The organism is Oceanimonas baumannii, from assembly GCF_002245495.1.
Classification (GTDB): Bacteria; Pseudomonadota; Gammaproteobacteria; order Enterobacterales; family Aeromonadaceae; genus Oceanimonas; species Oceanimonas baumannii.
In genome coordinates this window covers 114,499-172,169 of record NZ_NQJF01000006.1, presented here as the reverse complement: position 1 = coordinate 172,169, position 57,671 = coordinate 114,499, and the positions used below count along the sequence as shown (strand labels likewise).

At 56.2% G+C, this 57,671-nt stretch carries 56 protein-coding genes and 3 tRNA genes (2 of these 59 only partly in view); 27 read left to right on the top strand and 32 right to left on the bottom strand.

Annotation, left to right across the window (positions count from 1 at the left end; genetic code table 11):
- From B6S09_RS08680 to B6S09_RS08630, 11 genes are all read left to right on the top strand, one after another.
- A protein-coding gene (locus tag B6S09_RS08680; protein ID WP_094278104.1) for a phage tail tape measure protein crosses the window boundary here: on the top strand, positions 1–2,432 show its 3' portion. Its footprint begins 364 nt before the window's first position; only the last 2,432 of its 2,796 coding nucleotides appear in the window; its start codon lies beyond the left edge, outside the window; its stop codon occupies positions 2,430–2,432.
- Positions 2,422–2,748 carry a DUF2590 family protein gene (locus B6S09_RS08675; RefSeq protein WP_019934041.1) on the top strand — a complete coding sequence of 109 codons (327 nt, stop codon included), beginning with the start codon at positions 2,422–2,424 and terminating at the stop codon, positions 2,746–2,748. The genes B6S09_RS08680 and B6S09_RS08675 overlap by 11 nt, the downstream gene beginning before the upstream one ends.
- On the top strand, positions 2,745–3,929 hold the full coding sequence (locus B6S09_RS08670) for a baseplate J/gp47 family protein (protein WP_094278103.1): 1,185 nt from the start codon (positions 2,745–2,747) through the stop codon (positions 3,927–3,929). The genes B6S09_RS08675 and B6S09_RS08670 overlap by 4 nt, the downstream gene beginning before the upstream one ends.
- Positions 3,922–4,488: a phage tail protein gene (locus B6S09_RS08665; RefSeq protein ID WP_094278102.1), complete on the top strand. Its 567-nt coding sequence runs from the start codon at positions 3,922–3,924 to the stop codon at positions 4,486–4,488. The genes B6S09_RS08670 and B6S09_RS08665 overlap by 8 nt, the downstream gene beginning before the upstream one ends.
- Positions 4,485–6,968: a phage tail-collar fiber domain-containing protein gene (locus tag B6S09_RS08660; RefSeq protein WP_166670298.1), complete on the top strand. Its 2,484-nt coding sequence runs from the start codon at positions 4,485–4,487 to the stop codon at positions 6,966–6,968. Before B6S09_RS08665 ends, B6S09_RS08660 begins: the two co-directional genes overlap by 4 nt.
- Before the next feature lie 2 nt (positions 6,969–6,970).
- Positions 6,971–7,528, top strand: coding sequence for a DUF4376 domain-containing protein (locus tag B6S09_RS08655; RefSeq protein WP_166670297.1), 558 nt, complete (start codon positions 6,971–6,973; stop codon positions 7,526–7,528).
- The gene (locus B6S09_RS08650) at positions 7,525–8,403 is read left to right on the top strand and encodes a hypothetical protein (protein WP_094278099.1); all 879 of its coding nucleotides are present in this window, start codon (positions 7,525–7,527) and stop codon (positions 8,401–8,403) included. The genes B6S09_RS08655 and B6S09_RS08650 overlap by 4 nt, the downstream gene beginning before the upstream one ends.
- On the top strand, positions 8,400–8,939 hold the full coding sequence (locus B6S09_RS08645) for a baseplate complex protein (RefSeq protein WP_094278098.1): 540 nt from the start codon (positions 8,400–8,402) through the stop codon (positions 8,937–8,939). Before B6S09_RS08650 ends, B6S09_RS08645 begins: the two co-directional genes overlap by 4 nt.
- 5 nt (positions 8,940–8,944) lie before the next feature.
- Positions 8,945–10,834 carry a bacteriophage T4 gp5 trimerization domain-containing protein gene (locus tag B6S09_RS08640; RefSeq protein ID WP_094278097.1) on the top strand — a complete coding sequence of 630 codons (1,890 nt, stop codon included), beginning with the start codon at positions 8,945–8,947 and terminating at the stop codon, positions 10,832–10,834.
- A gap of 94 nt (positions 10,835–10,928) precedes the next feature.
- Positions 10,929–11,150, top strand: a complete 222-nt coding sequence (locus B6S09_RS08635; RefSeq protein ID WP_094278096.1) for a YodC family protein — start codon at positions 10,929–10,931, stop codon at positions 11,148–11,150.
- On the top strand, positions 11,147–11,413 hold the full coding sequence (locus B6S09_RS08630; protein ID WP_166670296.1) for a DUF6953 family protein: 267 nt from the start codon (positions 11,147–11,149) through the stop codon (positions 11,411–11,413). Before B6S09_RS08635 ends, B6S09_RS08630 begins: the two co-directional genes overlap by 4 nt.
- A gap of 664 nt (positions 11,414–12,077) precedes the next feature.
- Here B6S09_RS08630 and nhaA read toward each other — a convergent pair.
- The 5 genes from nhaA to rppH form a co-directional block, all read right to left on the bottom strand.
- Entirely contained in the window at positions 12,078–13,277 is a 1,200-nt protein-coding gene (nhaA, locus tag B6S09_RS08625; protein ID WP_094278095.1) for a Na+/H+ antiporter NhaA, read from the bottom strand.
- Positions 13,278–13,453: 176 nt separating this feature from the next.
- Positions 13,454–14,248, bottom strand: coding sequence for a thymidylate synthase (gene thyA, locus B6S09_RS08620; protein WP_094278094.1), 795 nt, complete (start codon positions 14,246–14,248; stop codon positions 13,454–13,456).
- Positions 14,245–15,063 carry a prolipoprotein diacylglyceryl transferase gene (lgt, locus tag B6S09_RS08615; RefSeq protein ID WP_094278093.1) on the bottom strand — a complete coding sequence of 273 codons (819 nt, stop codon included), beginning with the start codon at positions 15,061–15,063 and terminating at the stop codon, positions 14,245–14,247. The genes thyA and lgt overlap by 4 nt, the downstream gene beginning before the upstream one ends.
- A gap of 316 nt (positions 15,064–15,379) precedes the next feature.
- A complete protein-coding gene (gene ptsP / locus B6S09_RS08610; RefSeq protein ID WP_094278092.1) occupies positions 15,380–17,638 on the bottom strand; it encodes a phosphoenolpyruvate--protein phosphotransferase in 2,259 nt (752 codons plus the stop codon).
- Positions 17,639–17,653: 15 nt separating this feature from the next.
- Positions 17,654–18,211 (bottom strand): RNA pyrophosphohydrolase, encoded by a 558-nt coding sequence (rppH, locus tag B6S09_RS08605; protein WP_094278091.1) that lies wholly within the window; start codon positions 18,209–18,211, stop codon positions 17,654–17,656.
- Positions 18,212–18,825: 614 nt separating this feature from the next.
- On the opposite strand from rppH, the gene mutH reads away from it, so the two are divergent.
- On the top strand, positions 18,826–19,503 hold the full coding sequence (gene mutH, locus B6S09_RS08600; protein ID WP_094278090.1) for a DNA mismatch repair endonuclease MutH: 678 nt from the start codon (positions 18,826–18,828) through the stop codon (positions 19,501–19,503).
- A 381-nt stretch (positions 19,504–19,884) separates the two neighbouring features.
- Here mutH and B6S09_RS08595 read toward each other — a convergent pair whose 3' ends face one another.
- The 6 genes from B6S09_RS08595 to ffh form a co-directional block, all read right to left on the bottom strand.
- A complete protein-coding gene (locus B6S09_RS08595; protein ID WP_094278089.1) occupies positions 19,885–21,051 on the bottom strand; it encodes an MFS transporter in 1,167 nt (388 codons plus the stop codon).
- Positions 21,052–21,297: 246 nt separating this feature from the next.
- Positions 21,298–21,651: a 50S ribosomal protein L19 gene (gene rplS / locus B6S09_RS08590; protein WP_094278088.1), complete on the bottom strand. Its 354-nt coding sequence runs from the start codon at positions 21,649–21,651 to the stop codon at positions 21,298–21,300.
- Between the two features lie 32 nt (positions 21,652–21,683).
- On the bottom strand, positions 21,684–22,430 hold the full coding sequence (gene trmD, locus B6S09_RS08585; RefSeq protein WP_094278087.1) for a tRNA (guanosine(37)-N1)-methyltransferase TrmD: 747 nt from the start codon (positions 22,428–22,430) through the stop codon (positions 21,684–21,686).
- A 27-nt stretch (positions 22,431–22,457) separates the two neighbouring features.
- Positions 22,458–22,979 carry a ribosome maturation factor RimM gene (rimM, locus tag B6S09_RS08580; protein ID WP_094278086.1) on the bottom strand — a complete coding sequence of 174 codons (522 nt, stop codon included), beginning with the start codon at positions 22,977–22,979 and terminating at the stop codon, positions 22,458–22,460.
- Between the two features lie 23 nt (positions 22,980–23,002).
- A complete protein-coding gene (rpsP, locus tag B6S09_RS08575) occupies positions 23,003–23,254 on the bottom strand; it encodes a 30S ribosomal protein S16 (RefSeq protein ID WP_094278085.1) in 252 nt (83 codons plus the stop codon).
- A gap of 168 nt (positions 23,255–23,422) precedes the next feature.
- Positions 23,423–24,808 carry a signal recognition particle protein gene (ffh, locus tag B6S09_RS08570; protein WP_094278084.1) on the bottom strand — a complete coding sequence of 462 codons (1,386 nt, stop codon included), beginning with the start codon at positions 24,806–24,808 and terminating at the stop codon, positions 23,423–23,425.
- A gap of 145 nt (positions 24,809–24,953) precedes the next feature.
- On the opposite strand from ffh, the gene B6S09_RS08565 reads away from it, so the two are divergent.
- Positions 24,954–25,745: a cytochrome C assembly family protein gene (locus B6S09_RS08565; protein WP_208321715.1), complete on the top strand. Its 792-nt coding sequence runs from the start codon at positions 24,954–24,956 to the stop codon at positions 25,743–25,745.
- A 56-nt stretch (positions 25,746–25,801) separates the two neighbouring features.
- Entirely contained in the window at positions 25,802–27,076 is a 1,275-nt protein-coding gene (locus tag B6S09_RS08560) for an HlyC/CorC family transporter (RefSeq protein WP_094278082.1), read from the top strand.
- A gap of 41 nt (positions 27,077–27,117) precedes the next feature.
- On the opposite strand, the gene B6S09_RS08555 is transcribed toward B6S09_RS08560, so the two are convergent.
- The 5 genes from B6S09_RS08555 to rlmD all read right to left on the bottom strand — a co-directional run bounded on the left by B6S09_RS08555 (position 27,118) and on the right by rlmD (position 32,740).
- Positions 27,118–27,576 (bottom strand): Rrf2 family transcriptional regulator, encoded by a 459-nt coding sequence (locus B6S09_RS08555; protein ID WP_094278081.1) that lies wholly within the window; start codon positions 27,574–27,576, stop codon positions 27,118–27,120.
- An 81-nt stretch (positions 27,577–27,657) separates the two neighbouring features.
- On the bottom strand, positions 27,658–28,323 hold the full coding sequence (locus tag B6S09_RS08550) for a tetratricopeptide repeat protein (protein WP_094278080.1): 666 nt from the start codon (positions 28,321–28,323) through the stop codon (positions 27,658–27,660).
- Between the two features lie 55 nt (positions 28,324–28,378).
- Entirely contained in the window at positions 28,379–29,182 is an 804-nt protein-coding gene (gene mazG, locus B6S09_RS08545; RefSeq protein WP_094278079.1) for a nucleoside triphosphate pyrophosphohydrolase, read from the bottom strand.
- 22 nt (positions 29,183–29,204) lie between these two features.
- Positions 29,205–31,418: a GTP diphosphokinase gene (relA, locus tag B6S09_RS08540; protein WP_094278078.1), complete on the bottom strand. Its 2,214-nt coding sequence runs from the start codon at positions 31,416–31,418 to the stop codon at positions 29,205–29,207.
- Between the two features lie 8 nt (positions 31,419–31,426).
- Entirely contained in the window at positions 31,427–32,740 is a 1,314-nt protein-coding gene (gene rlmD / locus B6S09_RS08535; RefSeq protein ID WP_094278077.1) for a 23S rRNA (uracil(1939)-C(5))-methyltransferase RlmD, read from the bottom strand.
- An 80-nt stretch (positions 32,741–32,820) separates the two neighbouring features.
- On the opposite strand from rlmD, the gene barA reads away from it, so the two are divergent.
- On the top strand, positions 32,821–35,517 hold the full coding sequence (gene barA / locus B6S09_RS08530; RefSeq protein ID WP_094278076.1) for a two-component sensor histidine kinase BarA: 2,697 nt from the start codon (positions 32,821–32,823) through the stop codon (positions 35,515–35,517).
- Between the two features lie 174 nt (positions 35,518–35,691).
- Here the strand turns inward: barA and pdxJ are convergent, their stop codons facing one another.
- The 10 genes from pdxJ to rpoE all read right to left on the bottom strand — a co-directional run bounded on the left by pdxJ (position 35,692) and on the right by rpoE (position 44,107).
- Positions 35,692–36,429, bottom strand: coding sequence for a pyridoxine 5'-phosphate synthase (gene pdxJ, locus B6S09_RS08525; protein ID WP_094278075.1), 738 nt, complete (start codon positions 36,427–36,429; stop codon positions 35,692–35,694).
- Complete coding sequence (gene recO, locus B6S09_RS08520) at positions 36,422–37,129, bottom strand: DNA repair protein RecO (RefSeq protein ID WP_094278074.1); 708 nt, start codon at positions 37,127–37,129, stop codon at positions 36,422–36,424. Before recO ends, pdxJ begins: the two co-directional genes overlap by 8 nt.
- Before the next feature lie 2 nt (positions 37,130–37,131).
- Positions 37,132–38,034 (bottom strand): GTPase Era, encoded by a 903-nt coding sequence (gene era / locus B6S09_RS08515; RefSeq protein ID WP_094278073.1) that lies wholly within the window; start codon positions 38,032–38,034, stop codon positions 37,132–37,134.
- Entirely contained in the window at positions 38,031–38,699 is a 669-nt protein-coding gene (gene rnc / locus B6S09_RS08510; protein WP_094278072.1) for a ribonuclease III, read from the bottom strand. The genes era and rnc overlap by 4 nt, the downstream gene beginning before the upstream one ends.
- The gene (lepB, locus tag B6S09_RS08505) at positions 38,699–39,613 is read right to left on the bottom strand and encodes a signal peptidase I (RefSeq protein WP_094278071.1); all 915 of its coding nucleotides are present in this window, start codon (positions 39,611–39,613) and stop codon (positions 38,699–38,701) included. Before lepB ends, rnc begins: the two co-directional genes overlap by 1 nt.
- A 2-nt stretch (positions 39,614–39,615) precedes the next feature.
- On the bottom strand, positions 39,616–41,412 hold the full coding sequence (gene lepA / locus B6S09_RS08500; RefSeq protein WP_094278070.1) for a translation elongation factor 4: 1,797 nt from the start codon (positions 41,410–41,412) through the stop codon (positions 39,616–39,618).
- Positions 41,413–41,511: 99 nt separating this feature from the next.
- Positions 41,512–41,958, bottom strand: coding sequence for a SoxR reducing system RseC family protein (locus B6S09_RS08495; RefSeq protein ID WP_094278069.1), 447 nt, complete (start codon positions 41,956–41,958; stop codon positions 41,512–41,514).
- Positions 41,955–42,899: a MucB/RseB C-terminal domain-containing protein gene (locus tag B6S09_RS08490; protein ID WP_228213815.1), complete on the bottom strand. Its 945-nt coding sequence runs from the start codon at positions 42,897–42,899 to the stop codon at positions 41,955–41,957. Before B6S09_RS08490 ends, B6S09_RS08495 begins: the two co-directional genes overlap by 4 nt.
- Positions 42,900–42,949: 50 nt before the next feature.
- Positions 42,950–43,516, bottom strand: a complete 567-nt coding sequence (locus B6S09_RS08485) for a sigma-E factor negative regulatory protein (RefSeq protein WP_094278067.1) — start codon at positions 43,514–43,516, stop codon at positions 42,950–42,952.
- 12 nt (positions 43,517–43,528) lie between these two features.
- Complete coding sequence (gene rpoE, locus B6S09_RS08480) at positions 43,529–44,107, bottom strand: RNA polymerase sigma factor RpoE (protein WP_094278066.1); 579 nt, start codon at positions 44,105–44,107, stop codon at positions 43,529–43,531.
- 183 nt (positions 44,108–44,290) lie between these two features.
- On the opposite strand from rpoE, the gene nadB reads away from it, so the two are divergent.
- Positions 44,291–45,916 (top strand): L-aspartate oxidase, encoded by a 1,626-nt coding sequence (nadB, locus tag B6S09_RS08475; protein WP_094278065.1) that lies wholly within the window; start codon positions 44,291–44,293, stop codon positions 45,914–45,916.
- Here nadB and B6S09_RS08470 read toward each other — a convergent pair.
- Both B6S09_RS08470 and B6S09_RS08465 read right to left on the bottom strand, forming a co-directional pair.
- A complete protein-coding gene (locus B6S09_RS08470; protein ID WP_094278064.1) occupies positions 45,904–46,287 on the bottom strand; it encodes a protein YgfX in 384 nt (127 codons plus the stop codon). The two genes, nadB and B6S09_RS08470, sit on opposite strands and share 13 nt — an antisense overlap.
- Entirely contained in the window at positions 46,256–46,519 is a 264-nt protein-coding gene (locus B6S09_RS08465; protein ID WP_094278178.1) for an FAD assembly factor SdhE, read from the bottom strand. Before B6S09_RS08465 ends, B6S09_RS08470 begins: the two co-directional genes overlap by 32 nt.
- A 112-nt stretch (positions 46,520–46,631) precedes the next feature.
- Here B6S09_RS08465 and ygfZ point away from each other — a divergent pair, with 112 nt between their 5' ends.
- Positions 46,632–47,540 (top strand): CAF17-like 4Fe-4S cluster assembly/insertion protein YgfZ, encoded by a 909-nt coding sequence (gene ygfZ / locus B6S09_RS08460; RefSeq protein WP_166670303.1) that lies wholly within the window; start codon positions 46,632–46,634, stop codon positions 47,538–47,540.
- On the opposite strand, the gene B6S09_RS08455 is transcribed toward ygfZ, so the two are convergent.
- Positions 47,522–48,412, bottom strand: coding sequence for a LysR family transcriptional regulator (locus B6S09_RS08455; RefSeq protein ID WP_094278062.1), 891 nt, complete (start codon positions 48,410–48,412; stop codon positions 47,522–47,524). The two genes, ygfZ and B6S09_RS08455, sit on opposite strands and share 19 nt — an antisense overlap.
- A gap of 91 nt (positions 48,413–48,503) precedes the next feature.
- On the opposite strand from B6S09_RS08455, the gene B6S09_RS08450 reads away from it, so the two are divergent.
- The gene (locus tag B6S09_RS08450) at positions 48,504–48,935 is read left to right on the top strand and encodes a PACE efflux transporter (RefSeq protein ID WP_094278061.1); all 432 of its coding nucleotides are present in this window, start codon (positions 48,504–48,506) and stop codon (positions 48,933–48,935) included.
- Between the two features lie 37 nt (positions 48,936–48,972).
- Here the strand turns inward: B6S09_RS08450 and B6S09_RS08445 are convergent, their stop codons facing one another.
- Positions 48,973–50,244 (bottom strand): dicarboxylate/amino acid:cation symporter, encoded by a 1,272-nt coding sequence (locus tag B6S09_RS08445; RefSeq protein WP_094278060.1) that lies wholly within the window; start codon positions 50,242–50,244, stop codon positions 48,973–48,975.
- Positions 50,245–50,561: 317 nt separating this feature from the next.
- On the opposite strand from B6S09_RS08445, the gene B6S09_RS08440 reads away from it, so the two are divergent.
- Positions 50,562–51,749, top strand: coding sequence for a M24 family metallopeptidase (locus B6S09_RS08440; protein ID WP_094278059.1), 1,188 nt, complete (start codon positions 50,562–50,564; stop codon positions 51,747–51,749).
- Between the two features lie 76 nt (positions 51,750–51,825).
- On the opposite strand, the gene B6S09_RS08435 is transcribed toward B6S09_RS08440, so the two are convergent.
- The gene (locus B6S09_RS08435) at positions 51,826–53,004 is read right to left on the bottom strand and encodes an aminotransferase-like domain-containing protein (protein ID WP_094278058.1); all 1,179 of its coding nucleotides are present in this window, start codon (positions 53,002–53,004) and stop codon (positions 51,826–51,828) included.
- A gap of 145 nt (positions 53,005–53,149) precedes the next feature.
- Here B6S09_RS08435 and mutY point away from each other — a divergent pair, with 145 nt between their 5' ends.
- From mutY to B6S09_RS08395, 8 genes are all read left to right on the top strand, one after another.
- Complete coding sequence (gene mutY, locus B6S09_RS08430) at positions 53,150–54,220, top strand: A/G-specific adenine glycosylase (RefSeq protein WP_166670295.1); 1,071 nt, start codon at positions 53,150–53,152, stop codon at positions 54,218–54,220.
- Complete coding sequence (locus B6S09_RS08425) at positions 54,217–54,492, top strand: oxidative damage protection protein (RefSeq protein ID WP_094278057.1); 276 nt, start codon at positions 54,217–54,219, stop codon at positions 54,490–54,492. The genes mutY and B6S09_RS08425 overlap by 4 nt, the downstream gene beginning before the upstream one ends.
- A gap of 94 nt (positions 54,493–54,586) precedes the next feature.
- A tRNA-Phe gene (locus tag B6S09_RS08420) sits at positions 54,587–54,662 on the top strand.
- A gap of 34 nt (positions 54,663–54,696) precedes the next feature.
- Positions 54,697–54,772: transfer RNA gene (locus B6S09_RS08415), tRNA-Phe, on the top strand.
- A 34-nt stretch (positions 54,773–54,806) separates the two neighbouring features.
- Positions 54,807–54,882, top strand: a tRNA-Phe gene (locus B6S09_RS08410).
- An 88-nt stretch (positions 54,883–54,970) separates the two neighbouring features.
- On the top strand, positions 54,971–55,720 hold the full coding sequence (locus B6S09_RS08405) for a TIGR04219 family outer membrane beta-barrel protein (RefSeq protein WP_094278056.1): 750 nt from the start codon (positions 54,971–54,973) through the stop codon (positions 55,718–55,720).
- 145 nt (positions 55,721–55,865) lie between these two features.
- The gene (locus B6S09_RS08400; protein WP_094278055.1) at positions 55,866–56,849 is read left to right on the top strand and encodes a hypothetical protein; all 984 of its coding nucleotides are present in this window, start codon (positions 55,866–55,868) and stop codon (positions 56,847–56,849) included.
- Positions 56,850–57,105: 256 nt separating this feature from the next.
- Positions 57,106–57,315: a cold-shock protein gene (locus B6S09_RS08395; protein ID WP_014291396.1), complete on the top strand. Its 210-nt coding sequence runs from the start codon at positions 57,106–57,108 to the stop codon at positions 57,313–57,315.
- A 64-nt stretch (positions 57,316–57,379) separates the two neighbouring features.
- On the opposite strand, the gene B6S09_RS08390 is transcribed toward B6S09_RS08395, so the two are convergent.
- Positions 57,380–57,671, bottom strand: partial view of a Bcr/CflA family efflux MFS transporter gene (locus tag B6S09_RS08390; protein ID WP_094278054.1) — the end only. It continues 881 nt past the right edge of the window; the window shows 292 of its 1,173 coding nt (coding positions 882–1,173); the start codon falls outside the window, past its right edge; its stop codon occupies positions 57,380–57,382.

Genomic DNA, 57,671 nt, shown 5'->3' with positions numbered 1-57,671 from the left:
AGCTGGCCGGCATTACCGAGTCGTCGGCCGTGCTGGCCGCCGCCACCAAGGCCGACACCGCGACGATCACTGCCTACATGGGTACCATGTATGGCGTGTTCAAGCAGCAGGCCGATGCCATGGGCCGGGATAACTTCGCCGCCATGGTGGCCGGCCAGACCGCCCAGGCGGTGGAGTCCTTCAAGACCACCGGCCAAGGGATGGCCGATGCGTTCAAAGGGATCCAGGCTAACGCGACTTCTGCCGGCATTGCCATGCACGAACAGATGGCCGTACTCGGTACCCTGCAGGCCACTATGTCCGGTGGGGAGGCAGGCACCAAATACAAAGCATTTATCAACGGGGTAGGAGCTGCCCAGGACAAACTCAATATGAGTTTTGTGGACGGCAACGGCAACATGCTGGGCATGGTGCAGATCCTGCAGAAGCTGAAAGACAAATTCGGCGACACCATCACTGTGGCCGAGTCCGACGCGATTAAAAAAGCCTTTGGCTCTGACGAAGCGGTAGACCTGGTGAAAGCCCTGATGCCGCAAATCGATGGCCTTGCACACAGCATCGATAACGTGGGCAAACAGACCGGCATGGACAAGGCCACCCAAATGGCCGGGGCCATGACCGACCAGTGGCAACGACTGGAACACGTCTGGTTTGCCCTGCGTGCCGGTGCCGGAGCCAGCGTGCTGCCCACCATCAATGCGGTGGTAGAGTCCATCGCTGACGGCATGGCCGTGCTGGTGGAATGGACCGACATGTTCCCCCACCTCACTGAAGCAGTAACCTGGACCGCCATTGGCCTGGCCAGCCTCACGGCCGTGGCCGCCAGCTGGACCCTGCTCAGTGCCATCGGCGGCAGCATGTCGCTGTTCTTTGGCCGCAGTATCAGCCTGTTGCTCAGCCCGCTTAAGCTGGTGCGTATGGCCATGGTGGCCATGCGTCCGGCACTGATTGGCCTGAACTTTTTGATGATGGCCAACCCTGCAGGCCTGATGATTGCCGGCATTGTGGGTGTGATTGCGGTGCTGGGAGCAGCAGCCATTGCGGTTTATAAGTTCTGGGAACCCATCAAAGCCTTTATCAGCGGCTTTATTTCCGGCTTTACTCAGGTGGCCGGGCTCAGCGAGCTGTTCGCGCCCTTTGTGGGGCTGTTCCGGTTGTTTTCTGCCGTACTCGGCTGGATTGGTGGCCTGCTGGCCGATCTGTTTGGCTGGTTCACCGCCTTGATTGCGCCGGTGGAAATGACCACTGAACAGCTGGACGGCTTTGCAGAAGCGGGGCAGACCATTGGCAACGTCTTTGGCACCATCTTTAATGCCATCCTGTTTCCGATCCGCATGGCCGGCAAGTTGGTGCAATGGCTGATTGAGAAAATCAACCTGATCCCGGGGATTGAGATCGACCTGAGCGGGGTGGACATGGTCCTGCCGGAAACCCCGGACATGCCCGAGGTTACCCAGCACATTGAGCGAACGGCCGGCGCATTACCCCAGGACGCTGCCACAGCTCCCGCCATGATGCCAACCACGACCCAGCAGGTAAGCCGCCACCTGCAGCCGGTACCGGCAGAGCTGTCTCCGGCCACCCAGCTGGTGAACCGCCAGTGGCCCGACGCCGCCAATACCGCTGTGCCGCCCGTCACCCAGCAGGTGGCCCGTACCCTGCAGCCGGTGCCGGCAGATATTGCCCCGGCCAGCCAGGTGGTCAACCGCCACTGGCCCGAGGCCGCCAATACCGCTGTGCCAGCCGCCACTCAGCAGGTCGCCCGCCACCTGCAGCCGTTGCCGGCAGATGTGGCCCCGGCCAGCCAACTGGTCAACCGCCAGTGGCCCGAGGCCGCCAATACCGCTGTGCCAGCCGCCACTCAGCAGGTCGCCCGCCACCTGCAACCGCTGCCGGCAGAAGTAGCGCCGGCCACCCAACTGGTCAACCGCCAGTGGCCCGACGCCGCCAATACCGCAGTACCCCCCGCAACCCAGCAGGTAGCCCGCCATCTGCAGCCGGTGCCCAGCGATATTGCCCCGCTGAAACAGGAGGTATTACGGACCTGGTACGACGATCTGCAGGTTGAACTGCCGCCGATAACCCAGGAAATACACCAGGTGTATTCCGGTGGGGCCCCGCAGGATATGCCGGCCAATGACGTGCCAGTAGAGTTCCCGCTGTTCAACGCCCCTCACTTGCTGCCAGGCAACAGCACTGAGCCGGTCCCCGACAGCGAGCCGCTGATGGAAAACATTAATGAGCGACTGCGCACCACCCGCGCCCCGGAGTCGATGCAATCGCCGCCGTCCCCCTTGCTGCCGCAGCTGATCAAGGTGGCCGGCCAGAACAACGGCAAAACCGTGCATTTTGGTGATGTGCATATCAAGAACGAACAGGGCATGAGCCCGCAAACCCTGGCGGAATGGGAGGAACTGCAATATGGCTTCTGAACGGCTGTATATCGATCTGCTGGTCGAAAATGGCGGTCTGGTGCTGGATGCCGGCGCACAGCCGGTCACCACCGACAACCGCCACAGCATTGGCCAGGACATCAAGCACGCCATTATGGAATCCGGGCTGGCCCGTGCGCTGATTGGTGAGCGCAGCCCGACCCTGCGCGCCGACGTGCGCACCCAAATACGCATTCTGGTCGAGCAGGATACCCGTATCGAGCCCGGCACCGCCGATGTGCGGGAAGAGACGGCCGACCGCTATCTGCTGACCGCCCGCACCTATGAATTCGGTGATCTGGAGGTGTTCCTGTGAATGCCCGTCCCAAGGTCGACTTTACCCGGCTGGTGGCCGCCGCCGGCATTCCCACCACCACGGAAGCACTGGAGCAGGAGCTGGCCAGGGAAGTGGAGGCCGCCGGCTCCATCATCACCAACGACAGCCGCATGTCCCCGTTCTGGCGGCTGCAGCGCGCCATTGTGGTGAAGCCGGCCATGTGGCTGCTCAACACCCTGCTGGTGGACCATGTGCTGCCCAACTCATTTGCCGCCACGGCGCGGGGCTACTATCAGGATCTGAAAGCCTGGGACGTGGGGCTGGAGCGTAAAGCCGCCAAGGCCACCCGGGGCCTGGTGGAGTTTTTCAAAACCGAGCCGGCCAGCACGGTGACCATTAAGGCCGGTACCACCATCACCACCGAACGTATTAACGGCCGCAGCTATACCCTGGCGGTGGTGGACACCGTCACCATTTCCGCCGGCCTGATCAGCGGCCTGGTGGTGTGTGAAGCCACCGAGCCCGGCAACGCCTGGAACCTGCCCGCCGGCTACTACTGCATTTTGCCTACTGCCGTGAACGGGATTGAACGGGTGGCCAACCCGGTCGACTGGATCACCGAGCCCGGCGACGACGAAGAAGACGACGATGCCCTGGGCCTGCGCATTCAGAACCAGTATTCCGTGGTGGGCCGCTATCACATTGATGCGGTGTACCGCTCCATGCTCGCTGCCGTGGCCGGCATCCGCTCCGATAACATCTTTTTTGAACACGATGCCCCGCGCGGTCCGGGCACTGCCAACGCCTTTATTTTGATGGAAGTGGGCACCACGCCACCGGCCCTGATTGAACGGCTTAACCGCCATGTCAGTCACGATGGCAACCATGGCCACGGCGACGATCTGCAGTGCTTCGCCCTGCCCGACACCCTGCACACCATTACCCTGGACATCTGGCCCCGGGCCTTTCTGGGTGACCAGGAAAAAAGCCAGCTCAAGGCCCGCGCTGAAGCCATGGTGCGCGCCGCATTCCGGGAGACCGCGGATTACCCGAACATTACCCGCACCAAGCCGCTGAGCCGTTTTTCATTCAGCCGGCTGGGTGCGGAGCTGCATGCCGCCCTGCCCGACATTGACACCTTGTCGTTCGGCCAGTCCGACATTAACAGCGCCCAGAGCATTCCGCGCCTGGCCGAACTGACGGTGACCCTGCATGGATAAACATCAGCAACAGGCTCCGGAGCTACCCGAACACAAAGCCCCTTGGTGGATGGACGGCCGGGAACAACAGGAGCCGCATTTTCTGGGCAATGGCCTGAACACCTTCTGGCGCAAAGCCTGGCATTGGCTGCTGTTCCCGCTGCGTCAACTCGACCCGCTGGAATGCAGCGAAAACATTTTAAACGTGCTGGCCTGGGACCGAGGTATTCAACGCTTCAGTAACGAGCCCTTGCTCCTTTACCGCAAGCGGGTCAAGTTCGCCTTTGCCAATGCCCGGGACGCCGGCGACATTGCTGGCTTCAAGCGTATTTTTGAGCGCCTAGGCATTGGCTGGGTAGAGCTGCACGAACGCCAGCCCGGCGTGCCCTGGGACGTGATCATTATCGAGCTGGCCGACCTGGCCCTGGCACAAAACCAGCAACTGCTGCAGGTGCTGATCCAGCATTATGGCCGCACATGTCGCCGCTATCGCTACAAAGTGGTTTACCCGCAACCCCTGCGCCTGCACGCCGCCCGATTCAGCGGCAGTTATCAAGTATTTGGAGCAAAACTAGGATGACCCAAACCGCCATCACCCTCGCCTTTGAAGCATATCTGGCAGAGCAACAGCTGGGCGGTCAGCCCGTGGTGCTGGACGAAATCGTGCTGGCCCATATTCCGGGCCTTGACCTGAGCCAGCCCATCAACCGCGCTGTAGGGTTGCCTGATGCCAGCCAGATTGTGCACCGCCAGAAGGTGGATCAGCGCGGCAAAATCAACGCCAACGGGGTGGCCTATTCCATCGTCATGGATACCAATCTGGGTGACTTTACCTTTAACGCCATGTACCTGATCCACAAAGCTAGCGGCTTGGTGGCCATGGTGGTGCACAAGGCAGAAGAAGATAAATTAAAGAACCTACTGAACCGCCCCGGTAACAGCCTGGTGAAGTCGATGCTGATGGAATACCAGGGCGCCGCTGAGGCCACCCTGACCCATGTGGATGCCGGCACCTGGCAAATCGACTTTACCGCCCGCTTGATGGGACTGGATAAAGACATTCAGCAGCAAGCGCTCGATCATTACGGTGACGCCGCTTTTATTGCAGACGGATTTGCCGTGCGCCCCGGTACCGGCGTAAATGAGTTTCTGGTGACCCCGGGCATGGGATACATCGCAGGCTTGCGTACCGAACTGACCAGCTCGCAGTCCGTAACCGTGGCCCAGCGCCCCGCTGTGCTGTATGCCGATGTATACCACGCCGGCACCCTGCTCTCGGACTGGCACACCCTGGTCACCATTCGGGCCAGCACCACCCCGCTCAGCGACTACGTGGATGAAGCTGGTTACCCGCACTATGTCACCCCGCTGGCGTCTCTCGCCTCCAATGGGACTGTGACCGACCTGCGCGGCCGTGGCGGCCTGTGGTGGCATGAGCACCGCCCCGATGCGCACACAAAAGACCAGGTCGGGCTGGATAAACTGGAAAACTGGAGCTGGAGCCACAGCTACACCGATGCCGCCGGTGGTGCTACCAAGTATGCCACCAGCAAAGCCGTGGCCGATGCATATAACAAGCTCAACAGCATCAAGCTCAACGCCTCCCAATACACCGCTGCCGATGTGCTGGCCAAGATGCTGACCGTGGATGGTATTGGCTCTAAGCTGGATACAGAATTTCTGGGGGGGAAACCCAGAGACTGGGTCCGGCACTGGGATAACCTGCTGGGTAAGCCGGCCACGTTTCCACCCTCAGCCCATCATCATGACGACCGCTATTACACGAAGGCACAGGGAAATGCCCGGTACGCAAGCATCGTGCATGACATTAAAAACGCCACGCATTTGGGCACCAGTCACCTGGATACCATTACTGATCACGGTGTTTTCTATCAACCGATGAACGCGAATGCGACAGCAGCCCGGAAATATCCGGCACAGTATGCGGGCACCCTGATCGTCACCGAGGCCGCCGGCGTGGTGCAGACCTATATTCCCTATCATGGATATAGCGCCATTATTTATACCCGGGGATTTTATAGTGGTAGCTGGTCTGAGTGGTCGGCCACCTACTCCACAAATCACAAACCCAGCAAGGCCGATGTGGGCCTGGGGAGCGTGCCCAACTATCCCGCTACCAGCAGTGTCAGTGATGCGAGTAATAGCAAGTTTGCAACGGCAGGAGCCGTCAAGTCCGCCAATGACAACGCCAATGGCCGGCTGCCTAAAAACGGGAAAGCGGTAGATTCAGCCAATTTGAATGGAGCAACTGACTCAACAGGAGAAGAGCCGAACACCATAGCAAAGCGTAACACCTCCGGCGATATTCAAGCCCGTCTGTTTCGCTCTTCTTATGGTGCATCCAATACGAACGTGAAATACATCATGACCCAAGTAGATCAAGGGTCTAACAACTTCATTCGCCCAACAACGCCGGCGCATTTCCGTGCTGCAGTCACAGACCCGCACTATGCCCCCAAAAGCCACAAACACCACTGGGACCAGGTCACTAACAAGCCGGCCACCGCCCTGCGCTGGCCAAAGTGGGGGGAAATAACGGAAAAACCCAGCCTGGGCAGCCAACTGATTGCCGAAGTGCGCAGCGGTTCATCTGAAGCATATAGTGGCAATGGTATGTATACGGAAAAGCGCTCAAATTACCTTAAGCACGACTTTACACCCGAGGAAGGCGCAACATATCAAATTACAGCAAAAATATGTGTCGGGTATGCCACTAGTTCGAATGGCCTGCGTGATATTGATTTTTACACCTGGCTTGATGTGAGTGGATCCCAGCTCGACAGGACAACTGAGGACTTACTGTCTGAGCAAGGGGAAGGAAGGACACTCAACCTCACCTACACCGGCCCAATCACCCCTGATGTTGATGGAGTAGCCAGGGTCCGCATTGGCTTTAAATGTGGCGGGGGCGATAACCCCGGAAATTTTGTCGATCTGGTTCTGTGGGGAATAAATGTGACAGACCCCCATACATGGAGCCCTTATCAATCAGGAAACCGCACAACTACCAAGTCCGTCCTTACGATTGTGAAGCTATGACCATGACCAAATTTGCACGAGTTGACCCAACCAATACCGAGCCGCACCCCATTCTGTGCCTTCTTTCTGGCCAGATTGAGGAATCAGCAGACATCCTGCCCTGCGAACCCGAAGTGGATACAGACTGGTGGTATCACCCAAGCACCGACGAATTCAGCCCACCGCCTGAGCTGGTTCCGGAACTGTCAGAGGTCATCGAAAACAAGATCTACTACATCAACGTCTGGCGCGACATGCAGGAAAAAACCAACCTGCTGTTTGAGCATGCTGGACACACCTGGGATGCTGGCGAACGCTCAAAATCACGCATGGAAGAAACACTCGCCCTCGCCGATGCCACCGGTACGTTGCCGGAGGGTTTTTTCTGGACGACCGCCGACAATATCGATGTACCCATGACCACTACTCAGCTGCAGGCACTGGCCAGTGCCATGGCTGCAGCTCGTGGCCAGCGCGGTTTTGACATTCATGCCCGGCAGCGACAGATGAAAGCAGAGGTTGCGGCCCTCACTGCCGTGGCTGACGTTCAGGCCTACCTAGTGGGCTGGGCTAAGGAATGAGCTGGTCCCGTACTTCCCTGACCTGGCCGGCCAGCGCCGACGATATTGCATCAAAAGCGGATGTCGTATTGTCCCGCGTGGCCACTACTCAACAGCAGGCCATGGCAACGCTGAGCCAGGCCGCCGAGGCCGTCAGTTTTCGCCCTCACCCATTAAGTGATGACGCCGCCCAGCTGGCCCATCTGCGCGCACTTATCGAGCAGATGCTGGTTACCGGACACCGCATTACGGTGACGCCCTATGATTACGGCGTGGGCCAGGTGGAAAGCAGCGGCAGTTATCTGGCCCCCGGAAACGCCGCCAGCCGCCTGGCAGAAAAGCTGCAGGGTGACAACGCGCCGCCCGGCTCACATGTGCAAGGGCTGCTGGTTACCGCAAACTCTCTGGCTGAATTTGCTGATGCGCTGACCGCACTGACGGCCGTGCTGCCCATTCCGGAGCTGTGCGCCTGTGCCCGGCGCAGCCATGCAGAAAACACCAATGCCCAGGAACGTATGCAAACCCCCACCGGCAGTGCCACACCCAAGTGGGTACCGGGCCGGCATCTGTTTGAGCCGTTGCGCTCAACCGTGGCCATACTGGGATCCAGCGTAGCGCAACTGGAATCACTGGCGGCAGATACCCAGTCCCCCATCAACAAGCTGCAGGCGCTGGCCAGCAAACGGGAAGCCTGGCTGGAGCAACAGAAACAGGCATTGAATGCCCTGAAAACCGGACTGAACGGCAGCCTGTATGCCATAAATGGCTCCGGCGCTGCATCCGGCATTGCGGCCTCGTTATCATCCGGCCTGCCAAGCTACGAGCGGGCACATACCGCCGCTGTGCTGCTGGTATCCGAGCAGCCCATGACGTTTTTCAAGGAGTTGCTGCCATGATCGCGCTCGACGGCGAATTGCTGCGCCTTAAGTCCCCCCGCATCACCCTGAGCATGGAATTCAAGGAAAAGGACACTTCCGGGCAAACATCCAATACCAGCACGGCGGAGCAGGGAGAAAAGGGCAAAGAGCTGCAGGTGACCGGCCTGGTGCCGTTCAAGGATCAGGCCGCCCTGACTCGCCTGTTTGAACTGGCTCAGAGCAAAGAAGACGGTAGCAACCGCAAAATCTACCGTATCGGCTGCGAACTTGCAGAAGCGGTCAAAATTTACCAGGTAAAGTTTGCCGGCCGCATTATGGCTCCCGAGCAGGAAGGACTGCTGGCCTGGCGGGTCTCGTTCACCTTGCGTGAGCACCTGTCGGTACCGGAGAAACGCGAACAACGCGCATCAAAACCGGCGGCCACAGTTGGCCAGGGCACCGCAGGCACCAGCACTGTATCACCACCGCCGGCCGCCCAAGGTGGAGAGCAACGCGAATTGAGCGGATTTGAGAAGATCCTGAAGCGCGCCGACGATGCACTGGCAGGAGACTGAACACAATGAAACTGAATAAACGCATCACCGTGAATGGCCAGGAGGTCCACCTGGTGAATGACAAATGGGTGCTGGAACTGTCGTCAGCCGGTCGCGGTATCGTTACCATCAAGGGCAGTGCCGAAGCCAAAGCGCTGGTGCACTTCGATATGGGCTATGGCACCACCATGCACCGCTGGTTTACCGGTATCGTCACCCGTGCCGAGCCCGCCGATAATGGTCACACCCGGCTGCTGATTAAAGAGTTGTCCTTTGTACTCGGTACCCGTACCACCATGAGCATTCAGCATGCCACTTTTCGCCAGGTAATCACCGAGCTGGCAGAGCAAACCGGGCTCACCTTCGCGCTGCCGGAAGCGGATTATGTGGACACGGCCATTCCCAATTTCACCACCGCCGGTACCGGCGCCCAGCTGCTGGAAAACGCCAGCCGTGCGTTCCAGATCCCCGAATTCTGCTGGTATCAGCAACCCGACGGCAACATCTATGTGGGCAGCTATCAGCACTCGCGCTGGCCATCCCGACCGCTTACGCTGGACGCCGAGCTGACAGACCATCAGGCGGCAGGCAACAGCCTGACCTTACCGGTGATACCCCTTATGCGCCCCGGCGCACTGGTGAACGGCCAGCGCATTACCCATCTGAAGTTTGACGGCGCAGACATGACCCTGCGCTGGCAGGGTAAGCAGAAGACCGCGCAACAGCGGCAAATGGAGCAGGACTTTCCCGAACTGGCCGCCGGCTTTCACCTGCCGGTATTTGGTGTGGTTACCGCCGCGATAGATGCCGCCAGTGCCGGACAGGTGAATGACCCCTTTCGTCCCCGCTACGCCGTGGACGTGCAGCAGTTGGATGAAAACGGCCAGCCCGACACGGCCGTGCCCGTGTTTAAGGCGGTGCCCGTTCCCGTGCTCTTCGGTGGCCCCGAACAGGGGCACTTTCAGTACCCGGTGGAAGGCACTCTGGTCGAAATGGGCTGGGCTTTCGGCAGACCGGACAAACCCTTTATCCGGACTATCCTCGGCACCGGCTGGCACCTGCCCGACATACAACCTGGAGAGCAGCTGCAGCAGCAGCGCGCAGAGGTGTATCAGCGTACTGACCCGGCCGGCAACCACACCCTGGAAACCGACCAGACCATCAGACACCTGGCCGCCCAGCTTATTCAGCAGGCCGACGACTACCAGGGTGAATTTGGCAGCCAGCACACCACGGTCACCCAACACAGCACCGAGGAAATTGCCGGCCGCAAACTCATAGAAGCGCTGGGAGCCATAGAGCTGCTGGCCGGCGACGACCTGACCCTGGCCAGCCTGACCAACCTACAGCAGGTGGCCGCCGGCGAACGGGTCGATGTCACCGGTGCCGACTACCAACACAGCGTTGGCAGCAACAGCACCACCACCATTGCCGGCGACAGCCTGATGACGATCCAGGGCAATAGAACTGCAACAGTGAAGGGTAACGATGCCCTGACGGTTGAAGGAAGTCGCACCACCACCATCACCGGTGACTCCCTACAGACCATCAAGGGAAGAAGAACGGCAACAGTGAACGGCGACGATGCTCGGACAGTCCAGGGAAGCAGCACCACCACCGTCACCGGCAATGCACAACGCACCACCCAGGGCAACACCACCGAACAGACCACAGGCACCCACAAGAGCACCGCAAGGACCCAAGTCATACAGGGTGATAGCATCGTGCTGGGCAATGGTACCCACAACATGCTGGCCCTGATGATCAGCATGATGGCAAACGTGCAGGCCGCCCTGCAGAAGCTCGACGGCCACACACATACCGACGCTGGCCCGCCCAACGTGCAAGGCCAGGTTGCCACCCATGCCAACGCTATCGGCGGCATCAAGAACAACCTGCAGAGCTTCACCGGATAAAGGGTAAAATAAATTAGCGAATATTTTTTGTTCAGCATTGAATCATTTGGAACCATCCCAATATCTATTATGTTGTTTTTTATGGAGATAGAAGATGAGTGCTGAAAGAGAAGCTATTTATGAGCTGGGTGATATTGTGCGTCTAACGGCCGGCGGCCCTGAAATGACAATCAATCAATTAATTTCATCTTATAGTGGCGATCGTAGTTTCTCTGGGAACTACAAAGCCCAATGGTTCGCCGGTAAAAAATTGGACTCTGGTACCTTTCCTGAAGAGTCACTTGAACTGGTTAGAAAAAGAGGCGAGGCCAAGTGAAGGCCAGCGACGTATCAGCCTGGATGATTGCAGCTCTAGAAAAAGAAGGCTGCATCTACCAGGATGATGTGGTCGACTACTTGGTTAAATCGGGGGCGGAGGAACTCTTGAAAGAGAACGCCGACGGTAATCAGGTTCTTGCGAAGCCAGTGTTATCTGCATTCCTCAAATACACGGCTGAGACTGTGGTTTGGGTAAAGCCTGATCGTTACTGGCGGTGGCGAGTACCTGAAGATGAGCCAGGAAGAGAAGCCAGAGGCTGAACGCCTCTGACTCATAGATAACCCACCTAGGCGGCCCAAAGCGGCCGCCTTCTTGTATCCGTACCCCAGCAGCACCCGGGCCGGCGCCGCCACGGCAACCGCCCACGCACGCGCTCGCCCCACGGAAACCGCGCTCCTCCGCGCCCGCCTTCGCGCTTTGCGTCATAAAAATTATGAAATTCTGCGGGTGTGCAAAACCAACCGCCAACCCTCGCTGTTACAGGGATCTGCGGGGGATCTGAGGATCTGCAACCAGTGAAGGAAATTGCACGAAAATGAAGGAATTAGAGCGCTGGCAGATCACCGGCAGGATCGGTAAGGCCCCATCGTGCCTGGCCTTCGTGCCGTTTACGTGGGCACTAGCCTGACACAGGCAAAACACCGGGCCAGCGCAAAGCCGCGCCACGCCTGGGAATCGTGAGAATGGGAATTTCAAATCAGATCAATGGCGTCGCCACTTAAACAGATGCCGCCAAAGTGTCGCCATTAAGGCAAAACCAGAAATATAAAATATTGATTTAAAAGGAATTTAAAGATAAAGGATATTAAAGATGGTTGTAGTTCAGATGTGACAAGCTGCCGCCTCCACCATGCAATGCTCCATCATAAAGAAACCGGCCGGGTTTTTATACCCGGCCGGTTCATTTGGCATCCGTGTGCAGACTTACACCAGCTGAGTATGCACAGACACCTTTCGTCGCTGCGGCTCCCTGTGCGGCAAGACCTGTCTTAGCATGATATAACCACTCACCGCAGCCAGGGTCGAGCCCATCAGAATGCCGAGGCGCGACAGATTAGCCAGCTGGGCCTGGTCGGCAAAGGCCAGTGAAGAGATGAAAATCGACATGGTAAAGCCAATGCCACACAGCACGGATACCGCAAATATTTGCTTGAAGCATACCCCTGCTGGCAACTGGGCATAACCCAGCCGTACCGACAGCCAGCTTACCAGGAATATCCCCATGGGCTTGCCCAGCAGCAGACCCGCCATCACTCCCAGTGGCAAGGCCGAGGTGAGATCTGCCAGCGACAGCCCTTCCAACGATACCCCGGCGTTAACAAAGGCAAACAACGGCAGAATAACAAAGGCGCACCAGGGATGAAGAAAGTGCTCCAGCTGCTTGGAAGGTGAAAAGCGGTGGCCATACAGCGGGATCAGGAATCCGAGGATCACACCGGCCAGCGTCGCGTGTACGCCTGACTTGAGCACTGCCACCCACAGAATCCAGCCCAGCAACAGATAAGGCACCAGGTTACACACCCGGGCCCGGTTCAGCCACACCAGGCCGACAATACCCAGCGCCCCTACTGCCATTGCGGTGAAATCGACACCATGGTTGTAAAACAGGGCAATAATGATAATAGCGCCCAGATCGTCGATGATCGCCAGCGCCAGCAGAAACACTTTCAGGGTAAGCGGCACTCGCTTACCCAGCAGGGCCATCACCCCCAGGGCAAAAGCAATGTCCGTTGCCGCAGGAATAGCCCATCCGCTCTGATTGGCCGGTTCACCCAGGTTGATGAACATAAACCACAGTGCCGGGAACACCATGCCGCCGATAGCCGCCAGCGCCGGAAACATGGCTTTTTCACGGGTTGAAAGCGCGCCTTCCACCATCTCGCGCTTGACCTCAAGGCCGACCAGCAGAAAGAACACCGCCATCATGCCATCGTTTACCCACAGCAGCAGCGGTTTATCGAGATCAAGATCACTGATGCGTAACTGAATACGGGTACCAAGAAATTCCTGATACATGCCGGACAGACCGGTATTGGCCATCAGCATGGCGATCAGGGCGGCAATAATCAGCAGAATGCCACCGGCCGACTCCATGGCCAGGAAGCGTTTAAGCACATGAGACATAACGAGCTCCTTCTCAAAGAACAGCCCGAGTGTAATCAGCTTGTTACAGAGGTAATAATCGGTTGTTTCTGATTAACACCTCGGGAATAACGAAAGAAAGCGCAAAACGCCTTATAAATTCCGATGAATATAAAATGTTAAACTAAAGTATAGCTTTATTTACAAACAAAAATCTGTCAAATGGCAACCGGTGCTTTTATATGAGGGTGCGGAAGGTATTCTTCCAGAATAAAATCCTCATAAACATAATCAAACAGTGAATCCGGGCGGCGTGCCAGCCGCATCACAGGCAAGGCTCTCGGCTCTCGGCTCAGCTGCAGACGGGCCTGCTCCAGGTGGTTACTGTAGAGATGCACATCCCCTCCACTCCAGACAAAGTCTCCCGGCTCCAGCCCAGCCTGCTGAGCCATCATCATGGTCAGCAGCGCATAGCTGGCAATATTAAACGGCAGCCCCAAGAAAACATCACAGCTGCGCTGATACAGCTGGCTGGATAACTTGCCGTTGGCCACGTAAAACTGAAACAGGGCATGGCAGGGCGACAAGGCCATTTTATCCAGTTCCCCCACGTTCCAGGCCGAAACAATAATGCGGCGGCTGTCCGGGTTGGCTTTAATGGTCTCCATGGCCTGGCTTATCTGATCGATTACCCGGCCATCAGCGGCTTCCCAGCTACGCCATTGCTTGCCATACACAGGACCCAGCTCGCCGTTTTCATCAGCCCATTCATCCCAGATACTGACGCCATTTTCCTTGAGATAGGCAGTATTGGTATCGCCATTCAGGAACCACAGCAGTTCATGAATAATGGATCTGAGGTGACATTTTTTGGTGGTGACCAGCGGAAAGCCGTCGGCCAGATTAAAGCGCATCTGGTGTCCGAATACCGACAGTGTACCGGTACCGGTGCGGTCTTCTTTGTGTTCACCGTGATCCAGAATATGTTGCATCAGTTCGAGATAGGCTTTCATGCGCTTTTTGCTCCGTTACCAAACCATTGAGGACGGCGGCAGGCCGCCCATAACATCAGGGCGCCGCCAATCATCATTGGCAACGACAACAACTGGCCCATGCTGAAGACATCGAGATACAGCCCCAGCTGGGCATCGGGCTCACGTACAAATTCCACCAGGAAGCGGAACAGTCCGTAGCACAGCAAAAACAGGCCTGAGACGACTCCCCGGGGCGGACGGGCACGCCAGACCAGATTGAGAATAAGTAACAACGCCACCCCTTCCAGGGCGAACTGGTAAAGCTGAGACGGGTGCCGGGGCAGCGCTCCCGCCGCCGGAAAGATAATCCCCCAGGGCACATCAGTTACCCGTCCCCAGAGCTCACCATTAATGAAGTTACCCAGACGTCCGGCCCCCAGCCCAAAAGGAATGAGCGGAGCAATAAAATCGGAAACGGCAAAGAAAGTTTTGTTGTGCTTGCGCCCGAACAGCCAGAAAGCGGTCAGTACGCCCAGCAACCCTCCGTGGAACGACATCCCGCCGGACCAGATTTTGATGAGATAGACGGGATCCGCAAGGAAGGTGTCGAACTGGTAGAAAAACACATAGCCAAGCCGGCCGCCAACTATTACGCCCAGAAAGCCATAAAAGAGCACATCGGATACCTGATCCTTGGTCCATTCCGAGCCCGGCTGCGCCGCCCGCCGGTTACCCAGCCACCAGGCGAACACAAACCCCAGCAGGTACATAAGGCCATACCAGTGCACCGCCAACGGTCCCAGCTCGATGGCTATGGGATCGAAACCGGGAAACACCCAATGAGAATCAGACATGCGCTTACCCCGAAAATTTGAAAGCGGGTATTGTAAGGCAAACCGTGACAAGTGTCTGTGGAGCTGTGCATTTCGTCGGGCCAAAGGCACTACTTCGCTGACACACCGTGAACACTTCCCTGTGGGCTCCGCTGCGCACCTGACCACCAGAAATGGTATTTGACGAGCGTTACATGGGGCGAGCTTACTCGCCGTGACGAAGTAAAAAAGCCTGACCGAACATTGAATATGTTCGCAGCAGGATTCTTTGGTGAGTGGCATTCATCGAAGTATGTCGGCGGAGCGCAACCGCGCAGCTGCTTCGCCTTGCGATGCACTACAGCCCCGCCCGCAGCAGGCCTCCCAGGCCGCGTTCTTCAAGGTAGCGCCCGAAGATGCCTTTAAAGGCCCCGGTATGGCGGTGACTGAGTGCTTCCTGCAACAACTTCTGCAGCTCATCAATACGCGACTGCCGCACGATATATTTGATGCGCATGATATTACTGTTATTCATACTGAAACGGCGATAGCCCATGGCCATCAGCACCAACACGCCAATGGGATCCCCGGCCAGCTCACCACAGATAGACACCGGCCGGGCATGCTGGCGGGCAGTATCAATAATTTGCTGCAGGGCTCGCAGCACCGCGGGGTGTAGTGAGTCATAAATATCGGCCACCCGGCCATTATTGCGATCCACTGCCAGCAGGTATTGGGTCAGGTCGTTGGTACCCACCGACCAGAAATCCACCAGCGGAGCCAGTTCCGCCAGCTGGTACAACAACGACGGCACCTCAATCATCACCCCCAGACTGGGATAACGGATAATACCCTGCTCACCGGCGGTTTCTGCCGACACCTCGCGCCAGGCTCTGTCCAGCAGCCGGCGTGCAACCCGGACTTCTTCAAGGCTGCCTACCATCGGCAACATGATGGACAGATTATCCAGCCCGATGCTGGCTCTGAGCATGGCCTTCAGCTGAACCAGAAAGATCTCGGGATGATCCAGCGTAAGGCGAATGCCACGCCAGCCCAGAAATGGGTTTTCTTCCACAATCGGGAAATAAGGCAGCTGTTTATCCCCCCCCACATCCAGAGTACGCATGCATACCGGTTTGCCCACATAACTGGTGAGCACCCGTCGGTAGCTGTGTACCTGCTCCAGCTCAGAAGGGAAACGATCCCGCATCATAAAGGGGATTTCAGTACGAAACAGCCCGACTCCATCAGCGGTATCATTCATCGCAATATCGGCATCGGCACTGAGGCCCGCATTCAGTAATAATGAGATCTGCACCTGATCCAGAGTATGCGACGCTTCTGAACGCACAGTGGCAAAAAGCTCGTCCATCTGCACTTCTTCGGCAATCACCCGGTGATATTCTTTCAGGACCGAGTCAGGTGGCTCAATCAGCAGTTCACCGGTGTAACCGTCAACCACCATCAGCCGATCTTCAAGCAGCTCAAAAGAATGATCAATACCCATTACCGCCGGTATCCCCATGGCCCGTGCCAGAATAGCTGCATGGGAGTTGATAGAACCTTTGGCCGACACAATGGCCCTGAGCTTGTTACGAGGAATTTCAGCAATCAGGGTGGCACTGATTTCATCGGCAACCAAAACCATGGGCTCGCTCAGGCTGAGGGGACCTTCGTCTTCATGGATAAGGCGGGTCAGCAAGCGCTGGCCCAGGTCCCGGATATCGGCAGCCCGCTCCCGTAAATAGAGGTCGGACATACCGGAAAAACAGGCGATTTGCTGCTCACATACCCGCTTCACTGCGCTGCCCGCGGTCCAGCCCTGATCAATTTCATCACGAATAAGACCAATAAATACCGGATCCTTGAGGATATACTGATACACCTCAAAGACCGCAATGGAGTCAGCAGAAGAAGCCTCTTTAAAACGCAGCGCCATGCTGTCCAGCTCTTCCTCTACCTGCTGCAGTACTTTGTCGAGCCGCTGGTGCTGTACCGGCTTATCATCGGCGCGACGCAGCCGTACTCTGCCCAGTTCAACCCGGGGCCGCCACACCCAGGCTTTGCCAATGGCCACACCGGGAGAACCGGCAAGCCCCTTGAGCATGCCTTTCCAGTTACGCGATTTAAGGTTTCCCTTGGCTTCGGCATGGGCAATGACGGTAGCCAGCTGAGCCGCCAGCGTTACCAGAAAGGACTCTTCACCTTCTTCAAACAAACGGACTTGTTTTTGCTGAACCACCAGCACACCAAGCGTCTTGCGCTGATGAATAATAGGTGCCCCGAGAAAAGATCTGAACTCATCTTCGTGGGCTTCGGGCAGGTACTTAAAGCTGGGGTGGTGGCGGGCATCGGCCAGGTTGATCAGTTCTTCCTTTTCCCCCACCAGACCGACAATCCCTTCGCCAAGGGGAATACGGGCGAGTCCGACTGCCTCGGGTGCCAGACCATCGGTAGCCGCAAGCAAATAAAACGGCTCTTCCTCACGACGCAGATAAATGGAGCAGCAGTCAGCCAGCATAACCTGACGGGTTTGCTGCGTCAGCTCCGACATGGCTTCATGCAGATCGGAGCTGGCCGTGACCCGCTGGACGATTTCCCTCAGTTCTTTTAGCACTGCAGCCCCCTTTTGCTATCTGTGCCGTCTGCGCCCATCCCGCTGACGGCCATGCTCTGGCCGGTGACGTCCCTGCTCATGGCGCTGGCGACCCTGCTCTGCCATAACAACCGGAGCAAACTCCCTCAACACCCGCCGGTATACTTCCCTTTTAAAAGACACCACCTGCCGAACCGGGTACCAATAGCTTACCCAGCGCCAGTCATCAAATTCAGGATGCCCGTGGCAGCCGAACTCGATATGTGATTCATGATCCGGGTCCAATCGCAGCAAAAACCATTTTTGTTTCTGCCCAATGCAGACAGGGTTGCTGTCCCACCGAACCAGCCTCTTGGGCAGCTTGTACTTGAGCCAGTGACGGGTGACCGCCAGCAAGGTTACATTCTCGGGTTTAAGTCCGATCTCTTCGTACAACTCCCGGTACATGGCCTGTTCAGGGCTTTCCCCATCATCCACTCCCCCCTGGGGAAACTGCCAGGAGTGCTGGCCATAGCGTCTGGCCCACAATACCTGGCCTTTGCGATTGCAGATCACTATGCCTACATTGGGACGAAATCCGTCGCCATCTATCACGCAATCACCAGATTAATAAAGCTAACATGTCACGATTGTTCCATATTCCCCCATTTCCGGCAAATCGTGCCTGCATATTCATTTAGCGGCAAAAACTGAATAACTCATCAGTTTGTCAACACTTATAAACAAAAAAAGCTGACTTAAGGAGTGGTTTCCCCCAATTCCTGTGAATAATGTTGTGATAAAAACGGTATAGGTGTCCCTTCAAGGTAGATCAGCGTTTTTTAAAGCTTGTGATCTGCTTCAACAATGGAATTATAAATCATTAATAAACAGCTAGTTACACCAGTAAAACTGGATCGATCTGGATCTTTGATCAGGCGTTAGATCTGGTACTTCCATGTTGATAACTACCACCGCTCAATAAATAACCAACCATTAGTTATCCACAAATATCAGCCAATATCTCTCGTAGATACGCTGCATCTCCGTGCTTTATGAGTATTAAAACGCTGTAATGACGGTGAAACAGCACCCTCAGCAAACTTATCCAGTTTTTCTGTGGATAATCTTGTGTAACGATATGTTCATACCTGAGTAAAACACGTATATGATCGTTTTTATGCCCGTTGCCATGGGCAAAGCCCGGCCGCCACGGAGGTGATTAAATTTTGAACAAAACAGTTTCCCGCCCCGAAAGTGTCCCCGTCCTGCTAAAACGTGCTCAGCAGCTGGCCGGTCTGCCACTGGCAGAACTCGCCGGTGAACTCAGGCTGCCGGTGCCGGATAATCTTCGACGGGACAAAGGCTGGATTGGTCAGCTGCTGGAACTGACATTGGGAGCCAGTGCCGGCTCAAAGCCCGAGCAGGATTTTCCCGAGCTGGGGGTGGAGCTCAAAACCATTCCCCTCGACTCACACGCACATCCTCTGGAAACCACCTTTGTCTGCGTGGCCCCGCTACTGGATATTGCCGGCCTGACCTGGGAGAGCTGCAATGTACGTAACAAACTGTCACGGGTATTGTGGATACCAGTACTCGGCAACAGAGATGTCCCGCCCGGTGAGCGCCTGATTGGCCAACCGCTACTATGGACACCAAGTGAAGAAGAAGAATGGCTGCTGCGCCAGGACTGGGAAGAAATCATGGAGCTGATCAGTCTTGGTCAGGTACAGCAGATCACCGCCCGTCATGGCCAGGCTCTGCAACTGAGACCCAAGGCCGCCAATGGACGAGCCCTGAACGACGCCATTGGCCCCGATGGTGGTTATATACAAACCCGTCCCCGGGGCTTTTATCTGAAAACCAGCTTTACCGCGGCCCTGCTGGCCCGGCATTTTATGTTGTGAGGCTCGCACGCAAAGCGTAAATCTTCATCGTTTTTTATGCCGTGCAGCTTCGTCGACCAAAGCGTACTGCTTCTCCGGCACGCTATAAATACTTCCCTGTACGCTCCGTTGCGCCTTCCATGACGCAAAGGGCACAATGAAGCAGACACCCTTTGCTCTCCTCATTCACCATCGAGTTGCCAGTTATCATAGCGGCCGGATGCTGGCCAAAGTAATGGCCGGGATTGCTGGAGCCGACCATAAAATGTTATGGCCGAAAAGTTGCTCCTGCATTTTCGGCATTTCCGCCATCCCTGGCGGTCAGATGCATTTTCGAGCGCTACATGGAGGTACTTGAAGCGTGTCGGCGGAGTGCAACCCGGCTATTTTGCTTCGCACACGCTACGCAGCCACTGCTTCACGGGCGTTTAGCCGCCAGATCAGCAGAAAGACCATCAGGATCCAGGGCACAGCAAACAAATTAAGTCCCACCCAACCAAGCAGCATAATTCCCTGCCCCGCAAACAGGCTGCCAAATGCGGCGGCAGTAAACACCAGAAATTCGTTAATGCCCTGCACTCTGGCTTTCTCTGCCGGCAAATAACTTAAGGTCAGCAAATGTGTTGCCCCGATAAAAGTGAAGTTCCAGCCAACCCCCAGCAGCAGCATACCCCACCAATAATGCCAGAAGCCGTGGCCAGACAGGTTCACTACCGCACTCAGCAATAGTGCAGCACATCCCCACAGAATCACGTTACGAGTGCCAAAGCGGCGGATAAGGTGTCCGGTAAAAAACGACGGTACAAACATCCCCAGTACATGCCACTGGATCACCATGGCAGTATCGGGAAAGTTATGACTGTGATGTTCCATTGACAACGGTGTGGCTGTCATCAGCAACACCATAATGCCGTAGCCGATCATGCCTGAGGCGACCGCAGCCAGCAGCATGGGCTGACGAAATAGCTCACCATAAGAGCGAACCTGCTCACCGGGCTGAACCGGTGTCGCCGCCGGCAGTGGCAGCAGCAAAATCAGCAGTAGTGCTACGATATAAAGGCCGAACAGACCGTAAAAGGCACCGGCATAGGGGCTGACAGCGTGCCAGTCCTGAGACCATATCGCCAGATTAGGGCCGATCACGGCGGACAGTATGCCACCGGCCATGACCAGGCTGATGGCCCGGGCGTGCTGGCCGTTATCGCACGCTTCCAGGGCAGCAAAACGATATTGCTGCCCCACGCCAATCGCAATACCGGTCAGGAAGGTACCACAGGCAAACAGCCCCAGACTTTCCGCGAGCAGCCCTTGCAGCGCTATCCAGGCTCCCAGTAACCCGAACAGATTGCCCAGCACAAAGCCGGTTTTACGGCCCAGCCGCTGCATCAGGTGTGCCGCCGGCAAGGTCGCCACAATCAGGCCGGCAAACTGACAGGCTACCGGCAGGGTAATTTGCCAGGAGGCGCTGGCCAGTTGCTGGCCGATCAGCGCCGACACCGATACCAGCAAGATATTTCCCGACATTAGTAGCGCCTGGGCAACGGCCAGTCCCCATACGACGAACGGCATGACAGCCCCTTGGTTACATTAGATACAATTTGACCATCATACTCTGTCTGCTCTGAAACCAAAAGGAAGGCAGGAAAACAGTCATAGCAGCAGCGAGCCTGCTCAGAGCATAGGTGTTACTAAATAGTATTAAGCGGGCGGGTGGTCAGACTGAACTGTGGACGAGTGTACACATACCGGCAGATGAAACCGTTAAAAAACAAAAAGGCCCGCAAATGCGGGCCTTTTTTCGACAGCCGGTTCGGCTTATTTGGTGGCCAGACGCTCTTTGATACGAGCGGACTTGCCGGAGCGCTCGCGCAGGTAGTAAAGCTTGGCACGACGCACGGCGCCACGACGCTTCACTTCCACGCTGCCGATCAGCGGGCTGTGAGTCTGGAAGGTACGCTCAACGCCTTCACCGCTGGAGATTTTACGAACGGTGAAAGAAGAGTGCAGACCGCGGTTACGCTTGGCGATAACAACGCCTTCGTAAGCCTGCAGACGCTCTTTACCGCCTTCTACAACGCGTACCTGTACGCGCACGGTGTCACCCGGACCAAATGCGGGAATGTCCTTGCGCAGTTGTTCTTCTTCAAGCTGCTTGATGATGTTGCTCATGATATTTCCTTACCTAGGGTAAACTGAAAACTCTACTGTTCGTCCCGCTGTTCGCGGACAAATTGGGCAAGAAGTTGTTCCTGCTCGTCAGTCAGAGCTAGGTTATTAAGCAGTTCCGGTCTTCTCAACCAGGTACGGCCCAATGACTGCTGCATTCTCCAGCGCGCTATGTCTGCATGGTTGCCACTGAGCAACACTGCGGGAACGGCCATTCCCTCCAGTTGCCCGGGCCGCGTGTAGTGAGGGTGATCCAGCAAACCTTCACTGAAGGAATCCTGCTCCGCACTGGCCATGTCGCCCAATACGCCAGGCACCATACGGGCCACCGCGTCAATCAGCACCATGGCCGGCAATTCACCGCCACTGAGCACATAGTCACCCACCGACCATTCTTCGTCGATATCGGCTTCTATGACACGCTCATCCACACCTTCATAGCGTCCGGCCACCAGGATAAGTTTTTCCTGCTGTGCCAGTTCGCATACGCCTTGCTGATCCAGCTTCCGGCCCTGGGGTGAAAGGTAAATTACCTTTGCGCCCTCGCCTGCCGCTGCCCGCGCCGCCGCAATGGCGTCACGTAATGGCTGAACCATCATCAGCATACCCGGACCGCCCCCGTAGGGTCTGTCATCGACAGTGCGGTGTTTGTCCCGGGTGAAATCCCGCGGATTCCAGCTTTCAAATGTCAGCAGACCGTCTTTAACGGCCCTACCGGTGACCCCGTAGTCACTGACTGCCCGGAACATCTCCGGGAAGAGGCTAACAACCCCTATCCACATGATTTTCTCCGTGCCGGACTACCGGGATTAAAAATCCGGATCCCACTCCACTTCGATGATTCTGTCCTGAAGATTTACGGACTTAATCACCTGTTGTTCCAGAAACGGAATCAACCGTTCCCGTTGACCAAATGCGTCATTGGCATTGGCCTTGACCACCAGCACGTCATTGGAGCCGGTTTCCATCAGCTGAGACACCACCCCAAGGTCGTAACCCCGCGTGTTGCTCACCCGACAACCAACCAGATCGCGCCAGTAAAATTCATCCGCCGGCAGCGAGGGCAGTGCCTCGGCGCTGACTGCGATGTCGGCACCGGTCAGTGCCTGAGCCTCTTCGCGCTGGTCGATATCGGCCAGTTTGCAAATCAGACTCTGGTTGTGGCGTTTCCACCCAGTTATCTGAATTTCACGCCAGCCTTTGCCATCTTTTATCAGCCAGGGCTGATAATCGAAAATGCCATCGGGCTGTTCGGTAAAGGAGTTAACTTTCAACCAGCCTTTAATGCCGTAAACAGCACCCAGGCGGCCTACTATGACAGGTTCACTCACTTTTCACTCCCTGCCCGACCAGCTCAGGCAGCAGCTTTAGAAGCGTCTTTGACCAGCTTGGCCACACGCTCGGAAAGGCTTGCACCCTGGGCTACCCAGTGGTTGATGCGCTCCAGGTCCAGACGCACTTTCTCGGCCTGGCCGGAAGCGATCGGGTTGAAGAAGCCAACTTTCTCGATGAAACGACCATCGCGAGCGTAGCGGCTGTCAGCAACTACTACCTGGTAGAACGGACGCTTTTTCGCGCCACCACGTTGTAAACGAATGGTTACCATACCGTCCTCTATTTACTTGAAACAAACAAGGTTCGCAAACACTGCGAACCCCAGCTTAAAATAAGCCGCGCAATTGTACTCCGATCAGGTGAGAATGCAACCAAAAGGGGTGTGCGCAACCCGTTAAATGCCACCGGTAATCACCGGCAGCCCATTTGGCACCAGACGTCAGAAAGGCCCGCGGCGACCGCCCCCGCCCAGACCACCCGGTCCCATCATACCCTGCATCTGGCTCATCATCTTGCGCATGCCGCCCTTGCCGGACATTTTCTTCATCATTTTCTGCATCTGCGTGAACTGCTTAAGCAGCTTGTTCACTTCCTGCACCTCGGTACCGGAACCCAAGGCAATACGGCGTTTGCGGCTGCCCTTGATCAGCTCAGGATGACGGCGCTCTTTCGGGGTCATGGAGTTGATGATCGCTTCCATCTGCACAGTCAGCTTGTCGTTCACCTGATCCTTGACGTTATCAGGCAGCTGGCTCATGCCCGGCAGCTTATCCATCAGACTCATCATGCCGCCCATGCTGCGCATCTGCACCAGCTGATCGCGAAAGTCTTCCAGATCAAAGCCCTTGCCCTTTTTGAGCTTCTGGGCCATTTCGGCGGCTTTGTTCTTGTCCACCGACCGCTCCATCTGATCGATCAGCGACAACATGTCACCCATCCCCAGAATACGCGAGGCCACCCGGTCCGGGTGGAAAGGCTCGAGGGCATCAACCTTCTCACCCATACCGATAAACTTAATCGGCTTGCCGGTAATATGGCGCACCGAGAGCGCAGCACCACCCCGGGCATCACCGTCAGCCTTGGTGAGGATGACACCAGTCAGTGGCAACGCCTCGCTGAATGCCTTGGCAGTGTTGGCCGCATCCTGACCGGTCATGGCGTCAACCACAAACAGGGTTTCCACCGGCTCGATGGCGGTATGCAGTTGCTGAATTTCGGTCATCATGTCTTCATCGACATGCAGACGACCGGCAGTATCCACCAGCACCACATCAAAGAATTTTTTGCGGGCGTAATCCACTGCATTACGGCCAATGTCCACCGGCTTCTGGCTGATGTCGCTGGGGAAACATTCGACGTCCAGATCTGCCGCCAGGGTCTCGAGCTGCTTGATCGCCGCCGGACGATAAACGTCCGCACTGACCACCAGCACTTTTTTCTTTTCACGTTCTTTCAGGTACTTGGCCAGCTTGCCCACGGAGGTGGTTTTACCGGCCCCCTGCAGACCCGCCATCAGCACCACCGCCGGTGGGCTGACCGCCAGCTCCAGGCCTTCGTTGGCCTCGCCCATCACCGACACCAGTTCGGCATTGACGATTTTAATAAAGGCCTGGCCCGGGCTCAGGGATTTGGAAACCTCCTGGCCGACCGCCCGTTCCTTGACCCGGTTAACGAACTCCCGCACCACCGGCAGGGCTACGTCGGCTTCGAGCAGGGCCATACGCACTTCGCGCAGGGTTTCCTTGATATTGTCTTCGGTCAGACGTCCGCGACCGCTGATGTTTTTCAGCGTGCGCGACAACCTTTCTGTGAGATTTTCAAACATGAACTGCGTCCGCAAATGGCGAAAATTGCGACCAGTATAACCAAGTTGCGGCCCGAACTTAAGCGAACCCGGCTGGCGATGGGCAAGGGCTTGGGGGTATACTGGCTTTTCTTTTTATATTTCCGATAAATGGCTGACATTCATTATGGAATTGCTTGCTGTTCTGGCGATGGCATTTTATCTGTTGGCGGCCTTTGCCTGTGTGCATAATTTATTTAATCCGCACAACAAGGGGCGTCGCTACGGCCTGCTCGCCGCCGTCTTCGCATTGCTGCTGCATGGTATCTGGCTGGTCGATACCGTGATACTGGTGCCGGGGCAGAATCTGAGTATGCTCAATGTGGCTTCACTGGTCAGCCTGATTGTTGCCGGACTGATGTCAGTACTGGTCACCCGGTTTAATGTCTGGCTGCTGATGCCGGTGGTATACAGCTTTGCTTTTTTACTGCTGGTGGCCGACATCCTGTTGCCCGGCCATTACACCATGTACCTGGAAACCCGCCCCGAAGTACTGGTGCACATCACCTTGGGACTAATGTCTTACTCGCTACTGGCCATTGCCTGCCTGATGGCCATTCTGCTTGGTTTTCTTGATAACCGGCTTAAAAAGCACAAACTCACCAACTTGCCTGCCATGCCACCGTTGATGACCCTGGAGCGCTATCTGTTCCGGCTGATTTTTGCCGGTGTCGTCGTGCTGACCTTATCCATTTCCACCGGCTTGTTCTTTCTGCAGGAAATGTTCAGCACCGGCAAGGTACACAAAGCCGTGCTCACCATTATTGCCTGGTGTGTATACGTGGGGCTGCTATGGGGCCACCACCGCCTCGGCTGGCGTGGCCGCAAGGTTATCTGGACCAGTGTGGCAGGCAGCCTGCTGCTGACCCTGGCCTACTTTGGCAGTCGTTTTGTGCGGGAAGTTCTGCTCGGTTCTTGACAGACTTTCGGCAAACTCGTAGAAATTGATCAGGTTTTTTACACAGGACGGTCTGTTTGGACGACATATCGACGGGTGCCCTTACCGGCATCCTGATTACACTATTGTTTGTTTCCGCCTTTTTCTCCAGCTCTGAAACCGGCATGATGTCGCTTAACCGCTACCGGTTACGGCATCTGGTGCAAAACCGCCACAAGGCTGCCACCCGGGTAGAGAAACTGTTGTCCCGCCCCGACCGGCTGATTGGTCTGATCCTGATCGGCAACAACCTGGTCAATATTCTGGCTTCAGCCATTGCCACTCTGCTGGCCATCAGGTTGTTCGGCGATTACGGCGTGGCCGTCGCCACCATCGGCCTGACGCTGGCGGTACTGATCTTTTCGGAAGTAACCCCCAAAACGCTGGCCGCGCTTTATCCGGAAAAAGTCGCCTTTCCCGCCTCTATTATTCTGCGGCCCCTGATGGTACTGCTGTACCCGGCGGTATGGGCCATTAATGCCATTTCCAACGGCCTGCTGGCGCTGTTCCGCATTAACCCCAAGGGCGGGGAAGACACGGCTATCAGCTCGGAAGAGCTGCGCACCATTGTGAACGAAGCCGGTGGCCTTATCCCTCGTCGTCACCAGGACATGCTGGTGTCGATCCTGGATCTGGAAAAGGTGACGGTGGACGACATCATGGTGCCCCGCAACGAAATCTACGGCATCGATATTACCCAGGACTGGAAAAGCATTAACCGCCGGCTGCTGCAAAGCCCGCATACCAAGGTGCTGCTATACCGGGACAATATCGATGATGCCCTGGGCTTTATTCACGCCCGGGACGCCCTGCGCCTGCTGGCCAAGGAAGAACTGTGCAAACCCAGCCTGATGCGGGCTGCGCGGGAATTATATTTTATTCCCGAAGCCACCCCGCTGAACGTGCAGCTGCTCAAGTTCCAGCGTAACAAGGAACGTATCGGCCTGATCGTGGATGAGTACGGCGATATTCAGGGCCTGATCACCCTGGATGATATTCTTGAGGAAATTGTCGGAGACTTTACCACCACCATCAGCCCGACCCTTAGCGACGAAATTCAGCCCCAGGAGGATGGTTCTTATCTGATTGAAGGCAGTGCCAGCATCCGGGATCTTAACAAAGAGCTGGGCTGGGAGTTACCCACGGATGGCCCTCGCTCCCTGAATGGTCTGATCCTGGAATATCTGGAAGACATCCCCGAGGCCAATATCGGGCTGCGGGTAGCGGGTTATCCGATAGAAATTCTGGAAGTGGAAAACAACGTCATCAAACAGGTTCGGGTACAACCCCAGTTTTACCTGCCGACGAACTGAACCGGCCGCCGTAAGGCGGCCTTTGTGAATACGGAAAAGTCTCAGCTTGCGTTTCTGCGCAGGCTTTCCCCTTCCAGGGTGCTGAAAATGGTCATCAGCTCGCTACGGTTACTGGTCAGATCTGCCAGGGTATAGCCTTCCATTACCTGTAAAAACGCTTCCATAGCTTCAGCCAACGCATTTTTCAGCCGGCAGGCAGGCACCAGATAACAGGCCGGACTGCCGCAATCGATGCCTTTGAGGTTGTTTTCCAGCAACCGTATCACCTTGCCGATATTAATATCCTTGGGCTCCCGCGCCAGGCGAATTCCACCATTTTTACCCCGCAAGGCATGAATATAGCCTTCCCGGGCCAGCTGATTGATAACCTTGACCATATGGTTACGGGATACATCATACAGGGCCGACACCCGGGCCACGCTGGTCAGCTCTCTCTCAGGCAAAGTGGCAAGGTACATCAGGGCCCGCAGGCCAAAATCGGTATAGGTGGTCAGTTTCATATATATGATGTCCAGATGACAAGGCGAACATATATACATGATACACATTCAAGAGGGAACTGACATTAAATGTCAGTCTGCTTAATAAAGCAGCTGATGATTCAGTTCTTTTACCTTATGGGGAGGCATACGTTTTGCCAGCCCTTGGCTCAGACGCTCCGCTTCACGGTATTTATGCTTGTCGTCGGTCACCGTTTGCTTGAGCCAGAGGTAAGCTTGGGGGTAATCCAGCGGGCTGCCGGCCCCTGCCAGCAGCCAGGCCGCCCAGGTGAAGCGGGCTTTTTCAAAACCCAGGCTGGCAGCCTCCTGCATCAGGGGCACAGCCCGCTCCCGGTTCTGCTGCACAAGGGTGCCTTCATAATAGTAACGCCCCAGTTGCTCCAGCGCCGCCGGCATGCCTTGGCGGGCCGCGGCCCACATCATTTGCAGACCACGGCGCGGCTCTGCCGGTACGCAGATCCCCCAGGCCAGCATATCACCCCATAAAAACTGATAGGATGGCAACCGCAGCACTTCAGCCCGGGCTTCAATATCCTGTGTCAGCTGGCAGTCATCCTGATCCCGCACCCGCTGCAAGTGACGGTTGTCGTTAATCAGGGCAATGAGCTCATCTTCCTCATACAAGGGCACCGCTTCAAGGCCATCCAGCGCCTGGGCAACGGCGGCGGCCTGACCGGCACCGGAGGGTGCCTCGGCGGCCCATACCGACAGGGCCGAGCACAACAGAAACAGAGGGAAATAATTCATGACTTCTCCTTAACTGCTTTTGTTATCGGCCGGTTCCGGGGAATATTAAACGGCTTCAGCCTTCGCTTTGCTTGACCCGCCGCCAGCAGTCGTCCATCTCCGCCAGCGAGCTGCTGGTACAATCTTTGCCATCCGCCGCCAGCAGCTGCTCCACAGCACGAAAGCGGCGTTCAAACTTGGCATTGGCCCGGCGCAGTACCGCTTCCGGCTCCTGCTTAAGGTGGCGTACCAGGTTCACGGTGGCAAACAGCAAGTCCCCCAGCTCGTCAGCAATACGGTCATCATCGCACTCAGGCTGATTGACCTCTTCCATCACTTCATCCAGCTCTTCGCGGATTTTATCCACTACCGGTGGCAGCTCGCCCCAGTCAAAGCCCACGGCGGCGCAGCGCTTTTGTATTTTATGAGCCCGGCTCAGCGCCGGCAGCGCCAGCGGTATATCATCCAGGGCACTGGTGGCTTCTTGGTCACGCGCTCTGCGCTCTTTGGCTTTGGTGGCTTCCCAGTTAGCCTTGATCGCCGCTTCATCGTCAAAACGCACATCACCAAACACATGGGGATGACGGCTGACCAGCTTGGTACTGATGGCCTGCACCACATCGTGGAAGTTAAAACTGGCTCGCTCTTCGCCAAGACGGGCATAAAACACCACCTGAAACAGCAGATCTCCCAGCTCACCGGGAAGTTCATGCCAGGCCTCCCGGGCAATGGTATCTGCCACTTCATACGCTTCTTCAAGGGTATGAGGCACGATACTGGCAAAATCCTGTTTCAGATCCCAGGGACAGCCGTGCTCCGGGTCCCGCAGGGCAGCCATAATCGCCAGCAAGTCTTCAAGTGAATAATGTTCCTGCTTCATGTTCCGGTATCCGTATTCTTGTTTACAGCCTGCGGGCTTCCAGTATATCGGGCAGCTGACCAATGCGAGCCAGGGTCCGGCTCAGCGTATCAATATTGTACACTTCCAGCTCCATATCGATGGTGGCCGTCTGCTGTTTGCGGTTGGATCGGCTGTTGACCCCCATGACATTGATCTTTTCATTGGCCAGTATGGTGGTGATATCCCGCAGCAGGCCGGAGCGATCATTGGCCACAACCCGCAGGGTCAGCTGATAACCACCACCATTATCTTCGCCCCAGACCGCATCCACCATGCGCTCGGGGTGCTGCAATGCCAGCTCCTTGAGCTGCTCACAGTCTGCCCGGTGAATGGAGATGCCCCTCCCCTGTGTAATAAAACCAATGATTTCGTCGCCGGGGATAGGCTGACAGCAGCGGGCGGTATTGGTCAGCAGATTACCCACACCCTGCACCACTATGTGCCCCTTGGGTTTGTTATCCTGCGGTTTCTTCGCAGCTTTTTGCTCCAGCTCCCGCAGCACCTGCTGGTCCTGCTCTTCACTGCTCGGCTTTTTGTGCTGGCTTTGCAGATAATTAAGCAGCTGATTAATACGTAAGTCACCACCGCCAATGCCCGCCAGCAGATCATCCAGGCTGGTCACGTTAAAGCGTTCCAGGGCTTTTTTATCCAGCCAGGAGAATCCCATGCCCAGCCGTTCCAGCTCTTTGTCGAGCAGCTCACGACCGGCCAGTATGTTCTTGTCCCTGTCCTGCTTTTTAAACCAGGTAGCCACCTTGGAGCGGGCCCGGGAAGTACGCAAAAAGCCCTGATTAGGATTCATCCAGTCACGGCTGGGGTTCGGGTGTTTCTGGGTGATAATCTCAACCTGATCGCCGGTTTGCAGCTGATAGGTAAAAGGCACAATACGGCCGTCTATTTTGGCCCCGATGCAACGATGTCCGACCTGACTATGCACATAATAGGCAAAGTCCAGCGGCGTGGCCCCGGCAGGCATGTCCACTACATCGCCTTTGGGGGTGAAGACATACACCCTGTCTTCAAACACCTGACTGCGCAGCTCATCCACCAGAGAGCCGCTCTCGGCCATATCTTCCTGCCAGGCCAGCAGTTTTCTCAGCCAGGCAATTTTTTCTTCATAACCGCCCTGCTTGCCGCTGCCGGCCCCTTCCTTGTATTTCCAGTGGGCAGCGACCCCCAGCTCTGCATCCTGATGCATCTGCTCGGTGCGGATCTGGATCTCCACGGTTTTACCCTCAGGACCGATCACCACGGTATGGATGGACTGATACCCGTTGGGCTTGGGGTTCGCCACATAGTCGTCAAATTCCCGGGGAATATGCCGCCACTGGGTATGTACTATGCCCAGGGCGGCATAACAGTCCTGCAGCCGGTGTGTCACAACCCGCACCGCGCGTACATCAAACAGCTCGTCAAAATCGAGGCTCTTTTTCTGCATCTTGCGCCAGATGCTGTAAATATGCTTGGGCCGGCCATAGACTTCTGCATCCACACCCGCTTCGTGCAAAGCGTGATTCAGAGCACCGACAAAGCTGGCGATATAGTCTTCCCGCGCCAGCCGTTTTTCATCCAGCAGCCGGGCAATACGCTTGTAGGTCTCCGGATGCAGATAGCGGAACGACAGATCTTCCAGCTCCCACTTGAGCTGACCGATGCCCAAACGGTTCGCCAGCGGCGCATAGATATTGGCAATTTCCTTGGCCACCAGCACCCGGGTTTCTTCATCGGCATTCTTAACTTCCCGCAGGCAGGTAATGCGCTCCGCCAGCTTGATCACCACGGCGCGCACATCTTCGACCATGGCCAGCAGCATGCGCCGTACCTTGTCAGCCTGAGCCTCGTTGCCTTTGTCGCCATGAACATGCTGCAACGAACGAATGGCTTCCATATCAGCCACACCCTGCAGCAACTGATGAATATTGTCGCCAAAGTCTTCCTGCACCCGTTCGGCAGTCAGGATCCTATTTTCCAGAAACGGATACAGCAGTGCCGAGCGGAGGGTGTCAGCATCCATACTCAGGGTAAGCAGAATACCGACCATTTCCACGCCCTGAGCCAGCAGCCGGGCACTGGTCTCGGGATTCACATCCAGTTGCCGGCAATACTCATAAATGGCTTTCAGACGCGCCCGCTCACTAACGTCTACTGAAAGGCCGTCAACCCACTCCTGCAGGCAGAAGGTCGACTTGAGATGAGTTTCGCGCACGGCAACCATAAGCGTCCTTAAGTCAGTTCAAACAGCGCCATTGCCTCGCAATGGGGCGTGTGGGGAAACATGTCGATAAGCCCGAACCGGCTGATGCGGTAACCGGCCGCCAGCAATACCTCACTGTCTCTGGCCAGCGTGGCAGGATTGCACGAGACGTACAGCAGTCGCTCGGGAGACAGTTTGGCAAGATACGGCATCACTTGCTCGGCGCCCGCCCGGCCGGGGTCAATCAGCACCTGGGAAAAGCCTTCTTCGGCCCAGGGTTCCCGGGTAAAGTCGGCGGCCAGATCGGCACGGTAAAAACGGGCCTGAGGCAGTTGGTTATCTTCGGCATTACCTCTGGCCTGCTCGACCATTTCCATCACGCCTTCCACCCCCACCACCGGATGGCCCGCCGCCGCCAGCGGCAGAGAGAAATTGCCGATGCCACAAAACAAGTCCAGCACCGGCATGCCCGGCTCAGGGGCCAGCCAGTCAATGGCCTGCTGCACCATTGCTTCATTCAGTGTGCCATGAACCTGAATAAAGTCGCCGGGGGTAAACGAAAGCGTCAGGTTACTCAACTGATAATAAAGAGGAAACGGAACATGTAAAGGCCGCCTGCCGGTATCATCCTGTAAAAACAGGGCCAGCGCATACTCCTGGGCAAAGGCCAGCAGTATATCCAGATCTGCTGCCGGCAGATTGCCTTTGTGACGCAGCAGTAATGCGACGCCTTCAGCGGCATCGTACAGCTCGATATGACCCAGCAGCCGCAGTGAACACAAGCGATTCAGCAATTGGCGTAACGGCCCAATCAGCTTTGACAGTACCGGCGCCAGCACGCCACAAGACTCCACCTGCACCAGTTCATGAGACTGAGATTGACGAAAACCCAGCGCAACCCCCTTGCCCTGGCGACGAATGGCCAGCCGTGCCGCCCGGCGGTAACCCTGCCCTTCCCCGACCAGCCACTCCGGCTCTGGCAGTTCGGTCATACCGTGGCGGCCAAACAGGCTGAGCACGGCCTTTTGCTTTAACTCGCGCTGGCTGACAAGGGGCAGTTGTTGCAGATTGCAGCCACCACAGTCGCTGGTATGGATACAGAAAGGTTTAAGTCTGTCTGGTGATGGCTTAATCACTTTTTGCAGGCTGGCGGTGGCATAACGGCTGGTCTGAGCGGTCAGCTGCACCCGTACTTCTTCACCGGGCAACACGCCGGCGACAAATAACGGCTTGCCCTGATGTCGGGCTACTCCCATGCCGTGACCGTTAAGCTCGATAATACGAACATCCAGAGGCGCTTTGGCCGGCGCTGAAGGCTTTTTGACTTTGAAGAACTGAACCATAAAACGTGGAGCCCTCGAACCGGCTATGTCATCATGAGCCTACTGTCTTTTAAACGCATATTGTCCCACATAAGCCCATTATGACCAAATACGGCCTGCGAGCCCGGGTACTGGCCTTTACCATTATTCCGACCCTGATTATCGGCATTTTGCTGGCGGGTTATTTTTCCGTAAACCGCTACCAGCAGCTGGAAGACGCCCTGATCCAGGAAGGGGTGAACGTGATTGAACCACTGGCCCTGGCCAGTGAGCTGGCGCTGACTGCACGCAACCGTGAAGCCCTCAACCGGCTGCTCAGTAATATTCAGCGCAACAACACGCCGCTGGTGACGTCGATTGCCTTGTTTGATGCCGATGGAAAATTACTGGTCACCTCCAACTATCACAAAGACTACAAGGTATTGCGGTTACCGGAAGGCATGGCCATCCCCGCCACCACCAATGTGGATCCGCGCGAAAACGGCATCATTCTGCGCACTCCGGTACTGACCGATGCCACCCGGGCCGATACCCTGTGGGAAGAGTCGGCCACTCAGCCGCTGGGGTATGTCGCCATGCAGCTGACCGGCGATTCGGCCATGCTGCTGCACTATCGTGATACCTTTTTTGCCGGTCTGATCGTACTGCTGGGTGTGTGTGTCAGCGCTCTGTTTGGCATGCGTTTAATCAAGGACGTGTCCCAGCCGATTACCGACATGGTCAGTGCCGTGTATAAAATTCGTGAAGGCCGGCTCGACACCCGGGTCAGCGGCGAGTTCAGCGGTGAGCTGGAGATGCTGAAAAACGGCATCAATGCCATGGCCAAATCGCTGTCGGAATACCACGATGAAATGCAGCAAAATATCGATCAGGCCACGTCGGACTTGCGCGAAACGCTGGAACAGATTGAAATTCAGAATATCGAACTCGACATGGCCAAAAAGCGGGCCCAGGAAGCGGCCCGGGTTAAAACCGAGTTTCTGGCCAATATGTCCCATGAACTGCGCACACCGCTGAACGGGGTCATCGGCTTCGCCCGCCAGTTGCAGAAAACCCGCCTGACTGCCAGTCAGCTCGATTACCTTAAGACCATCGAAAAGTCGGCCCAGAACCTGCTCGGTATCATTAATGACATCCTCGACTTCTCCAAGCTGGAAGCCGGCAAGCTGAAAATGGAGCAGATCCCCTTCTCCCTGCGCGACACGCTGCAGGAAGTCATGGTGCTGCTGGCACCCAGCGCCCACGACAAAGGGCTGGAACTGTCGCTCCGAATCGATGCGGCGGTACACGACAGTCTGGTCGGGGATCCGCTGCGGCTGCAGCAGGTCCTTAACAACCTGGTCGGCAACGCCATCAAATTTACCGAGCAGGGCAATGTGGATATACGGGTGGATGCCCGCCCCGCCGGGCAGCCCGAACGCAGCGGCCTGTGCATTCATGTGCAGGACACCGGCATCGGTATTTCCGACAGTCAGCGCCGCCAGCTGTTTCAGGCCTTTAATCAGGCCGACTCCAGCATTTCCCGACGCTATGGCGGTACCGGTCTGGGGCTGGTGATAACACAAAAGCTGGTACATCAGATGGCCGGTGATATTGAACTCTATTCCGAGCCCGGTGCCGGCTCGGTGTTCAGCTTTACTCTTGAACTCGACAAGGCTGCCCTGCCCCTGGCCGAGCCCTTGCCACTGGCGGAGCTGACCGGCAAGACGGTACTTTATCAGGAAGAAGACGGCTTCAGCCGGCGCGCCACCAGTGCCCTGCTACGGGAGTGGGGCATGCAGGTGCTCTATGAACCGACCGCCGAACAGCCCATCGATCTTGCTGTGCTGGGCTTTGGCCCTCACGCCCTGCCCAGCCAGATGGAGCAGGAGCTGAAACGGCAGCTGGCCTTTAATAACAGAACCGTCATTCTGCTGAGCTCCACCGATCCAACGCTAAGCGATTCATTACTGACGGCCGGGGCAAGCCACTGCCTGAGTAAACCGGCTCACTACCAGAAACTGGCCCATGCCCTGGCCGAGCCGCGCACTACCGGTGATGAGCCAATGGCGCCCATTGCTCTGCCACCACCGACCCGACGCCGGCCAATGCGGGTGCTGGCGGTCGACGATAACCCGGCCAATCTCAAGCTGATCAGTGCCATGCTGGCCGAGCAGGTCAGTCAGGTAGATACCGGCCGTAACGGTCAGGATGCGCTCAATAAGGCCACTGCCAATCGCTACGACATTATTTTTATGGATATTCAGATGCCGGTGCTCGACGGCATTCAGGCCACCCAGGAAATTCGCCGTCAGGGCGGGCTCAATGCCACCACCCCGATTGTGGCGGTCACCGCCCATGCTATTGCCGGTGAACGGGACCGGCTGCTTCAGCAGGGCATGGATGATTATCTGGCCAAGCCTATCGACGAAACCATACTGGCACGCATTATTAACCACTTTGCCCGCGTCCCGAAGCAAAACGGGCTGATCGACTGGCCGCTGGCCCTGCAACAGTCCGGTGGCCGCGAAGCGCTGGCACGGGAAATGCTGACTCTGCTGCTGCAAAGTTTTGAAGAGTTCACTCCGGTGCTGAGTGCCGCCCTGGCCGGCGAGCTGGATGGTAATGCCCTGTACGCTCCTCTGCACAAGCTGCATGGAGGTGCCGTGTATTGCGGTGTCCCTCAGCTGCAGGTATTACTGGCCGGACTGGAGCAGGCGTTGCTAAACAAGCAGGGCGTCGACACGCTGGAACCGGAGCTGCTGGAGCTGGAAGAGCGTATTGAACAGGTAAGGGAAGAAGCAAAAGGATATTTGTAAAAGCAGCCGTAAGCGATGTTGCCTGCAGGTGCCGAGTGCACCTGCAGGCCCCCATTTATTGGGGCAACGAAGTTACATGCAGCATAATTTTCCCGGCTGAAGCCAGGCCTACAAAAAACCCGGATACCTGATGGTCCGGGTTTTTCTTACCGCTGACAGCTTATCACTTACGGCTTAAACGCCCTGTCGGGCTTCTCGCAGCAGACGCTTCATGTCACGCACCGCTTTTTCCAGGCCATCAAACGCAGCACGGGCAATAATGGCGTGACCGATGTTCAGCTCCAGCATTTCCGGAATGGCAGCGATAGGCTTGACGTTATGGTAGTGCAGGCCATGACCGCCGTTCACCTTAAGCCCGGCGTCGTGGGCATGGGAAGCACAGGCCGCAATGCGCTTGAGCTCGGCCAGCTGTTCGGCCTCATCAGTAGCATCGGCATAATGACCGGTGTGAATTTCAATGTAAGGCGCTCCGGTGGCTACGGCGGCGTCTATCTGGGCCTTGTCCGCATCAATAAACAACGACACCTTGATACCCGCCTCGCGCAGGCGGGCCACCGCCGCGGTTATCTTGTCGAGCTGCCCCGCCACATCCAGGCCACCTTCGGTGGTGACTTCTTCCCGCTTTTCCGGCACCAGGCAGACAAACGCCGGTTTAATACGGCAGGCAATGTCGATCATTTCATCGGTAACGGCCATTTCCAGGTTCATTCTGGTTTCTATGGTCTGTGCCAGAATTTCCACGTCCCTGTCGGTGATATGCCGGCGGTCTTCCCGCAGGTGGACGGTAATACCATCGGCACCGGACTGCTCGGCAATGGCCGCCGCATGTACCGGATCCGGATAGCTGGTTCCGCGGGCATTACGCAGTGTGGCGATATGATCGATATTGACACCCAAATACAGTTCACTCACTGGGACTTCCTCTCTTTCCTTTGATAAACAGGGCCCGGCTTTTCAGCACTCGTCCTTCCAGATAGGGGGCCAGCGCGGTACGGCTGAAACGTTTGGCTGCTGCCAGCACTTCTGCTGACTCCAGCCGGAGCTCCGCCAGGTCATGAAGCCAGTCACCACGATAAGCTCCGGGCTCGGGCCGTACCAGCGCCACAAAGCCGGCTTCAGGGCGATAAGCATACCAGCCTTGCGCACAAACTACTGCACCGGTCTCGGCGTCCTGGGTAAAGTCAACGCCATAGCCCAGCACATTCAGCATATAGAACTCAAAATTGCGCAAACAAGGCTCAAGAGCACTGCCGGCCGCCAGCTTTCTCAAGGTCGTCTCATACACTTCAAACACCTCTTCAAAAGGCGTTTGTATTTCTAGCAGGTAATGGATCAGCTCGTTGAGATAAAGGCCGCTATATAGCGCGGTGCCGGTCAGCCTGATCGCCGGGCCGGTGGCCTCTGCACTATAGAGGGTTTTCAGTTCACCTTTGCCACCAAAGGTAAGCCGCAGAGGAACAAAGGGCTGCAGCAGCCCCTTTAAGGGCGAGCGGGGCTGACGACTGCCCCGGGCCACCAGGCTTTGCCGCCCCTGCTCCTGAGTGAACACTTCCACCAGCTGGCTGGTTTCCCTATAGGGACGGCTGTGAATAACAAAGGCGGCAAGCGCCATATTCAGTCGTCGCCGTAACCCAGGCTGCGCAGGGCACGTTCGTCATCTGCCCAGCCGGACTTGACCTTGACCCACAGCTCCAGATATACCTTCTGCTCCAGCAGCCGTTCCAGATCCAGACGGGCCTCAGTACCGATGGTACGCAGCTTTTCACCCTTATTACCGATCACCATGCGTTTCTGGCCACTCCGCTCTACCAGGATCAGGCCATTAATATGCACCACACCCTTTTCATCTACCTGATAACGCTCGATCTCAACGGTAATCGAGTAAGGCAGCTCATCACCGGTAAAACGCATCAGCTTTTCACGAATGATTTCCGCCGCCATAAAACGGGAGGATCTGTCAGTGATGTAATCTTCCGGGAAATAGTGCAGAGAAGGCTTAAGCCGGGATTTCGCCAGCTTGGCGATCGTCTCGACATTAGTGCCCTTTTCCGCCGAGATCGGCACGATATCGGCAAAGTCCATTTGCTGAGCCAGCCATTGCATGTGCGGCAGCAGGATCTCTTTGCTTTCCACGTTATCGATCTTGTTGATCGCCAGTACCACGGGACAACTCATGCGCCGCAACTTGTTCAATACCATGTCGTCGTCTTTGGTCCACTGGGTACCGTCGACCACAAACACCACCATTTCCACATCACCCAACGAGCTGGTTGCCGCCCGGTTCATCAGCCGGTTGATGGCACGTTTTTCTTCAATGTGCAGACCGGGTGTGTCGACATAGACAATCTGGTAATCCCCGTCAGTGTCGATGCCCATAATACGGTGGCGGGTCGTCTGCGGTTTTTTAGAGGTGATGCTGACCTTCTGCCCCAGCAGCCGGTTCAGCAGGGTCGACTTGCCTACATTAGGGCGGCCGACGATGGCCACAAAGCCACAATAAGTTTGCTGTTCTGTCATAACAAGGTTTCCAGGGCCTGCTCGGCCGCCGCCTGCTCTGCCTTGCGCCGGCTGGTACCCACGCCGATAACCGGGTCGGCCAAGCCATCCACAACACAGTGCACGGTAAATTTCTGATTATGGGCCTCACCGATGACGTTCACCACTTCATAGGTGGGCAGCGGCTTGCGTTTACCCTGCAACAGCTCCTGCAGCCGGGTCTTGGGATCTTTTTGCTCTACTCCGGGCTGAATATCGTTCAGCCGGCTGTCGTACCAGCTCAGCAGCAACTGAGTAATACTTTCTATGCCGCTGTCGAGATAGACGGCACCGATCAGGGCTTCCACCGCATCGGCCAGAATCGACTCACGACGGTAACCGCCGCTTTTCAGCTCACCGGGACCGAGGATCAGATAGTCACCCAGTTCGAAGGCCCGGGCCAGCTCGGCCAGTGTTTTCTCCCGTACCAGAGTAGCGCGCATGCGCGACATATCCCCTTCGTTCACCTTGGGAAAGCGATGGAACAGGGCATCGGCGATCACCATGCTGAGAATGGAATCCCCGAGAAACTCCAGCCGCTCATTATGGCGGGAGCCGGCACTACGGTGGGTCAGAGCCCGAACCAGCAAAGCTTCATCGTTAAAAGCGTGACCCAGTTTTGTTTGCAGATTGTTCAGTTTTTTCATTAATGAATTGCGCCTATTCGGCTGAAACGCACGTTACTGGGCACCCAGGAAGGCAGCCAGCTGTCGGCGTTGCGATCAAATTCAAAGCTTATCCAGATAGCGACCGCTTTGCCCACCAGGTTACTTTCGGGTACGAATCCCCAGAAGCGGCTGTCGGTGCTGTTATCGCGGTTGTCGCCCAACGCGAAATAATGCCCTTCAGGTACTACCCACTCATTCATTGCCGTATCCGGCTGGCGGTAATACATGGAAACCCGGTCCGGCAGCAGCGGATTCTGCAGGATATCGTGTGGGCGTTCGGTCAGGCTTTCGCTGTAACGGGCCAGCGGAATGCCCATTTGGGTAAATTCACCGCTGTGCTCAAACTTAAGCGGCACCGGCTCATAGCCGGGGCAGGCGTCCCCCTGACAGGCTGGCTTGATATAGAGCTGTTTGTCACGATAAACCAAGTGGTCTCCGGGCAGCCCCACAATACGCTTGATGTAATCAATACGGGGGTTTTCCGGGTATTTAAACACCGCAACATCTCCACGCTCCGGCTTGCCGGTAGGGATCAATGTGGTGTTGGAAACCGGCTCTTTCAGACCGTAGGAAAATTTTTCCACCAGAATGAAGTCGCCTACCAGCAAGGTCGGCATCATGGAACCGGATGGGATCTGAAACGGCTCATAGATAAAAGAACGCAGTACCAGCACTGCCGCGATCACCGGAAAAATGGATCTGGCCTGCTCGATCCAGCCGGGGGTAACGGCCGCTTTCGCCAGCGCAGACGCATCCACCTTGTTGCCGTGGCTGCGCTGTGCTTCGGCCAGTTCACGCCCCCGACGGGGCGCCCAAATCCACTTGTCACAGGCCCAGATAATACCGGTGACCAGCGTCACCAGTACCAGGATCAGGGCAAAGGTACTTGCCATGGTTACTTATCCTTACCTACGTGCAGAATGGCGAGGAAAGCATCCTGCGGAATATCAACCCGGCCCAGCGACTTCATGCGCTTTTTACCTTCCTTCTGTTTGGCCAGCAGTTTCTTCTTACGACTGACGTCACCGCCGTAACATTTTGCAGTCACATCTTTGCGCAGGGCTTTCACGGTGCTGCGGGCAATGATCTGATTGCCGATGGCCGCCTGAATGGCGATATCGAACATCTGCCGCGGGATCAGCTCACGCATTTTTTCTACCAGCTGACGGCCACGGAACTGAGCATTTTCCTTATGGGTAATGATCGCCAAGGCATCGACCCGGTCACCATTGATCATAATGTCGAGACGTACCATATCGGCCGCTTCAAAGCGTTTGAAGCCGTAATCCAGCGAGGCATAACCACGGCTGGTGGACTTCAGACGGTCGAAGAAATCGAGTACCACTTCCGCCATGGGGATATCGTAGGTCAGCGCCACCTGGTTGCCGTGGTAAACCATGTTGGTCTGCACGCCGCGTTTTTCGATACACAGGGTAATGACGTTACCCAGATATTCCTGGGGTACCAGGATATTACACTCGGCGATGGGCTCGTGAATTTCTTCAATATTGTTCACCGCCGGCAGTTGAGACGGGCTGTCGATATAGACCACCTCGCCGTCGGTCTTGACCACCTCGTATACCACTGTGGGTGCCGTGGTGATAAGATCCAGATCGTATTCCCGCTCCAGCCGCTCCTGAATGATCTCCATGTGCAGCATGCCCAGGAAACCACAGCGGAAGCCAAAGCCCAGGGCATTGGAAGTTTCTGGCTCATAGAACAGTGAAGCGTCGTTCAGCGCCAGCTTGTCGAGGGCATCACGAAACGCCTCATAATCATCGCTGGAAATGGGGAACAGACCGGCATAAACCTGAGGCTTCACTTTCTGAAAGCCAGGCAGGGCCTTTTCGGCACCGTGCTTGGCGAGCGTCAGGGTGTCGCCCACGGGAGCCCCGTGAATATCCTTGATACCGCACACTACCCAGCCTACTTCGCCGCAGTTGAGGCCGTCTGTGTCTTTTTGCTTGGGAGTAAAGATACCGATACGGTCCACACCCCAGATCTGACCGGTGCTCATCACCTTGATCTTGTCATTCTTCTTCAGGCTGCCGTGCTTGATACGCACCAGCGACACTACTCCCAGATAAGGGTCGAACCAGGAGTCGATGATCAGCGCCTGCAGCGGTCCTTCCGGATTACCTTCCGGTGACGGGATTTTCTGTACAATGGTTTCCAGCACCAGGTCCACACCCAGACCCGTCTTGGCGGAACAACGGACCGCATCGATGGCATCGATACCGACAATATCTTCAATCTCTTCCGCCACTCGCTCCGGCTCGGCCTGGGGCAGGTCGATTTTGTTCAGTACCGGTACAACTTCCAGCTCCATATCGAGGGCGGTGTAGCAGTTGGCCAGAGTCTGTGCCTCAACCCCCTGACCGGCATCAACCACCAGCAGGGCTCCTTCACAGGCAGCCAGCGAGCGGGATACCTCATAGGAAAAGTCCACGTGCCCGGGGGTATCAATGAAATTCAGCTGATACTGATTGCCGTCCTGCGCCTGGTAGTTCAGGGTCACACTCTGGGCCTTGATGGTAATGCCGCGCTCGCGCTCCAGATCCATGGAGTCGAGTACCTGCTGCTGCATTTCCCGATCGGTAAGGCCGCCACATACCTGGATCAGGCGATCGGACAGGGTCGATTTGCCGTGGTCGATGTGAGCGATGACGGAGAAATTACGAATATGCTTCATGATGCGATAAGGCGTCCGTAGTCAATGGCGACAATAATAAAGGCGAGATTCTACCGGATTCGCGGCACAGTGACCAATCCTTAGTCTGCCGAAAACCAACTAATCGGCCCGGCCAGCCAACGGTATCAGGGTATCCAGTATTACCGGCTGATCACTGCTGCCACGACGGCGGGCCAGGCGGGATGCCAGCCAGAATCCGGCACCACCACCGGCAAACGCACCGACAATGGTCGCGCCCTCGCTCAGTCCGGCGAGCCCCGTCAGCATCCCGGCCGTCAGCAGAAATAACAGAGGCAGCAGATAAATCAGCAGCGCACCGGTGATCAGACTATGTTCCGGAATACCGATACGCACCTGCTGACCGGGCTGCAATACCAGACCTGTCGCAATCACAAAACGATGATCCCGCCCCGGCAGCGCCTGGGATACCAGACCGGTACCGCAGGTACTGTTTTGCCGGCACTGACCGCAGGCCGATTTGCTGAAGCAGCTAACCTCCACTCCGTGCGGATGAACTGCCACCACAGTGGCAATTTCTTCGATCATGGAGTGCGTTCTTCCGGACTTTGTGGTGCCACCGACTCAGCAATACGACGAGCGGTATCGGCAGGCACATCGCCGACCACGGTGACTTCCACCCGGGCAGGATTAACCATGCTCACCAGATGTGTCGCGCCCTGACGAACCAGTTGCTGACGGGGTTCGTTCTGCTGCGACTCGGCCACGTAAACCGAAATATCCACCATCCCATTGGAAACCATCAGGTATTCCACCGGTTGCTCGGTCAGCGGCAGCCGGTGACGGTTTTGCACCCTCACCTGAAAACCCTCAGGCAGCCAGCCCGCCTGCCAGGAAGAGGAGACCGGCTGCTGCGACTGAGCGTCGGCCAGTGGCATGGGTGGAGGGAGCTTCACCCTCTGCAACTCTTTCAGCAAAGGTGCCGGCGCCTCATCAATCACCAAGGCGACCCCCATGCTCTGGGCCACCAGAGCGGCGTCTTCATCCAGAGTATCCAGACGCAATAACAGACCGGTTTGCTGATCCAGCCAAAGCACATAGCCATAGCAATTATCGGTTTTGGGCAACAACCGCACCAGATTGGCGGTACGACCCAGTACCCGGTTACGTCCGCTCACCACCGCTTCATACTGCGCCAGCAGTTGCTCCAGGGGCAGTTGCTGCACTCGGGTAAACAGGCCAGGAAGGCGGGAGTCCCTCAGGGTGTATCCCTCCGGGCCAAAATCAAAAAAGCTGGTTTCGGCGTCCCGCTGAACAAATTCCCGGGGACGGCCATTAAGGTGCAGCAGGTGGGTCAGCGCCTGCCCATCGAGGTGGCCCCGGGTCAGACGCTTGGGCTCGGGCGTGCCGATACCCGAATCAACCAAGGTCAGTTCGAAGTTGAGCTGCTGATAAGCCTGCTGCATGTTTTGCAGCAAGGCTTGCGGGTCGGCGTCGGTCGCTGCCCTGGCGGGTGCAACCACAACCATCAGCCACGCCAGTGTTACCCCTAATCTGCGTACCATCAAAAACCACTACCTCAGTGCTGACGCAGCCGTTGCTGCAGTTCATGATCCATCAGCAGAGCATTAATGCGCTGCTCCTGCTCCAGACGCTGCTGCTCGCTGCTGCGGGACGGTTTTTCAGACTGGTAATTCAGACTGACCGGTGCCGCACCGCCACTCATGGGCAAAGTGTGCAATACCGGAGACTGAGTGGCTTCCGGCTGGCTGTATTGCTGCACACCAAAAATGACCGCCGCCGATACCGATGCGGCAATAGCAAATTGCCCGGCATGACGAAACATGGGTTTAAGGCGGCCAAGACCAAATGCCGGGCGCACCACATTGCTGTCATTTTTCCGCTCCGGAGCAGAGCTACTGTCACGGGTAACCGTCAGTACCGGCTCCTTATCCAGTGCTGCTGCAATGCTGTCACTCAAATCAAAGGGTAACTGCGCTGGCAACTCGTTGCGCATGGCATCACCATAGAGGTGATATCGGCCAAAAGCATCAGCCAGTTCCCTGTTGCCGGCAACGTCTTCCAGCAACACCCTGTCCTGAATTTCCCCGTCTACCAGTGCCGATATTTGCTCTTTATTAGCCATAACACTTCCCCGTTAACTCCGAAGCAAGGGGGTGACCCGCTTGTCTATTGCTTCCCGCGCCCGAAAAATACGTGAGCGTACCGTGCCCACCGGACAGTCCATCACACTTGCTATATCTTCGTAGCTCATCCCTTCCAGTTCCCGCAATGTAATTGCCGTTTTCAGATCATCCGGCAGGCTGTCTATCGTCTCATATACCGCCCGGCGGATTTCTTCGGTCAACATAATACGTTCCGGCGATGCCAGCTCTTTCAGCGCGTCGCCGCCGCCATAATGCTCAGCATCATCCACATCCACATCGGCCCCCGGAGGACGTCGCCGCTGAGACACCAGATAATTCTTCGCAGTATTCACGGCAATGCGATACAACCAGGTAAAAAAAGCACTGTCACCACGAAATCCGGGCAATGCCCGATAAGCCTTGATGAAGGCTTCCTGAGTCACATCAGGTACGTCTCCGGGGTTGGACACGTAACGGGACACCAGGTTCGCTACCTTGTACTGATATTTTTTCACCAGCAGGTTATATGCATTTTTATCGCCCCGCTGAACCCGCTCGATCAATTGCTGATCAGTCAAATTTTCGCTCATACGAGCCGTGTAACCTCCGATTATTCCGGTGCCCGACCACCAACCCGTCACAAGCGTACCTTAATGGACTTCAATGCCGGGAAAAAGTTCTGAACTCATTTGGAAAAGCCAAATACGGCTGCGCACAAGGAGCTCATGGGATAACATGCAAGGACTCTCTCCATTTCGAGCCAATGATACTTTATGAAGGATCCCGTTGAATACCTCTGCGACGTACTCATCATTGGCAGCGGTGCCGCCGGCCTGTCACTGGCATTAAAACTGGCCAGTCATGCCCGGGTGCACGTGCTGTGTAAAGGACCGCTCGCCGAAGGGGCTACCCTGTATGCTCAGGGCGGCATCGCCGCCGTCTTTGATAAAACCGACAGCATTGAATCCCATGTTGCCGATACCCTGATTGCCGGCGCAGGCCTGTGCGACAAAGATGTTGTTGAACTGACTGCCCGCAATGCTCCCGATGCCATCAAGTGGCTGATCGGTCAGGGAGTCCCTTTTGATACCGAAGAGTCAGAGCAAGGCAAAACCGGTTATCACCTCACCCGGGAAGGTGGTCACAGCCACCGACGTATCTTTCATGCCGCCGACGCCACCGGCAGGGCTGTACAGACCACGTTAATTGAGCAGGTACAGCGTCATCCCAATATTCATGTACTGGAGCGGGTGAATGCGCTGGATCTGATCACCACGGCAAAAATGGGGCAACCCGGTAACCGGGTGCTGGGGGCCTATGTCTGGAACCGTAACAAGGAACGGGTAGAAACGGTACGCGCCAAGTTCGTGGCCATGGCCACCGGCGGTGCCTCAAAGGTGTATCAGTATACTTCCAACCCGGATGTCAGCTCCGGTGACGGCATTGCCATGGCATGGCGGGCAGGTTGCCGGGTTGCCAACATGGAGTTTAATCAGTTTCACCCCACCAGCCTGTTTCATCCCGACGACAGCAACTTTCTGCTGACCGAAGCGCTGCGCGGGGAAGGTGCTCACCTGCTGCGCCCGGATGGCAGCCGGTTTATGCCCGATTTTGACGAGCGCGGCGAGCTGGCCCCGCGGGACATTGTTGCCCGCGCCATCGACCATGAAATGAAGCGTCTGGGTGCCGACTGCATGTATCTCGATATCAGCCACCAGCCCGCCGACTTTATCATCAAACACTTTCCCACCATTTATGAGCGTTGTCTCAAGGTAGGCATAGACATCACCCGTCAGCCCATGCCGGTGGTGCCTGCCGCCCATTACACCTGTGGTGGGGTGGTCGTAGATCGCCGGGGTCGGACAGACATTGATGGCCTTTATGCAATTGGGGAAGTGTCTTATACCGGCCTTCACGGTGCCAACCGCATGGCATCCAACTCACTGCTGGAATGCATCGTATTTGCCCGGGCTGCCGGCGAGCATATGCTGGCGAACCTGGCGACCACCCCGGAGCCACCCATGCTGCCACTGTGGGATGAAAGCAAGGTCACCGATTCTGATGAAGAAGTGGTCATTCATCATAACTGGCATGAGCTCAGGCTGTTTATGTGGGACTATGTCGGCATCGTGCGTTCAAACAAGCGGCTGGCACGAGCCAAACGCCGCATTGAACTGTTGCAGCAGGAAATTCAGGAGTATTACGCCAACTTCCGCGTCAGCAACAATTTGCTGGAGTTGCGTAATCTGGCGCAAGTGGCAGAGCTTATCGTACTGTCGGCCATGGAGCGCAAAGAGTCCCGCGGACTGCATTACACGCTCGACTATCCCGACCAGCTCGAGCACCCGCAGCCCACGGTACTGACCCCGGCAAACTACAACGGGCATCAGCCTTCATAAAGCAGTTGCCGTGTCAGACGCCGGTACACCGCATCGGGCACGGCATCCTGAAATATCCACAGCGGCGGCCAGGGATCCCCCTTGAGCACCAGCAATAAAAAGCCGGGCCCTGCCCGGCTGTATGAAGACAGCTTGCCGCTGCGGCCATTCAGGCTGAGCACACCAGCATTAAACTCTCCCGCCAGCCGGTAATACCGGCTGCGCCGCCACATCAGCAACACCACCAGCAGCCAGCCGGGAGCGAACCAGAACAATCTGTCGGCACTCAGCAGCAGCGAGGCCGGTAACCACAAACTCAGCGCCAGCCCCAGTAAATACAGCCGGTGCAGTTGTGAAGGCTCAGCGTTGATTGCGAATCTGGTTGCGTTCAAGAATGTAGTTCACCATGGCCTGCAGGGCCTCATCCCCGGAGCGATCATGCCCCATGAACCAGGCAAACAGATCCGGATCATCGCATTCCAGCAGGCGGCGGAAGGTAGCCTGTTCTGGATCACTGAGCGCGTCATACTCGTGCTCCACAAAGGGGCCAAGGATCACGTCCAGCTCCAGCATGCCCCGTCGGCATGCCCAGATAAGGCGGGGTTTATCAGTGCTTGTGAGCATGTCGGCTTCCATCTAGCAAAACAAAGCTCATGGTATAAGGTCGAATGAGTACTGACAAATAACTTGGCCGTCTTTACCATGAGGGTCACACTTTAAGAATGAAACAGAGGGTATTCCCGTGTTGACCATCGCTTCCTCTCCAAAACTCTACCCGCTGACCGACAGAGCCGTGATAAGCCTGACCGGCGAAGAGCGGGTGAAGTACCTTCAGGGCCAGGTGACCTGCGATATTGCAGCACTGGCACCCGGCGACGCCGGCCCGGGCGGCCACTGCGACAGCAAGGGCAAGCTCTGGGCCTCGTTCTGGGTGGCCAACCTGGGCGAGCAATTGCTGCTGGTGCTGAACCAGTCACTGCTGGCACGCCAGCTGCCGGAGCTGAAAAAATTTGCGGTCTTCTCAAAAACCGATATTGAAGAAGTCAGCGACCGGTGGCAGGTATACGGTCTGGCCGGCGAAGGCCTCTCGCACTGGCTGAGCCATGAAGCCGGCGACAGCAACCTCTGGCAGGGCGGCATCATTATTCCGGTGGCAGCCGAGCATGCACTGCTGGTGCTGCCTGAGGGCGCTACTCTGCCTGACTTGCCGGCCGGCGATGAACAAGAGTGGCAAGGACTGATGATCCAGGCCGGGCTGCCCGATATGAGCGCAGAGCATCAGGGAGACTATATTCCGCAAATGCTCAACCTGCAGGCCATTGGCGGTATCAGCTTTAACAAGGGCTGCTATATGGGTCAGGAAACCGTGGCCCGGGCCAAATATCGCGGTGCCAATAAAAAGGCCATGTTTGTGGTTGAAGGTACCGTTACCGGTGACGTGACCGTCAATCAGGATCTGGAACTTCAGCTGGGTGAGAACTGGCGGCGGGCCGGCACCGTGCTGAACGTATACCAGCAAGACGATAAATGCGTGCTGACTTCGGTGCTGAACAAGGATCTGGACAGCAATACCGTGCTGAGGATCAAGGATCAGCCAGACAGCCGCCTGCAGCTGCTGCCCCTGCCCTACCGGCTGGAGGACTGAGCAGCCCCCACCGCCGCCGCCTTCAGCCAGGCGGCGGCTTTACCCAGCGGTCGCTGTTTATGCCATACCAGCTCCAAGGCGACCGGCCAGTCCTGATCATCAAACTCCAGTGCCGGCGACACCAGGCTGCCCCTGGACAGCGCCTCGGCCACCACATGCTCAGGTACAAAAGCCCAGCCCAGATTCCGTTCAACCAGCTCCACAATGACCCACTGACTTTCCACCCACCAGACATCGGCAGCCACCCGCAGGCGGACTTTTTCCTCGCTGTCATTGCGGGTCGCGACCATCAGCTGGCGATAACGCTTGAGCTCCTCCCAGCCAATCCGCTGCCCGGCCAGCGCATGGGACGGCGCACAAACCAGCTTTAACGGCACCCGTCCCAGGGCATGAAAGTTCAGTGCTGACGGTAATATTTCCTGCCGCCACATAATACCCAGATCGGCCCTTTCCTCCAGCACCAGGCGACTGACGTCCTCCATCAGGGGAAACAGCAGTTCCAGCTCTACCGAAGGAAAACGGCGGGCAAATTCGTCCATCAGCACCGCCAGTTGCTCGGAGGGATAAAGCTCATCCACCGCCAGTACCAGCCGGCTTTCCACCCCTTCTCCCAGGCTCTTGGCCACCCCGCGAAAATGCTCGCATCGTTCCAGAATAACCCGGGCTTCGGCCAGCAAGCGCTCCCCTTCCGGGGTAAGTTGCGGATAACGGCCACTACGCACAAACAGCGTATTGTCCAGATCAATTTCCAGATTGGCGACAGCCGTGCTGATCACCGACTGGGCCTTGTTCAGACGCCGCGCTGCCGCAGAAAAGGAGCCAGACTCCACGGTGGTGACAAAGGCTTGTAACTGCTCAAGGGAGAAACTCATCTATCTCCAAAACCGATACTTACTGACTTTTTAATAGAACAATACTAGATAGAATAGCGTTATTAGCAACGCATTTTCTGAAGGAGTTTTCATGCGTACAACCAAGGATCGCATTCGCCACACCATTGGCTTTGAGCTTTTGGGCTTGGTGATTTTCGCCCCGCTGGCCAGTCTGGTCTTTGGCTTTGAGCTCCAGCTGATGGGCGTCTTAGCCTTGGTGGGCTCAGTAATCGCCACAGTCTGGAACTATATTTACAACCTGCAGTTTGATCACGCGCTACTTAGATGGCAGGGAAGTGTACGAAAAAGCACGTTAATGCGGGTCTTTCATGCGTTGCTGTTTGAGGGCGGACTGCTGCTGCTGTTTTTGCCGATGATTGCCTGGTACCTCAGCATCAGCCTGTGGGAAGCATTCAAAATGGATATTGCGATGGCAGCCTTCTATCTGGTCTACGCCTTTTTCTACAACCTGGCCTACGACCGCATTTTTCCGGTGCCTCACCCGGCTCCTCAGACCGAATAAAAAAAACCGCCTTTCGGCGGTTTTTTTACATCTGATGTTACTTGCCGCGGACGGGCTCAGCCTCGGCATCGTCAATGCTGTCCGGGTTGCCTTCCATCTTGGCCACGATGGTGTTAACAGCAGTATCGCCCACCACGTTGGAAGCCGTACAGAACATGTCATTAATACGGTCTACCGCCATAACGATAGCCATGGCCTCCACCGGCAAGCCCATCTGGTGCAACAGTACACCGGCCATCACCACGGCACCACCAGGCACACCACCCACGCCTACCGACATCAGCAGCACGGTGATGCCTACGGTCAGCAGGTCACCGAAAGGTATCGGCGTGCCGGAGATATTGGCAGCAAAAAACGCAGCCAGAGTAATGTAAATGGCCGAGCCAGACATATTAATGGTGGCACCCAAGGGCACACCAAAACCGGCCACAGCGCGGGATACACCCAGCTTTTCGGTAAGAGTGCGCATAGTCACCGGAATGGTCGCATTGGAGCTGGCCGTGGACAGTGAGAACAACAGCTGCTCACGGGTAGCCTTGCGAAACACACCGGGCTTGATGCCGGTAGTAGCCCACACGGCAAGCGGATAAACCACCAGAATCCAGAACGCCAGCACCATCACCACCATGGCCACATAACCGGCCACCGACATCAGGGTGTTCGCTTCCAGTGTGGCTCCCAGACCAATCATCAGCGCAAACACACCGTAGGGAGCCAGGGTCATCACCAGACCAACCAGTTTCATCATGACTTCATTGGCCATCCGGAAAGCGCGGGCCGCCGGCGCAGCAGTAGCGCCCAGGCCCTGAATCGCCAGACCGGTCAGGATTGCCATAAAGATGATTTGCAGCATGTCGCCCGAAGCAAAGGCCTGCACCGGGTTGCTGGGCACAATATTCACCAGCATGGCACCCAGATCCGGCGTTTCGGTCGTCGTCAGCTCAACGGCACCACTGGCACCATGAGGCAAGGTCGCACCCAGACCGGGCTGGAAGATGACACCGACCAGAATGGCGGCAGCAATCGACAATATGGTGTTAATGATATACAGGCCAAAAGTACGGCTACCCAGACGGCCAAAGCTGGCAATGTCCCGCAGCTCGCAGATACCGGTCACAATGGAGATATACACCAGAGGAACCACCATCAACTTGATAAGCGAGACAAACATGCCGCCCAAACCTTCAGCCAGACTGACCAGACCATCATTAAGCAACGACACGTCTGCAAACAGGTACTGAATTGCACTGCCGATCAGCAGACCGACAAAGAGCCCGGTGAAGATCCGGGCGGAAAGAGAGCCTTTCATTTCTACATCCTCAGAAAAAGCCAAAGTATTTATCTGCTGTTTATTATTTTTGTAGATAGGTTAACCATTCGTTCCGTAAGCGACAGAATTTTACATTCAAAAAACAGCACGGCAACCACAATGATCCTCTCCCGGCACTCCTGCGTGACACAGATCACAAAGTAAATGTAAAAACATCAAAAAAATGTAATAGCTTCTCGTCGCTCCCCCTCACCGCCGGTTACAGGTTGACACCGGCAACCCCGCTGACTGTACTGGAATGAGTCCTCAAGCCTGACGTTCAGTGCTTAACTCCGCCACCATCACAGGGACAGATCATGGCTACACAAATCCCCAGCTTCTCCCGCGAGGAATATCAGCAACGCCTGACCAACGTCAGAGCGGCCATGTATGAACGGAATATTCAGACCCTGATCGTGCATGACCCGGCTAACATTGCCTGGCTCACCGGCTACGATGGCTGGTCTTTTTACACACCGCAGGCCGCCATTGTCAGCATGAGTGGCGAGCCCGTCTGGTACGGCCGTCAGATGGATGCAAACGGTGCCCGCCGCACCGTCTGGCTGCAGGAAGAAAATATTCTCTGGTATCCGGACTACTATGTGATGAACCCGCCGATGAACGCCATGGAGTATCTGGCCAATCAGTTCCTCAGGCCGTATGAGTGGGCCTGCGGGCGTATCGGTGTTGAGATGGACAGCGTTTATTTCACTCCCGCCGCCTGGCTGGCGCTGCAGGAAAACCTGCCCGAAGCCGAGCTGGTGGACGCCACCGCTCTGGTGAACTGGTGCCGGGCGGTAAAGTCCGATACGGAACTAAGATATATGCGCATTGCCGCCCGCATTGTGGAGCGTATGCATGCTGCCGCGCTGGAAATGATAGAGCCTGGCCTGCCCAAAAACCTGCTGGTAGCAGAAATTTACCGGGTGGCGATGGAAGGACATGATGGGCACTTTGGCGATTACCCTTCCATTGTGCCCATGCTGCCCTCCGGCCCGGATGCATCGGCCCCCCACCTGACCTGGGACAACAGGCCCTTTTGCCGGGATCAGGGAACCTTTCTGGAACTGGCCGGGTGCCACCGCCGTTATCACTGTGTACTGTCACGTACCATTTATCTGGGCCGCCCTACAGATAACTTTCTACGGGCCGAAGAAGCCCTGAATGCCGGTCTGGCAGCCGGAGTGGCGGCCGCTCAGCCCGGCAACCGCTGTGCCGATATCGCCGATGCGCTTAACGCCACGCTGGCCGAATACGGTTTTGATCGGGAAGGTGCCCGCTGCGGTTATCCCATCGGCATGAGCTATCCGCCCGACTGGGGAGAGCGCAGCATGAGTCTGCGTAATACCGATTACACCCTGTTGCAGCCCGGCATGACCTTCCATTTTATGCCTGGCCTGTGGCTGGAGGACTGGGGCATGGAAACCACCGAAAGCATCGTAATCACCGACCATGGCGGAGAAACCCTGTGCAACTATCCCCGCCAGCTGTTGGTAAAAAAGTGAACCAACGGAGGTATGCCTGCACGGATAACAGTCGGCCTGAACCGCAGAAATAAAAAGAGGCCTTCCGGCCTCTTTATCACAGAACTTGCCGGATGACCCTGCCGAACCGGCTGATGCCTTCCTCAATGGTGGCAGCGTCGGCGCCGGAGTAACTGAAACGCGCGGTATTAAGAATATCCGGCCGCACATAAAAAGGCTGACCCGGTACAAAAGCCACGTTTTCCTTAATGGCAAGATTAAACAGCTCCATGGCACTGATATGTTCTGGCAAACGCAGCCACAGGAACATGCCTCCCTCCGGACGAGTAAAGTCCAGTCCGGGGCAATGACGCAGCAGCGCCTGCTCCATGGCATTTTTCTGCTCGCCATACACAGTACGAATACGATCGATATGAGCGTCCAGGCTATTATCCTGCAGATAGCTGTACAGCACCTGCTGCACAAAGCCATTGGTGTGCAGATCCGAGGCTTGCTTGGCAATGGTGATCTTCTGGCGCAGCCAGTCAGGCACCAGCATCCAGCCCAGACGGAAAGAGGGCACAACCACCTTGGAGAAGGAGCCCAGCAGCACCACATTTTCCGGTGCCAGTTTGGCAATGGGCGGCAAATGCTCACCCTCAAAGCGCAGCTCACCGTAGGGGTTATCTTCCACCATCAGCATATTGTGGCGCACCAGCCGCTCGGCTACCGCCTTGCGCTTCTCCAGGCTGTAGCTGAGGCCTGACGGATTCTGAAAGTTGGTCACCCCGTACATAACCCGGGCGTGATTGGGCTCGGCCAGCAAAGCATCCAGTGCATTCAGATCCGGACCATCGTCGTTCAGGGGCACTCCCTGAAATTCGGGCTGATAGACCGACAGCGCCTGAATGGCTCCCAGATAGCCCGGCTCTTCAATGATCAGCTTGGCACCTTCATCTACCAGTACCTTGCCGAGCAGGTCCAGCGCCTGCTGCGAGCCGTTGGTGATCAGAATGTTATCCGGATTTACCGTCATGCCATGCTGAGTCTGGTAGCGGGCAGCAATGTATTCCCGCAAAGGGCCAAAGCCCTCGGTGGCGGCATATTGCAGCGCGCCATTCCCCTTGTTCTGCAGCACCTTGGCAGTAGCTACTTCCAGTGCTTCATTGGGGAAAAATTCCGGATTGGGCAGGCCGCCGGCAAAAGAGATAACTTCCGGGTTGACGGCAACTTTAAGTATTTCTCGAATAAAGGAAGGCTCTACCTTGGCAAAGCGCTTGGCAAAAAACGGCTGCATAGGGGTCTCTCTGAATTACTACATGTGGCGGGCGCCAACAAAACCTTTCTTTTGTATCAGAAATCGCCGCAATAACAAACCATAAACAAACAGATACATTGCACCCGGCATCGGCTTGTGGTCGAATTCGGCCATGCACAACAACATGACCACCTCTGTGAACAGCTTTTCTTTTTCTCAGCGCATTCTGGCCTGGCATGATGTACATGGTCGCAAAACCCTGCCCTGGCAGCTCAATAAAACGCCCTACCGGGTCTGGGTGTCGGAGATCATGCTGCAACAAACTCAGGTTGCCACCGTCATTCCCTACTACCAGCGTTTTATGGAACGTTTTCCCGATGTGGTTAGCCTGGCCAATGCCGACCAGGATGAGGTTCTGCACTTATGGACCGGTCTGGGTTACTACGCCCGGGCCCGTAACCTGCACAAGGCGGCACAGGTAATCCGCGATCATTACCACGGACATTTTCCCGAGCGCTTTGAAGAAGTGCTCGGTTTGCCCGGCATTGGTCGCTCCACCGCCGGTGCTGTGCTGTCGCTGTCTCTTGGCCAGCATCACGGCATTCTCGATGGCAATGTCAAACGGGTACTGACCCGCTGGCTCGGTCAGCAAGGCTGGCCGGGTAAAAAAGAAGTAGAAAATGCCCTCTGGGACAAAGTGGCCGAACTTACTCCCGGCAACGGAGTAAGCCAGTATAACCAGGCCATGATGGACATGGGCGCAACCATTTGCACCCGCAGCAAACCCGCCTGCGAGCGTTGCCCGGTCAATGACGACTGCACCGCACTGGCACTGGGCACACCCACTGCCTTTCCCGAATCCAAGCCAAAAAAAACCGTACAGCCGGAGAAGAAGGCCTGTTTTCTGCTGCTGCAAAGTGGTGACCAGCTGCTGCTGGTTCAGCGCCCGCCACAAGGGCTGTGGGGAGGTCTTTACTGCTTTCCCGAATTTACCGGCGAGGCTGAAATGCAGCGCTGGCTGACACGGCTTCCCGAGGCTGACAGCCCGGAGCCCCTGCCCGGATTTCGTCATACCTTCAGCCACTTTCACCTGGATATCAGCCCTTGGCGGGTGCAATTACCACGCATTCCCGCCGAGGTCATGGAGAATAACGAACGTCTTTGGTATAACTTGCACCAACCGGCACCGGTTGGCCTGGCAGCCGCCACCAAGAAGCTGCTCGCCTACCCGCAACTGCATAAGAGGACATCATGAGCCGCACCATTTTTTGCCAGCGTTTACAAAAGGAAGCCGAAGGTCTGGATTTTCAGATGTACCCGGGTGAACTCGGTAAACGCATTTACGACAACATTTGCAAGGAAGCCTGGTCTGAATGGCAGAAAAAGCAGACCATGCTGATTAACGAAAAAAAGCTGAACATGATGAATGCCGAGCATCGTCAGCTACTGGAAAAAGAAATGGTCGCCTACCTGTTTGAAGGTGCCGACGTCAATATTGAGGGTTACACCCCCCCTTCCGGCAATTAAATCGCCGCTTTGTACAAGCCTTGAGCTAACGCACACAGCCCCTGGAAAAAGCGGTTGACTTGCCGGGGGCAATCGATTTAAATGACGCCCCGTTGCCCAGATAGCTCAGTCGGTAGAGCAGGGGATTGAAAATCCCCGTGTCGGTGGTTCGATTCCGCCTCTGGGCACCATTTTTCGGTGCCTTTTCAAGTAAAAGCCCAGTTTGCCCAGATAGCTCAGTCGGTAGAGCAGGGGATTGAAAATCCCCGTGTCGGTGGTTCGATTCCGCCTCTGGGCACCATTTTTCGGTGCCTTTTCAAGTAAAAGCCCAGTTTGCCCAGATAGCTCAGTCGGTAGAGCAGGGGATTGAAAATCCCCGTGTCGGTGGTTCGATTCCGCCTCTGGGCACCATCTTAAAGCCTCGCTTATGCGGGGCTTTTTTGTATCCGCGAAAAACAGCACCAAGAGCAGACGTGCTTTAGCAACACAGGAACCAGTGATGAAACAAACAGCATGGGCTCTGGCCCTGACCAGCGCTTTTATCAGCATGCAAGCGAATGCGGACAGTCTCGGAGTCTATGCCGGCGCCCAAGCCTGGCAGGTAAACACCAGTGGTGAGTTTGGCAGCAACCACAGCCGGGCCGGCTTTGGTTTTGAAGAGGAGGTGCAGGGGGTGTACTACGTCGCCTTTGAACATCCCGTTCCCTTACTGCCAAATGTAAAAATTCGCCATAACGAACTGGCGGTTGCTGGTAATACCAGGGTCTCGGGTCAGTTCAGTTTTGGTGGCGTCAGTTATGGCAACGGCACCCAGTTGAGTGCCGCTCTGGATCTGAGCAATACCGATCTTATTCTTTACTATGAGTTGTTCGACAACTCGCTGTTCAGTGTCGATTTCGGACTTAACGTTAAGTACCTCGACGGGGACATTCGCGTTGTCGACAGCCATGGCCACAGTGGCACCGAGCAACTCCGCGCCCCCCTCCCCCTGGGTTACCTCAAGGCCGAGCTGGCATTGCCGCTGACCGGCCTGTCAGCCTTTGGTGAGCTGAATTACCTCACCCTGGATGGTCACGAGCTGTCGGATTATCAAGCAGGCCTGGCCTATCGCCTGATTGATAGCCTGGCGATGGATGTCAATGTGCATGCAGGTTACCGCGCCATAGGACTGAAACTGGACAGTCTCGACAACGTGGATGCCAACCTCGACTTCGATGGCGCATTTCTGGGAGCAGAAATCCACTTCTAAGTAGCTGCCTGTCTTGCTTTACAAAAACCAGTCTTGGTACTGGCTTTTTCACTACCAGTACCTCAGCCCCATTCACTGATCAAACATGGTATAACTCAGGTTCATTTTCTAATCTTGGTTATGACCGGGCAAAAAGGATGATGCCATGAACAAACTGCTTCTGCTGACAGCCCTGCTGTTGTCTGGCACTGGATATGCCGAGGAAAACCCGGAAGGTGACAGTGATCTGCCGCTTTGGGTTGCAGACAAGATTACCCCCGTGCACGACAGTGTGACCAACTGGCTTGATAACAGCGCCCGTAACATCGACAACTTCTTCGGCAATGATGACAGCCTGACCATAGAAAACGGCTCCTATCTGCGCTTCAGTCAGGAGTTTTCATGGCACGAGAGAGACGATTTCGGCTCGGACACGGCGCTGCGTTTGCGACTGGATCTGCCGACCACGGAAGAACGGCTGCGTATCTTAATAGAAAGTGATCCGGAAGAAGCTCAGGGCACACTGGCCGAGCAAGGGGCAAACACAGCCAGAAATAATAACGACTTCAGCAGTGATAATTTCCTAATTGGTCTGCGCCGGCTGAGCAGCCGTGACAAACGCGAGCACTGGCGCTTTGACGCCGGTGCCGGTATCAAGGTCAAACTGCCGTTGGACCCTTATGTGCGCTTTAGCGGTGAACGCCAGTGGCTGATGGAAGACAGCCCCTGGGTGCTCGATTCCTGGAACCGTGTTTCCTGGTTTAACGAAGAAGGCTACTCTGCCCGTAGCCGCTGGGATCTGGGGCGGCCTCTGAGTGATACCCAGCATCTTCGCTTTATCACCAACGTGCAGTGGCAGGAAGAAGTCGATACTCTCGAATATTCCGAAGGCATTGAGTTTAACCACTTGCTGGGCACCCGCAGCGCCATCCGTTATGCCGCGGTGGCCGTAGGTCGTAGTGCATCCAGCCCAAGACTGCATGATTACTATCTGCTAAGCCACTACCGCCGCAATCTTCACAAAGAAATATTGTTTGTGGACTTTATTCCCGAGCTGCATTTTCCCCGGGAGCAGGACTACGATGCCGAGTTTGGTATCACACTGCGACTGGAGCTGTTGTTCAGGGCCGATCTGTCCTGGGGAAGATGACAATTCAATGACAAAAAATTCCCGGGCGGCCCTTTCTCGCCTCCGTCCGGGATAAAGTCGGGTTAACCTGCCACGGGTCACAAAAATACCTGTTGACCACCATCAGGGAACCGGTTAGAGTGATTTCGACTTTGAAGATACCGCTGAATTTATGTTCATTACGAAGTTCCTAGTAGTACCTCGTCCTGTATTTCATAAGTAAAGGTTGTGTTTTTAAAGTCGATTATTCTAGCAAGTTTGTTTACAGGATTTAGGTATGTCTAACACTGTTAAAGGTAAAGTAAAGTTCTTCAATGAAGCCAAAGGTTTCGGTTTCATCGAGCAAGAGCAAGGCCCTGACGTATTCGTACACTTCAGCGCCATTCAGACTCCGGGCTTCAAGACCCTGGCTGAAGGTCAGTCCGTAGAGTTCACCGTAGCTCAGGGCCAGAAAGGTCCTCAGGCTGAAAACGTAGTTCCTCTGTAAGAGTCTGCGTTAATAAAGAATTCCAAAGCCGCGCTTCTCAGCGCGGCTTTTTTCTGGCTATCGTTTAAAAGCGCCCTACCGCAAATACCGATAACCCCTTCAGCACCAGCGCCCCCACTATTACGCATACCCCCAGGCTAACGGCCGTATCCACCCCAATATAAGCCATAGCCGCAGTCAATATACTCGCACTCAGCATTTGCAGCGCACCTGATAAGGCCGCTGCCGAGCCGGCCAGATCCCGGTATGGCTCCAGCAGGCGGCTCATGGCATTAGGGAACGCCATGCCATTGCCCAATGCCTGAATAAAAATGCCGGTTACCATCAGCCAGGGCTCAAGTGGCATCAGCATAATC

Bases quoted from the DNA above. Each gene is read 5' to 3' on its own strand.
- B6S09_RS08640 (WP_094278097.1), top strand. From the start codon at position 8,945: ATGAAACTGAATAAACGCATCACCGTGAATGGCCAGGAGGTCCACCTG.
- B6S09_RS08565 (WP_208321715.1), top strand. From the start codon at position 24,954: ATGGAATTGCTTGCTGTTCTGGCGATGGCATTTTATCTGTTGGCGGCC.
- B6S09_RS08465 (WP_094278178.1), bottom strand. From the start codon at position 46,519: ATGCTCACAAGCACTGATAAACCCCGCCTTATCTGGGCATGCCGACGG.
- B6S09_RS08455 (WP_094278062.1), bottom strand. From the start codon at position 48,412: ATGAGTTTCTCCCTTGAGCAGTTACAAGCCTTTGTCACCACCGTGGAG.
- B6S09_RS08645 (WP_094278098.1), top strand. From the start codon at position 8,400: ATGATCGCGCTCGACGGCGAATTGCTGCGCCTTAAGTCCCCCCGCATC.
- rlmD (WP_094278077.1), bottom strand. From the start codon at position 32,740: ATGGTTCAGTTCTTCAAAGTCAAAAAGCCTTCAGCGCCGGCCAAAGCG.
- B6S09_RS08495 (WP_094278069.1), bottom strand. From the start codon at position 41,958: ATGATCGAAGAAATTGCCACTGTGGTGGCAGTTCATCCGCACGGAGTG.
- B6S09_RS08675 (WP_019934041.1), top strand. From the start codon at position 2,422: ATGGCTTCTGAACGGCTGTATATCGATCTGCTGGTCGAAAATGGCGGT.
- lgt (WP_094278093.1), bottom strand. From the start codon at position 15,063: ATGTCTGATTCTCATTGGGTGTTTCCCGGTTTCGATCCCATAGCCATC.
- B6S09_RS08665 (WP_094278102.1), top strand. From the start codon at position 3,922: ATGGATAAACATCAGCAACAGGCTCCGGAGCTACCCGAACACAAAGCC.
- B6S09_RS08400 (WP_094278055.1), top strand. From the start codon at position 55,866: ATGAACAAACTGCTTCTGCTGACAGCCCTGCTGTTGTCTGGCACTGGA.
- era (WP_094278073.1), bottom strand. From the start codon at position 38,034: ATGACAGAACAGCAAACTTATTGTGGCTTTGTGGCCATCGTCGGCCGC.
- rpsP (WP_094278085.1), bottom strand. From the start codon at position 23,254: ATGGTAACCATTCGTTTACAACGTGGTGGCGCGAAAAAGCGTCCGTTC.
- B6S09_RS08595 (WP_094278089.1), bottom strand. From the start codon at position 21,051: ATGCCGTTCGTCGTATGGGGACTGGCCGTTGCCCAGGCGCTACTAATG.
- rplS (WP_094278088.1), bottom strand. From the start codon at position 21,651: ATGAGCAACATCATCAAGCAGCTTGAAGAAGAACAACTGCGCAAGGAC.
- B6S09_RS08440 (WP_094278059.1), top strand. From the start codon at position 50,562: ATGGCTACACAAATCCCCAGCTTCTCCCGCGAGGAATATCAGCAACGC.
- nadB (WP_094278065.1), top strand. From the start codon at position 44,291: ATGAAGGATCCCGTTGAATACCTCTGCGACGTACTCATCATTGGCAGC.
- ffh (WP_094278084.1), bottom strand. From the start codon at position 24,808: ATGTTTGAAAATCTCACAGAAAGGTTGTCGCGCACGCTGAAAAACATC.
- B6S09_RS08395 (WP_014291396.1), top strand. From the start codon at position 57,106: ATGTCTAACACTGTTAAAGGTAAAGTAAAGTTCTTCAATGAAGCCAAA.
- B6S09_RS08435 (WP_094278058.1), bottom strand. From the start codon at position 53,004: ATGCAGCCGTTTTTTGCCAAGCGCTTTGCCAAGGTAGAGCCTTCCTTT.
- mazG (WP_094278079.1), bottom strand. From the start codon at position 29,182: ATGAAGCAGGAACATTATTCACTTGAAGACTTGCTGGCGATTATGGCT.
- B6S09_RS08660 (WP_166670298.1), top strand. From the start codon at position 4,485: ATGACCCAAACCGCCATCACCCTCGCCTTTGAAGCATATCTGGCAGAG.
- trmD (WP_094278087.1), bottom strand. From the start codon at position 22,430: ATGTGGATAGGGGTTGTTAGCCTCTTCCCGGAGATGTTCCGGGCAGTC.
- B6S09_RS08655 (WP_166670297.1), top strand. From the start codon at position 6,971: ATGACCAAATTTGCACGAGTTGACCCAACCAATACCGAGCCGCACCCC.
- B6S09_RS08405 (WP_094278056.1), top strand. From the start codon at position 54,971: ATGAAACAAACAGCATGGGCTCTGGCCCTGACCAGCGCTTTTATCAGC.
- B6S09_RS08550 (WP_094278080.1), bottom strand. From the start codon at position 28,323: ATGAATTATTTCCCTCTGTTTCTGTTGTGCTCGGCCCTGTCGGTATGG.
- rnc (WP_094278072.1), bottom strand. From the start codon at position 38,699: ATGAAAAAACTGAACAATCTGCAAACAAAACTGGGTCACGCTTTTAAC.
- lepB (WP_094278071.1), bottom strand. From the start codon at position 39,613: ATGGCAAGTACCTTTGCCCTGATCCTGGTACTGGTGACGCTGGTCACC.
- B6S09_RS08490 (WP_228213815.1), bottom strand. From the start codon at position 42,899: ATGGTTGTGGTTGCACCCGCCAGGGCAGCGACCGACGCCGACCCGCAA.
- B6S09_RS08445 (WP_094278060.1), bottom strand. From the start codon at position 50,244: ATGAAAGGCTCTCTTTCCGCCCGGATCTTCACCGGGCTCTTTGTCGGT.
- barA (WP_094278076.1), top strand. From the start codon at position 32,821: ATGACCAAATACGGCCTGCGAGCCCGGGTACTGGCCTTTACCATTATT.
- nhaA (WP_094278095.1), bottom strand. From the start codon at position 13,277: ATGTCTCATGTGCTTAAACGCTTCCTGGCCATGGAGTCGGCCGGTGGC.
- mutY (WP_166670295.1), top strand. From the start codon at position 53,150: ATGACCACCTCTGTGAACAGCTTTTCTTTTTCTCAGCGCATTCTGGCC.
- rpoE (WP_094278066.1), bottom strand. From the start codon at position 44,107: ATGAGCGAAAATTTGACTGATCAGCAATTGATCGAGCGGGTTCAGCGG.
- B6S09_RS08555 (WP_094278081.1), bottom strand. From the start codon at position 27,576: ATGAAACTGACCACCTATACCGATTTTGGCCTGCGGGCCCTGATGTAC.
- relA (WP_094278078.1), bottom strand. From the start codon at position 31,418: ATGGTTGCCGTGCGCGAAACTCATCTCAAGTCGACCTTCTGCCTGCAG.
- recO (WP_094278074.1), bottom strand. From the start codon at position 37,129: ATGGCGCTTGCCGCCTTTGTTATTCACAGCCGTCCCTATAGGGAAACC.
- thyA (WP_094278094.1), bottom strand. From the start codon at position 14,248: ATGAAAGCCTATCTCGAACTGATGCAACATATTCTGGATCACGGTGAA.
- B6S09_RS08425 (WP_094278057.1), top strand. From the start codon at position 54,217: ATGAGCCGCACCATTTTTTGCCAGCGTTTACAAAAGGAAGCCGAAGGT.
- B6S09_RS08485 (WP_094278067.1), bottom strand. From the start codon at position 43,516: ATGGCTAATAAAGAGCAAATATCGGCACTGGTAGACGGGGAAATTCAG.
- B6S09_RS08650 (WP_094278099.1), top strand. From the start codon at position 7,525: ATGAGCTGGTCCCGTACTTCCCTGACCTGGCCGGCCAGCGCCGACGAT.
- lepA (WP_094278070.1), bottom strand. From the start codon at position 41,412: ATGAAGCATATTCGTAATTTCTCCGTCATCGCTCACATCGACCACGGC.
- B6S09_RS08450 (WP_094278061.1), top strand. From the start codon at position 48,504: ATGCGTACAACCAAGGATCGCATTCGCCACACCATTGGCTTTGAGCTT.
- B6S09_RS08635 (WP_094278096.1), top strand. From the start codon at position 10,929: ATGAGTGCTGAAAGAGAAGCTATTTATGAGCTGGGTGATATTGTGCGT.